Source organism: Pseudoalteromonas sp. SG45-1 (assembly GCF_014164135.1).
GTDB lineage: Bacteria > Pseudomonadota > Gammaproteobacteria > Enterobacterales > Alteromonadaceae > Pseudoalteromonas > Pseudoalteromonas distincta.
Window position 1 is genome coordinate 169,144 of sequence record NZ_JACJEP010000002.1, and the last position, 57,671, is coordinate 226,814.

Below are 57,671 nucleotides of genomic sequence, written 5' to 3' on the forward strand. Positions count from 1 at the left end.
TGTGGTTTGCGCCAAAAATAAAAACAGTTCAAGCCAAGTCACCACCTAACTTGAACTGCTTTTTCACACTGACAACATCTTCACACACAATATAAAGATTCTGTTTACTACGCTTTGGTAGCTTTTTATTACATATCATGTGGTTTGTGCCAAAAATAAAAACAGTTCAAGCCAAGTCACCACCTAACTTGAACCGCTTTTTCACACTGACAACATCTTCACACACAATATAAAGATTCTGTTTACTACACGTTGGTAGCTTTGTATTGCATATCATGTGGTTTGCGCCAAAAATAAAAACAGTTCAAGCCAAGTCACCACCTAACTTGAACTGCTTTTTCACACTGACAACATCTTCACACACAATATAAAGATTCTGTTTACTACGCTTTGGTAGCTTTGTATTGCATACCATGTGGTTTGCGCCAAAAATAAAAACAGTTCAAGCCAAGTCACCACCTAACTTGAACCGCTTTTTCACACTGACAACATCTTACACACACAATATAAGATTCTTTTTACTGCTACGTTTGAGTTACTAGAACTCTAAAGGTTGCATTTATTGCTCTTAAGAAACAATTTAACTAAGTTGTTTTGAGCTGATAAAGCAACTTTAATATTTAACTTTATTTTCGACAAACGATAAAAACAAAACCAATGAGTGAAAAAAATTAAACTATAGACTTTAGTCTAATGCATGGTGCTAAGTTTATGTATTTAATTAAAAAAATCATTCAAATTTGCAGGGAGGTTTAGACGAGTTCAGTAATACAACACAGAGTAGGTTGTATTACTGAACTCGCCTAATAGGGGATTATTCTTGAATTTTTCTAAACGTATTTACAACCCACTTCGCAAATAAATCAAGCGGGTGATTAGGCGTGCTTGATTCGTGCTGCACTAAATAGTATTTATCTTTAGTTGTTAAAGGCTGTTCGAATAATTTGTAAAGCCATTGCTCATCTAGCCAGCTTTGGCTAATAGGCAGTGGAATAAGTGCAATGCCCATGCCTTGCTGCGCTGCACGCGCTACACCAAACATGCTATCTATTTGAATAATCTGCGAAGGAGAAAAATCATCAATCCCTGCTTTTTCGGCCCACTGATGCCAAGCCCAAGGGCGAGCTTTGTGCAAGATTAGCGGAACTTGGTTAAGGGCTTGACGATGATCGTCCCTCCACTGATCGAGCAATTTTTTATTACATGCAGGAATATATTCAAGGTTAAACAACTCAGTCGCTAACCCTTCAGTAGGTTTACCAGAGGACAATACAATAGATAAATCGCTATGACGCGTTAATTCTTTGCGTGTTTTAAGCGTGTCCATTTGCAGGTTTATATTAGGATGCTCTGAGGTCCACTCACTTAATTTAGGCATGAGTAGTTCGCTGGCAAAAAATTCAGGCAGGGTAATCGTCAAATTTGTATTTTGCTGCATCTGACTAAACTCATTAATGGTGCTCTCTAACATTGTGATGATAGGAGACACAGCATCAAAAAAGTTTTTACCCGCTGTGGTTAAGCTAATTGAACGCGTTTTACGTTGAAAAAGCTCAATACCAAGTTGTTCTTCAAGTTGTTTTATTTGATGGCTTACCGCAGACGGCGTTAAGTACAGCTCATTAGCTGCATGCTTAAAACTTAGGCTTCTTGCGGCAAAGCAAAAAGAGCGAAGGCCACGAATAGGAGTTTGCATGTTTTCCAGAATTATTTAATTTATTGAGACGCCTTACTTAGGCAAAATTTGAACCAACTATTTAATGTTTAAATATCAATAGGTTAAAAATAAAATTGACGCTAGTTCACAAAAAGGGTGCAGGCTATCCACAAAATAGTGCAAAGAATCTAAGCGCTTACATTTAGTTTATATTTGTATTATAGATAAAATTTACTACAGATGTATGAATGACGGTAAAAATAATGACAAAAGATAAAAAAAATCCCTCGTAAGAGGGATTTTGGGTAACTCAGCGCCATTGGCACTGGGAATGAGGTCGGTACAGGGTAAAGCGTTATTTTAAGCTAAAGCCTAAAAAACCATTTCTGGAACTTCACCGTCAACAAGTAATTTACCTGCTGTTTTACTAATGATTTCATCAACAGATACGCCCGGAGCACGTTCTAATAGATGAAATGCGCCGTCTTTAACTTCTAATACGGCTAAATCTGTCACTATTTTTTTAACGCAATTAACGCCAGTAAGCGGTAAAGAGCAGGCTTCTAATAGTTTAGAGTCACCATGCTTACTTGCATGGGTCATAGTAACAATAATGTTTTTCGCGCCAGCGACTAAATCCATCGCGCCACCCATGCCTTTAATCAGCTTTTTAGGGATCATCCACGATGCGATGTTGCCGTTCTGGTCAACTTCAAATGCACCCAGAACGGTTAAGTCTACATGACCACCCCGTATCATGGCAAAACTATCTGCACTATTAAATATGGCTGCACCTGTGGCTGCTGTCACGGTTTCTTTACCCGCGTTAATCATATCGGCGTCTAGCTCTGCTTTAGTTGGGTACGGGCCCATGCCTAAAAGGCCATTTTCGGACTGTAACATAACTTCAATATCATCTGGTACATAGTTTGCGACGAGTGTCGGAATTCCTATGCCCAAATTTACGTAGTAACCATCTTGAAGTTCTTGTGCAACGCGCATTGCAACTTGTTCACGTGATAATGCCATAATTTTGCTCCTGCTTAATCTCGTGTTGTTACACGTTCAATGCGTTTTTCAAAGCTGCCTTTAATAACGCGATTTACAAAAATACCCGGGGTATGAATTTGGCTTGGTTCAAGCTCACCCGGCTCTACAATTTCTTCTACTTCGGCAACGGTAATTTTGCCCGCTGTTGCCGCCATTGGATTAAAGTTCATGGCGGTGTGTCTAAACACTAAATTACCAAAGCGGTCGGCTTTCCACGCTTTAACAATGGCAAATTCACCTGTTATAGATTCTTCTAAAATATACGGGCGACCATTAAACTCTCTTACGTCTTTGCCTTCAGCAACTGGAGTACCGTAACCGGTTGCGGTGTAAAACGCAGGTATACCCGCGCCACCAGCACGCATTTTTTCAGCTAGTGTACCTTGAGGCGTAAGCTCTACATCAATTTCGCCACTTAATAACTGCTGCTCGAATAGGGCATTTTCGCCAACGTACGAGGCAACTACTTTTTTAATTTGTTTGTCTTGTAATAAAATACCTAAACCAAAGTCATCAACACCACAGTTATTAGATACTACGGTTAAGTTTTTTGTTTGCATGTGCTTAATTTGTTTAATTAAGCCCTCAGGAATACCACATAAACCAAAACCACCGGCAATAATGGTATCGCCGTCTTTTAATCCTTCCATTGCAGCTTCGTAACTCGAAACTACCTTATCAAAACCGGCCATGAGTCTCTCCTCATTGTGTGCTATTTGTTGTTAACTATCTTTAATCATCATTTCATAAGATAGCTATTTAACCTGAACTCTGGTTAATAGATTTACTAACATATGAATCAGGGTGATATTTAAATTTATTTTCTCTAGCCAGAGATTTTCAGTGAAAACAAGGCGAATTTACGCGTCAATAGCTGGCCTATTGCAAGTAAATTCAACGTAGTTAGTGCTGAAAATAGCTGCTCGAGATAGATTTATTATCCAGAGCTCAGGTTATTTTGTGTGCAGTGCCACAGATACTTTGCTCACAGGTTGCTTACCAAGTGCTTTGGTTATTTCCCAGCCAGCGTCACTTAACCTTTGTAAATCAATTGAGTGTTCAATGCCAAGCCCTTGCAGTAAGTAAACTACATCTTCGGTGGCAACATTTCCTGACGCCCCCTTAGCATAAGGACAGCCACCAAGGCCCGCGACTGCCGCGTCAACCGTTGCAATACCTAGGCTTAAAGCTGCGTAAATATTTGTGAGCGCTTGGCCGTATGTATCATGAAAATGCACGGCCAACTTGGCTTTATCAACGTGCGTTAAAAGTAACTCGATTAATTGCGTTACTTTTTTAGCGGTGCCAACACCTATGGTATCGCCAAGGCTTACTTCGTAACAGCCTAAATCTAATAGCTTTTGCGATACCTTAAGTACTACTTGCGGGTCAATCTCCCCCTCGTATGGGCAACCGAGTACACAGCTTACATAACCACGTACACGAATATTATTCGCTTTAGCAAACGCTATTACTTCGCTAAAGCGTTCAATACTTTCGTCTATTGAGCAGTTGATATTTTTTTGACAAAACGACTCACTCGCAGCTGTAAATATAGCAAATTCTTTAATGCCAACAGCGTGCGCTGCTTGTGCACCTTTTAAGTTAGGTGTAAGGGCGCTTAAATTTACATTGGGTAAATCAAGGGCTGATATTACATCCGCTGAGTCTGCCATTTGCGGCACCCACTTAGGTGAGACAAACGCGCCCGCTTCAATATCTTTTAAACCTGCAGCACTTAGGGCGTTAATAAGCGCTACTTTATCGGCTGTGCTTACTGTCTTTTCGTTTTGTAGGCCGTCTCGCGCGCCAACTTCAACAATACGTACTTTATTTGGAAAGGCACTCATTATGCACCTTCCTCTGTTGTATCTTCGACAATAGCAAGTAAGGCTCCATGCGTTACTAATTCGCCTTCACCAAAACAGTAGCTTCTTAAAATGCCGTCGTGTGGTGCGTTAAGCGTGTATTCCATTTTCATGGCTTCGATAATAACAACCGCATCGCCTTTGGTAATTGTGCTACCAATGTCGATTAAGTGCTTAACTACTGTGCCATTAAGCGGCGCGGCAAGTGGCAAAGCTTCGCTTTCGTGCGAACTAATATAATGTTTATCAACTAGTTCAAGCTTAGTTTGCAGTGCTTTATTCATAACAGTGACAATATTGCCCGCAGTACTATTACCAACCGTAGTTACGTGCGCGCTATGTTTTTCACCATTAATAAATACAGTGCACAGATTATTATTTAATGTGCCTTGTAGTTTAAATACATGCTCGTTATGCGTAATATTATAGCCCGCTGTCGTTTTTATAGCGCTTAGCTGTAAATCGGCAAAAGGGACTTTAATTGCTTGTGGTGCATTGAGTGTAAAACCACTCAGTTGTTGCCACGGGCTTGCACTGTATTGCGCATTTTGGGTGTTAGTTAGCGATTCTAAATAGGCAAAAGCACCAATAAGTTGGCTTGCTTGCAACAGTTGCTCATCAACCGCAACTAACGAATCACCCTGCTCAGCAATAAAGTGTGTGCTTGGCGCACCTTGTTTAAACGTAGGGTGGCTTGCTAAATTATGTAAAAAGCCAATGTTAGTGCTAAAACCTGCTAAATGAAATTGCTCAAGGGCTTGTTGTAAGCGGCTCAGTGCTTGTTCGCGATTGTCGTCATGCACAATAAGTTTTGCAATCATCGGATCGTAAAACGGGCTAATTTCGTCGCCTTGTGCAATGCCTGTATCAATGCGTACAAATTCACTGTTAAGGGGTGTGTGTAGTGCTTCAATAGTGCCCGAGCACGGAATAAAGTCGTTGGCTGGATCTTCTGCGTATATACGCGCTTCAAAGCTATGACCCTGCAATTGAATATTACTTTGTGTCATTGGCAATGTTTGCCCACCCGCAATATTAATTTGCCAATTGACTAAATCTACACCGGTTACCATTTCGGTCACTGGGTGTTCTACTTGAAGGCGCGTATTCATTTCCATAAAGAAAAATTCATCGCCACAAAGTAAAAACTCAACCGTACCTGCGCCTCTATAATTTATAGCCAGTGCACAACGTACAGCGGCTTCGCCCATTTCTTTGCGTAGTGCGTCAGATAAACCCGGAGCAGGGGCTTCTTCAATTACTTTTTGATGACGACGTTGCAAAGAACAATCACGATCGCCTAAATAAACACAGTTACCGTAGTTATCTGCAAATACTTGCACTTCTACATGGCGAGGTTGGTTTACATAGCGCTCTAATAACACTAAGTCGTTACCAAAACCGGCAATCGCTTCACGTTGCGCACCTTGTAGTGCGCTCATAAAGTCTTGTGCTTTTTCAACCACACGCATGCCTTTACCACCGCCACCAAAGGCCGCTTTAATGAGTACAGGGTAGCCAATTTTTTCAGCTTCACTTTGTAAAAAAGCAGGGTCTTGCTTATCACCGTAATAACCAGGCACTAACGGTACATTAGCAGCTGCCATTATTTCTTTAGCGCGGGTTTTAGACCCCATTGCTTCAATGCTACTTGCTGGTGGCCCTATAAAAGCAATGTTATTAGCTTCGCAGGCTTTAGCAAATTCGCTGTTCTCAGATAAAAAACCATAGCCTGGGTGAATACAGTCAGCGCCGCAGTCTTTGGCAACTTGTAAAATTTTGTCTGCTACTAAATACGAATCTTTACTTGGCGCGGCACCAATATGGTAAGCCTCGTCAGCCATTTTTACGTGCTGGGCATGTTTGTCTGCATCAGAGTAAACCGCGACCGTGGTTAAGCCCATTTGTTTTGCGCTGCGCATTACACGGCACGCAATTTCTCCACGATTGGCAATCAGTATTTTTTGTAATCGTTGTGTGTTCATAATCAATCCTACAGTTGCCAAGCGGGTGGGCGTTTATCAAAAAAAGCACTTAGCCCTTCTTGACCTTCTTCAGATACGCGAATTTTTGCAATACGCTCTGCGGTAAGCTCAATGAGTTCATCGGTTATTGGTTTATTTGCTACATCGTTAATTAATGCTTTTGCGGCTTTTACTGCAACAGGTCCGTTATCAATCAGTGTTTGCAGCATATTATCGAGCGCACAGTCTAAATTACCGGTTACTTGATGAATTAAGCCAAGTTGCTTAGCAGTATGTGCATCAAACACTTCAGCCGTTAAAAAGTACCTGCGAGCAGCGCGCTCACCAATAGCTTTAATAACGTATGGACTAATAACCGCCGGAATAAGACCCAGTTTTACTTCACTTAAACAAAATTGTGCATCGTCTTTACTAAGGGCTATGTCGCAACAGGCTATTAAGCCCAGAGCACCACCAAAAGCGGCACCTTGCACAGCACAAATTGTAGGATGCGGGGAGCTTGCCAATACCTGCATTAATTTAGCTAATTGCATTGAATCAGCTAGGTTATCGGTGTAATTGTTATCAGCCATTGATTTCATCCAGGCTAAATCGGCGCCTGCTGAAAAGTGTTGACCCTCTGTTTTTAAAACCAAAGCACGAATATCAAGCGTATTTGCATGTTCAATACACTGGATCAGCTCATGTATTACTTCGCTGTTAAATGCGTTTCTTTTTTCTGGGCGACTTAACACAAGTACAGCCACATTAGATTTTGTAATTTGTAGTGTTACTGACATTTTGCGCTCCGGTTACATTCTAAATACGCCAAATTTCGAATCACGTTTTGGTGCGTTATTCGCAGCTGTTAACGCAAGACCTAATACATTACGCGTGTCAGCAGGGTCTATAATGCCGTCATCCCACAAGCGTGCGCTGGCGTAATACGGATGACCTTGCTGTTCGTACTGATCAATAATTGGCTTTTTAAAATCACTGATTTCTTGCTCGCTCATGGTTTGGCCTTTGCGTGCTAAACCATCTTGTTTAACTTGCGCCATTACACCGGCTGCTTGCTCGCCGCCCATTACCGAAATACGGGCATTAGGCCACATCCACATCATGGTTGGTTCAAATGCGCGGCCACACATACCGTAGTTACCTGCGCCGTATGAGCCGCCAATAAGTACTGTGAATTTAGGCACATCAGCACACGAAACCGCCATCACCATTTTAGCGCCGTGCTTAGCAATACCTTCGGCTTCGTATTTTTTACCCACCATAAAGCCGGTAATATTTTGTAAAAATACTAAAGGAATATTGCGCTGAGCACACAGTTGAATAAAGTGCGCGCCTTTTTGCGCCGACTCACTAAATAAAATACCGTTATTAGCCACTATGCCAACAGGATTGCCGTAAATACTGGCAAAACCGGTGACCAGCGTTTCACCAAAGTAACGTTTAAATTCATCAAATGATGAGTCGTCCACTGTGCGCGCTATTACTTCGCGTACATCAAATGGCTTTTTAAGGTCGGTGCCCACAATGCCGTAAAGCTCGTTTATATCGTAACGGGGTGGTTTTACATCATCTAGAAGAGGGGCCGTAGGGCGTGTATAATTAATACGCTCAATACATTGGCGCGCAATAGACAGCGCATGGGCGTCGTTTTCAGCGTAGTGATCGGCAACACCCGAAATTTTACAGTGCACATCGGCGCCGCCTAACTCTTCGGCTGTTACTTCTTCGCCGGTTGCTGCTTTTACAAGGGGCGGACCTGCTAAAAATATAGTGCCTTGATCTTTTACAATAATACTTTCATCTGCCATTGCAGGTACGTACGCACCACCTGCGGTACATAAGCCCATTACTACAGCAATTTGTGGAATGCCTTTACCCGACATACGGGCTTGATTGTAAAAAATACGACCAAAATGCAGCTTATCTGGAAATACATCATCTTGCTCTGGCAGATTTGCACCGCCCGAATCCACCAAATAAATACATGGTAAGTGGCAACGCTCGGCGATATCTTGTGCGCGTAAATGCTTTTTAACGGTAAGCGGAAAATATGTACCGCCTTTAACCGTGGCATCGTTTGCAATAATCATGCATTCAACGCCTTTAACACGGCCAATACCGGCTACCACGCCTGCACAAGGTATTGCTTGTTCGTACACACCAAAGGCAGCAAATTGCGAAATTTCTAAAAACGGTGAGCCTTCGTCAATTAATGTATTTATGCGGTCGCGTACAAATAATTTACCACGGCCTTCGTGGCGCTCTTTTAATGCAGCGCCTCCGCCTTGGCTAATTGTTACTACTTTACTGCGTAAATCATCCACCAGCGCTGACATATTTTTATGGTTTTGCACAAACGTTGGGTCGTGAGGATTAACGCTCGATTTTAAAATAGTCATGGTTTAATCCTTAACGGCTTTCTGTGAAAAGTTCGCGGCCAATAAGCATGCGGCGTATTTCTGATGTACCTGCACCAATTTCGTATAATTTAGCGTCACGAAGCAGGCGACCCGTTGCGTATTCGTTTATGTAGCCATTGCCACCTAAAATTTGAATTGCATCTAGCGCCATTTTAGTTGCAAGCTCTGCGGCGTATAAAATGGCACCGGCGGCATCTTTACGGGTGGTTTCGCCTCGGTCACACGCTTTAGCTACCGTGTATACGTATGAGCGCGCAGCATTCATTTGTGTATACATGTCGGCTATTTTGCCTTGAATTAACTGAAATTGACCAATAGGGGTATCAAACTGTTTACGCTCATGAATATACGGTACCACTATGTCCATACACGCTTGCATTATGCCAAGCGGGCCCGCTGCAAGTACTACGCGTTCGTAATCAAGGCCACTCATAAGTACTTTAACGCCTTCGTTTAAGTTACCTAAAATGTTTTCCTCGGGTACTTCGCAGTTTTCAAATACTAGCTCACAGGTATTTGAGCCGCGCATACCCAGTTTGTCGAGCTTTTGTGCTGTTGAAAAACCAGGAAAGTCACTTTCAACAATAAATGCGGTAATGCCTTTAGCGCCAGCGTTTAAATCTGTTTTAGCGTAAATAACGAGTGTGTGTGCGTCTGGGCCATTGGTGATCCACATTTTATTACCGTTTAAAATGTACTTATCTCCTTTTTTTTCGGCTTTGAGTTTCATCGATACTACGTCAGAGCCCGCATTAGGCTCGCTCATTGCAAGAGCACCAATGTGCTCACCACTAATAAGCTTAGGTAAGTATTTTTCTTTTTGAGCTTGTGACCCGTTACGGTTAATTTGATTAACGCACAGGTTTGAATGTGCTCCATAGCTTAACCCTATAGAGGCACTGGCACGGCTAATTTCTTCCATAGCAATAACATGTTCTAAGTAACCTAAACCGGCGCCGCCAAGTTCTTCAGATACGGTCATACCTAGTACGCCCATTTCGCCCATTTGAGACCAAAGTTGATTTGGAAAAGCGTTATCTAAGTCCGTTTTTTCAGCAAGCGGGGCAATCTCCTGACTCGCAAAACTGTTTACGTGGTCGCGGATCATATCGGCGGTTTCGCCAAGGCCAAAGTTCATTTCTTTATATAGTGAAATAGTGCTCATGATTCATTCCTGTGTGACGTGTGTGTTGTCAGTGTGTTGTTATTTTAAAAATAAACTTACTCGTCTATTTTATTAAGCGTGTCTCTACAGCGGCGCTCGGCCGTCACCAACTCCATAAGAACAACTTTAATGTCGTCCATTTGTTGAGATAGGTCTGCTTTTTTTTCTGAAATAAGGTCAAGCATAGTAACCAACTGCTTAGCGCTTGATTTATCTGCGTCGTACAGTTCAAACAAACGACCGGTTTCGGCCAATGTAAAGCCCAATCGTTTACCACGTAATATTAGTTTTAAACGCACTTTATCGCGTTTTGAATAAATACGGGTTTGACCATTACGTTCTGGCGTTATTAACCCTTGGTCTTCGTAAAAGCGAATAGAGCGGGTTGTAATGTCAAATTCTTTAGCGAGTTCGCTAATGCTAAATGTTTGTTCATTACTGGCCGGCATTTTGGCTGAGCTTGCAAAGTTTGTTTGATTATCTGGTTTCATAATTGTATTTACCTCATTCGAATAACTCCAATATAAGTGAAGTTTACGTAAAGGTAAAGCTTGGTGTGATTTGAAACTATTTATAAAGGGATGTTTAAGCGAGGTGTTGATTTATGTTGTTAATATTCAATGGGTTATTTTTATTTTATCAGTGTAGTCTAACCGATGGAAAATAATCCTTACACTTATAAAACTAAAAATTAAGCTGTTTTTAGTTGACGTTGGCGTAAACGTTAGTATTGTGTAAGGGTATTAAATAATAAATGAATACTAAATTAATAGAGCAAATATACTAACAACTATTTGCATATAAATACAATGGAGTTAGTTATGACTTTAGAATCAGTGGTAATTGTAGCAGCAAAACGCACCCCAATGGGTGGTTTTATGGGAGCGTTAAGTGATGCGCAGTCTACCGAGCTTGGCGCTACCGCCATTGCAAGTGTACTCACACAAACTGGTTTAGCTAATGATGCAATAGACGAAGTAATTATGGGCTGTGTATTACCAGCAGGCCTTGGACAAGCACCTGCACGCCAAGCAATGTTAAAAGCAGGCCTTGCACTTAGCACTGGCGCTACAACAATTAACAAAGTATGTGGCTCTGGTTTAAAAGCAGCCATGCTTGCAAACGATTTAATTAAAGCGGGCTCAATTCAATCTGCTATTGCTGGTGGCATGGAGAGCATGACAAATGCACCGTACTTTATACCAAAAGCGCGTGGCGGAATGCGTATGGGGCACGGTGAAATAAAAGATCACATGATGAGCGATGGCCTTGAAGACGCCTACGACAATAAAGCTATGGGTTGTTTTGCACAAGACACCGCCGACGAATACGGCATTGGTCGCGAGCAAATGGATGCGTTTGCATTAGGCTCATTAAGTAAAGCTAAAGCCGCGATACAAAATGGTAGCTTTGATAACGAAGTTGCACCCCATACAATGCAAACACGCAAAGGCGATGTAACAGTATCGATTGATGAGCAACCAGGCAACGCCCGCCCAGAAAAAATTCCTACCTTACGTGCTGCTTTTAAAAAAGACGGCACTATTACAGCCGCTAATTCATCGTCAATTTCAGATGGTGGCGCAGCGCTTATATTAATGAGCGAATCAAAAGCAAAAGAGCAGGGCTTAACACCGCTTTGTAAAATTGTAGCGCACAGCACGCATTCTCAAAAACCAAGTGAATTTACAGTAGCGCCAGTAGGGGCTATGAACAGCGTGCTTGAAAAAGCAGGTTGGGCTGTAAACGATGTTGATCTTTGGGAAATTAACGAAGCATTTGCCATGGTAACCATGCTGGCTATTAACGAGTTAAAACTTGATGAAAGCAAAGTAAACGTTAATGGCGGTGCATGTGCATTGGGTCATCCAATTGGTGCAAGCGGCGCGCGTATTTTAGTAACGCTTATTCATGCCCTTAAAAACCGAGGCCTTAAAAAAGGCATTGCGTCTTTATGTATTGGTGGCGGTGAAGCGGTTGCTATGGCCGTAGAAGCGTATTAACTAGGTATTTAATAGTTATAAGAAAGCTGTACGAATAACTATAAAAGCGCTGCACTAATAATACTAACAAAGCGGCGCTACCAATTTTAAAAGAGAACACACAACTCACACACTAGGATTTAATCATGCACCAAGTACCACTACTTATTAATGGCGAATTTATTCAATCAGCATCAAAAGAGCTTATCGATGTTATAAACCCAGCAACTCAAGAAGTACTTGCACAAGTGCCATGTACCACAGAATCAGAAATGGACGCGGCAATTGCCTCAGCTTCTGAGACGTTTAAAACATGGAAAGACGTACCTATTACTGAACGTGCTCGCATTATGATGAAGTACGCGGCGCTATTAAAAGAACATCATGATGAGCTTGCTACCATTATTTGCCATGAATTGGGTAAAACATTTGAAGATGCAAAAGGCGATGTTTGGCGCGGTATTGAAGTAGTAGAACAAGCAGCAAACGCACCATCATTAATGATGGGTGAAACAATGGAAAACGTAGCGCGTAAAATCGATACGTATTCTTACATGCAGCCACTTGGCGTATGTGCGGGCGTAACACCATTTAACTTTCCTGCAATGATCCCACTTTGGATGTTCCCGCTGGCTATTGTGTGTGGTAACACCTTTATTTTAAAACCGTCAGAGCAAGATCCACTTACACCAATGCGCTTAGCTGAGCTATTTATTGAAGCCGGCGCACCAAAAGGCGTATTACAGGTTGTTCATGGTACAAAACCACAAGTAGACCGCTTACTAGAAGATAAAGCAGTGCGTGCTATTTCGTTTGTAGGCTCGTGTAGTGTAGGTGCTTATATTTATTCTAAAGGCACACAAAATCTTAAACGCGTGCAAGCGTGTGTTGGCGCTAAAAACCACATGGTTATTATGCCTGATGCAAGTAAATCGCACGTTGTAAACAACCTAGTAGGCGCATCAGTAGGTGCTGCTGGCCAGCGTTGTATGGGTATTTCGGTTGCTGTGTTTGTAGGTCAAGCAAGTGAGTGGGTAGATGAAATTAAAGCAGGCTTTGAAAATGTACGCCCAGGCGTGTGGGATGATGCAAACGCGGCATACGGGCCGCAAACATCAAAAGCAGCAAAAGCACGTATTTTATCACTCATTGCCGGTGGTAAAGAGCAAGGCGCTACCTGTTTAATTGATGGTTCTGACTTTACGGTTGAAGGGTATGAGCAAGGTAACTGGGTTGGCCCAACGTTATTTACTGACGTAACCAAAGAAATGGATTTATACAAAGAAGAAATATTCGGTCCAGTACTGGCGTGTATGTTTGTAGACACGCTTGATGAGGCAATCGCACTTATTAACGACAGCCCTTACGGTAACGGCACCTCGTTATTTACGTCAAGCGGCGCAGTGGCTCGTAAATTCCAACACGAAATTGAAGTAGGCCAAGTAGGTATTAATGTGCCAATTCCGGTGCCACTTCCGTTCTTTTCGTTCACTGGTTGGAAAGGCTCGTTTTATGGCGATACACACACGTACGGTAAACAAGGTATTCGTTTTTACACAGAAACTAAAACGATTACATCACGTTGGTTTGAAGACGATATTGCTTCGGGTCCAAACATGAGTATTAACTTAAAATAATCGTAATTAAAAAAATGAGTAAATAAAAGAATAATTAATAAAAAAGATGGGCGCGAAGGCTACTTCACACACAACACACACATAAGCCTTCGCCGCTCGTCACAAACTATCCCTGTGACGGGAAACACTAACAACACAACTAACACAATTAAAGAGGTCTACAATGGACTTTAACTTATCTGAAGATCAACAAGCCTTTACTCAAACAGCACGCCAATTTGCCGAGTCAGAACTTGCGCCCCATGCAGCAAAATGGGATCGCGAACATATCTTTCCTAAAGACACGATTAAAGCAGCGGGCGAGCTTGGTTTTTGTGGTTTATACACGCCAGAGGAAGCAGGCGGCCTTGGTTTATCACGTTTAGATTCGAGCATTATTTTTGAACAGCTTGCTATGGGCTGTACAGCAACAACGGCCATGTTAACTATTCATAATATGGCTACCTGGATGGTAGCAAGTTTTGGTACCGATGCCGTTAAAGACAAATACGTAGAGCAATTAGTCATGGGCGAGTTACTTGCCTCTTACTGTTTAACAGAGCCAGGCTCGGGCTCAGATGCCGCATCACTTAAAACCAAAGCAGTGCTTGAGGGTGATGAGTACGTTATTAACGGCTCAAAAATGTTTATATCGGGCGCTGGCGAAACCGAAGTATTAGTGGTAATGGCACGTACAGGCGGCGAAGGCGCTGCGGGTATTTCGGCATTTGTAGTGCCTGCCGACGCAAAAGGCGTTGAATACGGTAAAGCAGAAGAAAAAATGGGTTGGAACGCACAACCAACACGGCTAATTAGCTTTGAAGATGTACGCATTCCTGCGCATAACTTATTAGGCGCAGAGGGAGAAGGCTTTAAATTTGCGATGCAAGGCCTCGATGGCGGCCGAATTAACATTGCCACATGTTCAATTGGTACAGCGCAAGCGGCGCTTAATACAGCCCGTGAATATTTAAAAGAACGTACACAATTTGGTAAGCCATTGGCTGCGTTTCAAGCATTGCAATTTAAAATTGCCGATATGAACACCGAACTTGTAGCTGCGCGCCAAATGGTTAGGCTTGCTGCATTTAAACTTGATAATAACGACGTTGAAAAAACCACTTACTGCGCCATGGCTAAACGCTTTGCTACCGATGTTGGCTTTACTGTGTGTAACGACGCACTGCAAATTCATGGTGGTTACGGTTACATAAAAGAATACCCGCTTGAGCGCCATGTACGTGATGTACGCGTTCATCAAATTTTAGAAGGCACTAACGAAATTATGCGTGTAATTATTGCGCGCCGAATTCTAGCTGAGTCTGCAAGCGACGTTTTATAAGGAGCAATGTATGTCAGAATCTAAATCTAATCCGAGTATTGAACTAACAACCGAAGGTCATGTTGCAATTTTAACTATGTCTAATCCGCCAGCAAACACCTGGACAAAAGACACATTAATTGATTTAAAAAATACCGTTAACGCGCTTAATAACAATAAAAATATTTATGCATTAGTACTGACTGGTGAAGGCGAGAAGTTTTTTAGCGCAGGTGCCGACCTAAACGTATTTGCTGGTGGCGATAAAGGCGTAGCCGCCGATATGTCGCGTGTATTTGGTGAAGCATTTGAAGCGCTTGCTAATTTTAGAGGCGTGTCGGTTGCGGCCATAAACGGCTATGCAATGGGCGGCGGGCTAGAAGTTGCCCTAGCGTGCGATATACGTATTGCGGAAGAGCAAGCACAAATGGCGCTCCCTGAAGCTAAAGTTGGCTTATTACCCTGTGCGGGTGGTACACAAAATTTAGCATGGCTTGTAGGCGAAGGCTGGGCAAAACGCATGATTTTATGCGGCGAGCGCTTAAAAGCTGATAAAGCTCTGCAAATTGGCTTAGTAGAAGAAGTAGTACCACAGGGTGAAAGCTTTGCGGCCGCATTAAAACTGGCCAACCAAGTAGCCGATCAAAGCCCTACCTCAGTTGCAGCGTGTAAAACATTGATTCAAAAAGGGCGCCATCAACCAATGGCAAGTGTATTGCCTCTTGAGCGCGAGTTATTTGTTGGTTTATTTGATACCGAAGATCAACAAGAGGGCGTAAATGCCTTTTTAGAAAAACGCCGCGCTAACTGGGTAAATGGCTAATGAGTGCTTTAACATTATTAAATAGCGCCGATGAGCCCGTGGTATTTGAAACCGCAACCGCAGAAAACGGCAGTTTAATTGGGCTTATTACACTCAATGCGCCAAAAGCCTTAAATGCACTTAATTTTGAGATGATCAAATTACTTGAGCCGCAATTGCGAGCTTGGCAAGACGATGATGCTATTGCAATGGTGTTGTTAAAAGGCGCAGGCGATAAAGCATTTTGTGCAGGCGGCGATGTTGTAAGCCTTCATCATGCAATGGCGCAAGGTAAACCAACAAGCTTAGTTGAAGAGTTTTTTACGCTTGAGTACAAGCTTGATTACCTTATTCATACCTTTGATAAACCTATCCTCGTTTGGGGTAACGGTATAGTGATGGGCGGCGGTTTAGGGTTAATGGCCGGTGCTAGCCATCGCGTCGTAACCGAAACATCTCGCATTGCCATGCCAGAGCAAACCATAGGTTTATACCCAGATGTAGGCGGCAGTTACTTTTTACATAAAATGCCACAAAACGTGGGGCTATTTTTAGGGTTAACGTCGGCATCGATTAACTGCGACGACGCGCGTTTTGTATCACTTGCCGATCACTTTATCGACAGCACTAAATATGATTCCATGCTTACGCAAATTTTAACTGCAAAGTGGGGCAAAACCGCAAGTTTAAATCATGAGCGTTTAACTAAGTTATTAACCGATTTAGACAACCAGTCGGCGCGTATGCCAAAAGGCAATATAAAAGCTAATTTAAAAACGATTCAAAAGCTGGGTGAATTTACAACCTTGCAGGAGCAAGTTGATTATATTTTAGGGCTAGCTACTGACGATAAATGGCTACAACGCGCCCAAAAGTCACTTAAACACGGATGCCCACTAAGTTGCGCACTCGTTAGTGAGCAATTAAAAACAAGTAAAGGCAAAAGCTTATTAGCGTGTTTTAAAATGGAGCTGGGTATGTCGGTTCGTGCTGGCGAAGTAGGCGAGTTTCAAGAAGGTGTAAGGGCGCTATTAATAGATAAAGACGGCGCACCTAATTGGCAGTACAAAACACTTAGTGATGTACCACAAACAATAATCGACAGCTTTTTTGCTAATCGCTTTGGCGAAAACCACCCACTCGATGGCTTAGACACGCCAATACACAAATAAAGGAAAGACGATGACTAAACTCAATATCGGTTTTATCGGCTTAGGCAATATGGGCGGCCCAATGGCGGCTAACTTAATTAAAGCTGGACATACTGTGAGCGTGTTCGATTTAAACCAGTCGGTCGTAAATGAACTTGCAAGCAAAGGCGCAAAAGCTGCGATTGATGCAAAGCAGTGTGCAACCAATGCTGACGTACTTATTAGTATGTTACCTGCGGGCAAACATGTTAAATCGCTGTATTTGGGTAATAACGACGACAGCGGTTTAATTAACGTGCTGAGCAAAAATACATTAGTAATTGATTGCTCAACAATAGATGCAGAATCAGCACGTATTGTAGGCAGCGCACTTGGCGAGCAGAGTATTAGCTTTGTAGATGCACCAGTATCGGGCGGAGTTGCAGGCGCAACCGCAGGCACACTTACTTTTATTGTTGGCGGCGAAAAAGCAGCGTTTGATAAAGCAAATACAGTGCTGAGTGATATGGGTAAAAACATATTTCATGCAGGCGATATTGGCGCAGGGCAAGTAGCAAAAATATGTAATAACATGCTACTCAGTATTTTAATGGCAGGCACCAGCGAAGCACTGCAAATGGGTATAAATAACGGCCTCGATCCTAAAGTACTTAGCGACATTATGACTGCAAGCTCTGGCCGTAACTGGACGCTTGAGCTTTACAATCCTTGCCCAGGTGTAATGGATACCGCACCGGCTAGTAACGATTACAAACCAGGCTTTATGGTTGATTTAATGGCTAAAGACCTAGGACTTGCCATGGAAGCCGCGCAGCAAAGTAGTTCATCAACCCCTATGGGTTCAATGGCTAAAAATTTATACACTATGCTACAGTACCAAGGTGCGGGTAGTGATGACTTTAGTGCCATTTTTAAACTGTTTTCTAAGTAGGAGCAACGCGTGGAAATTAAAAATAACACGGTAGTAATAACCGGTGGTGCACAAGGTTTAGGCTTTGCAATGGCGCAAAAGTTTGCCCTTATGGGCGCTAACATTGCACTTATAGATATGGCGCAAGAGTTATTAAACACAGCGTGCGAGAAACTAACACAGCTTGAAGGTGTATCTGGCGCTATTAAAGGCTACGCCGCAAACGTAACTGTTGAGAGCGAAGTAGAAAACGTATTTAATACCATTAATAGCGATTTTGGCCACATTGGTGTGCTTATAAACAACGCCGGTATTTTACGCGACGGCATGTTTATAAAAGCAAAAGACGGCAAAGTGGTTAAAAAAATGTCCCTTGAGCAATTTCAATCAGTGATTGATGTAAACCTCACCGGCGTATTTTTAGCAGGGCGCGAAGCTGCGAGCCACATGATTGAATCAGGTAAAGGCGGCGTAATAGTTAATATGTCGAGCGTAGCGCGCGCGGGTAACATAGGCCAAACAAACTACGCGGCATCAAAAGCAGGCGTAGTGGCACTTACCACCACATGGGCTAAAGAACTAGGTCGTTTTGGTATACGTGTAGGCGCTATTGCACCAGGTGTAATAAGTACCGCCATGACCGACGCCATGAAGCCAGAAGCCAAACAACGCATGCTTGCGGTAACGCCAGTAGGGCGCTTAGGCGAAAGCGACGAAATTGCGCATACTGCACAATACATAATCGAAAACGACTTTTTTACCGGTCGCGTGGTTGAAATAGACGGCGGTATTCGTTTGTAAACCGAACTGGATTAAGGTTGATTAAAAGCATAGCTCTTTGGGTTATGCTTTTTTGTTTTAAATAGGGGAGATTTATAATCTTGAAAAAGGGCTGATAACGGCGTTGGCAATTTGTTGTAAAACATGAGTAGGATACCCGTTGAATTAAAACGTAGAACATTTTAGCGTTCTAAATAACTCATTAACTGCGTTAAAAACTTCTCATATAGACAAACAATATAACTAAATTTTTGCCTTGTTACTGAGATATTTATAATCTTGAAAAAGGGCTAATAACACCGTTGGCACCTTGTTGTAGTACATGGGTATATATTTGTGTAGTACGCACATCACTGTGACCTAATTGTGTTTGTACTGTGCGTATATCAGCGCCGCTTTGTAGCAAATGCGTAGCGAATGAGTGGCGCAAAGTATGTGGGGTAACGTGTTTGTTAATATTTGCATCAAAAGCGGCTTTTTTAACAGCGCGTTGTAATTGCTTTTCATCAATATGATGGCGCCTTAATTGTTTACTCTCGGGATCAAGACTTAATTTATGTGATGAAAATAAATGTTGCCAGCCCAGCTGCTTATTATGATTTGGATATTTTTTACGTAACAAATGCGGCATGTACGCACCGCAATATAAAGGGTTTTTCAGATCTAATTGCAGGTAACTATCAACTAATTGTATTTGAGAACGTAATTGGGGTGTGAGCTCTACTGCAAGCGTTACAACACGATTTTTGCCTCCTTTGCCATCCCAAATTCGAATGCAGTTATAGTCAAAGTCAATATCGTGTACCCGTAAACGCAGTACCTCCATTAATCGCATACCACTGCCATAAAGTAATCCACAGGGTAAATAATGCTTTGCAGAGCACACTTTAAAAAAATTATTTATTTCTTGCTGCGTTAAAACTACCGGTAGTTTAGTTGCTCGTTTGCTCTTAATAAAACTTAATGATAATGAAAGTGGCTTTTTAATCACTTCTTTAAATAAAAAGCTCAACGCATTTAAGGCTTGTGTTTGAGTGTTAGGAGCAACATTTTGTTGATTGACTAAGTAATTTAAAAAAAGTTCGACCTCATTATCTCCCATCGTTGTTGGGTGCCTCATAGAGTTAAATCGAATAAACGAAGCTATCCAGTATAAATACGCTTTAATAGTACTTTTAGCATAACGCTTTAGATACATTTGTTCGGCTATCATAGTTAAAAAAGGTGATTTCATGATATGAATCTCTAGTAAAAGTTAACTGTATATATAGACAGTGCTTGTTGTTTTGTCCAATATTACTGATCTCCACCATTTCGGTGTATTTGTGCATTGATTAAAAATAATTTCCAGTTAACTAATTGTTTACAGTTGTTTATTTGATGGTTAAGATAAATGCATTGTAATATATGGACATTTGTCGGTTTATAAAACGACAAATGTCGTAGACAAAGTTGTTATGTATTAATCAGAAACTTGGTGAAAATTATTCAAATTGTCGAAATATCAAAAATAGTTAGAGATGTATATTTAAAGCACAAAGATGAATTGGATATCCCTCATTTTTTCAGCTTCCCAGAAAACTGCTGTGAAGGAGCTTCATTATTTCTTGGTTATTATTTGTTTTTGCGCTTCCCTGATAATAAATTTGAAATAATTCGAGGTCTCAATAAATCAGCTTATGACCATATTTACCATCTTTGGTTAGAAGTTGACGGTAATATTTTTGATCTAACTATCGATCAATTCCCTGAATATGAAAACCCTATATTTAATTCTCAACAACCTCACCCTATGAGTGATATATTTATCGAAGACAAAAGATTAGAGTTAATCATTTACTTGGATTATTACTTCAATAAAGTAGTTGAGAGTGAAAAATTTACAAAGTTATTTTGTAGGTTTAGCGAGTTGGTGAAAGTTAATACATAACAAGCCATTACAGTAACGGGACTGCTAACAGCTTGCTCGGTTCCGCTTCGCTACACATTTTAGCAAGCTATTATCAGCCCCTGAATGGGGCGTTATATTTCAAAGGAGTTTGGTATATGTTGAGGATTATTTTATTTGCTCTTATGCTTTCTCCGCTGACGGTATTCGGATGTTCTTGTTTCAGCGAAGCAAAAAGCTTTAAAGACGAAACGAACGAATATGACGCAATTTTCACTGGTGTAGCACTTAAAACAGTTAAAATATCAGGAGATTGGGACACTTCGTTTTACAAGACAGAATTGAAAGTCCAGCAAGTATGGAAAAATAAGGCTGTACTTAACTCTGTTTTTATTAAAACAAATATTGAAAAAAATTCTTGTGGTGGTCCCGCTCCAACAATTGGAAATACATTTCTTGTGTTCGCACACGTAACTAAAGATGGTCTTTACGCGACTGGTGGTTGTTCAACATTTATGGATCTAGAGCAAGTAGAACAAAATTTAAGCACTTTAAACTTTAAAGAAAAGGAAGAGTGGCAAACTGTAATCAAAGGTATGTGGTCTGATTTAGGGAGACCGCTTGTCGTTTATAGCAAATGAAATATAACAAGTTGCTTAAACGGACAAAAAACAGTTGGCTTTTGCTCGTGCCTCGCTTATTTTAGCCAACAATTTTTTGCGCGCTTAGCAAGGCGTTAGGCATCAAGGAGCTCATTTGAAAACTTTACTACTCTTAATCACTTTTTTTACCTCGCTAACTGTAAATGCAGAAAACTTAGTCAAAATACATGCACCTCATTATGAAACATTTGCTTGTGTAGAGCATTGGGAAGGACAGTTCAATGGTCGGGTTAGAGATGCTCGAGGTACAGACTGTATTATCCAAGAATTCACGGGAGAAGATGACCGATATTTTATTCAGCCATTTACAGGCAAAGGTCATAAGAATGAAGATTGGTTTGGATATAATAAGCAGGTTTTGGCACCTTGCGACTGCACTGTAGAAAAAGTGCACATTAACCCTATTACTAATCAACCAGGTATTCAAACTCCAGGGATCGCGAGCTCAATTACATTTGAAAAATCAGATGGTACGAAAATATCATATGCACATATTAAAGACGTTACAGTGCAGGTCGGAGATAAAGTTAAAGCTGGAGATATTGTAGCAAAAGTCGGGAATAATGGCTGGGCACGTAATCCACATATACATATCGCAGCATGGAAAGACTTGATTCCGATGCAGATCCAGTTTGATCAAAAAACAATAGAATTAAAAGACCGTGGGTTAATGAAAAAGTAAATGCCTAACAACACGCCCTGAGGTGGACGACTAGTAAAATTTAGCTATTAATTGCAAATTTTAAAAGTGGTGAGCCTCTGCGTTTTAATGCTGCTAAATACGTTGATTCATCGTAGAGTGTATTCGTTTTCCAACACCTAAATACAATCCTTATCCATTTAAATGCCAGTGATCTAATAATGCTGTTGTGCGGCTTACCCTTGGCTTTTTGTTGCTCATAATACGCTTTAGCCCAAAATGAATAACGAATAGAAAAGCCTGCCCATTCTACAAATGTTTGCCTTAAAAAAGTGGGGCAACTATAACGCCAATGAGTCCACATCTTTTGACCACTGCGCTCAATAATAGGCGCTATACCCGCGTACTTTTGAAGCTCTGCAGCATCATTGTAACGCGCACGATTACTTCCAAAAGCAACAAGTAAACGTGGGGCGAGTTGTGGACCTGCACCGGGTAAGCTATCAAATATCTTTTTATCCTGCTGGGCTTTATAAGCCGATTTTATTGCTTTATCGAGCTTTTCAATACCTTTTAATAACACTTTAAATTGCGTAATAAGCAATTCAACGAGAATTTGATTAGGCACAATGACGCCTTCATCCAGAGTTAATGGCATTGAATTTTTAATACTGTCTAATCGTGCATTATTGACCGTGGAATAGTGTGAGTTATGACTCTCAAAAAAGTCGAGTAAAGTCTGTTTTCTTGCTTTTTTAACCGCAGTGAGTGACGGCCACTTCTGAATGAAGTCGCAGAATATATACGTGTCCTTTTCTTTAAACCATTCAAGTACCTGTGGGTAATAATTCTTTAATGTCGCTGTTATTTTATTGGATAAATCGACACTGTCTTGCACTAAACTTCGGCGATATTCAACAAGCTGAGACAGCGTTCGCATAGCTGCTGACTCAGGCTCAATGACAGACAGCTTATCCATGTGTAACGTGAGAATTTCAACTTGTACAAAGGCATCTGATGGGTCATCTTTTGCGCCACTGGGCGTAAAAGCCTGGCGGTATTTAGCAACAGCACAAGGATTAACGGTAAATAAAGTAAGATGGTCGTATTTAGCTAATGCATAAATAAGCGGGCCTTTTTTAAGCTCACAAACAATCGCTATTTTCTGCTCTGGATAACGCTGCTTAATATCCATAGCCCATTCATGCAACGCTTCAGGTGTGTGTTTAATAACGGTGTAATGATATTTATTAGTGCCTGTTGGGTGTTCACAAATATCATGTTTTTTATCAGCCCAATCTATGCCAATGAGTACAGCAAAATTATCAACGTTATATGCTTTCATTTTATAGCGCCTACGGTTAAAGTTAAGGACGGAATGTGCTTAAATCTCGTTTCTCGCAGGTCTTATAGATAGTCTTGGTCGGCAATCCCTGAGAAAAAATAACAGTGACACCCATCCTTAATTTATTAAATCAACAGGCTTGCAAAAAATTTAACAGGGATAAAAATAGTTTTTTTTACCCAAAACTCTAAACACGTTTTATTAAAGAGAAGCTTTTCTTTAACCTAACCTTTCGTTCAAAAAAAGCACAAACGGCTTTTTAATTTTACGTAAAAAGTCAGTAATCGACTGTACCTGGACTAGAGCTTGGGGATGGTTAAGACATCAAATTATAAAGAATTATTTAAAATACTCGTACGTATCAATTTTGTTAAACCTAGGTTCAGTTATTATCAATATGATTATTATCTGAAATTAATCCAGTGCTCGCACTACTAATTAAATTATGGAGATCCCCATGAGTAAGCAGATAGATAAAGCAATGCCACAAGCAGAATTCATCGCGCAGGACTACCAAGGCTCAGGAAAGTTGAAGGACAAAACAATATTAATAAGCGGCGGTGATAGTGGCATTGGCCGTGCGGTGGCATTGCATGCGGCCCGTGAAGGCGCGAAGATAGCTTTTATATACCATACTGATGCTGACGCTGCAGAGCACACCCGCAAAGCAATAGAATCCGAAGGGGCAGAGGTTTTGGTTATACAGGGAAATGTTGGTAAAAGTTCAAACTGTGATGCGGCGGTGGCTAAAGTGATTGATCATTGGGGTGAGTTGCATGTTTTGGTTAATAACGCTGGTTTTCAAAAGCCATTTGATAGCTTAACTGATATTAGTGATGAGCAATGGGCAGCCCATTTTGATGTCAATATGCACGGTATGTTCTATCTGGCGCGAGCCGCGCTGCCACATCTAAATGAAGGTGCTAGCATCATCAATACCACGTCTGTCAATGCATTTGCTGGTAATAAGCATTTGGTGCCTTACACAGCGACCAAAGGAGCCATCAACGGATTTACGCGTGCACTTGCGTTGCAATTAGCACAGAAAGGTATCCGTGTTAATGAGGTCGCACCTGGCCCTGTAGTGACTGAAATTCAGCTAACTTTCAAAGGATATGACGACGATATTATAAAAGACATGGATAAGGTCACTCCAATGCAGCGAATGGGACAACCACGTGAAATGGCTGCCGCATTTGTTTATTTAGCATGTCAAGATAGCTCTTTCGTTACCGGCCAAACTATTCACGTCAATGGTGGCATGATTATCAATGGTTAAGACTTTTGTTATGAAACAAATAAACAAAGATACTTGGTATAAACGCAGTACTCATAGGAATTGGTTGAGCAATCAAGGCCAGCATTTGCTTGAGCATTATAAAAAAGCGAAAGTAAGCGGAGGTTTTGGCACGCTGAATGATAAAGGGCAATTGACTGGCCACTCGGCTGTCACTATCGTTACCGCTAGAATGGTTCATTGCTATAGTCTTGCCTCATTACTGGGTGTTCCTGGCGCGAGCCAATTAGTCGATCACGGCTTGCAAGCACTGCTAGATGGGGCATTGAGAGACCATGAGCAGGGTGGTTGGTTTGAGGATGAAGGCCACAAAGGCATTAAACAGGCATATGTTCATGCTTTTGTGGCGCTCGCCGCGGCGAGCGCAAGTATGGCCGAGCGACCTCGCTCACAGGAACTGCTTGATGCTATCGTTGCGATTATTAATCAGCATTTCTGGGTTGAGGCTGAAGGCGTAATGGCCCCAAGTTTCGATGAGAAATGGAATGAAAGCGAGTGCTATCGTGGTGCTAATGCCAATATGCATACAACTGAGGCCTTCCTAGCATTGTTTGATGCGACAGGTGAAGAAATATGGCTAAATCGGGCTATGGGGCTGGTAGAGCGCTTCGGCCATGACATTGCTAGCTCGTATGATTACCGTTTACCTGAGCATTTTGATACTAACTGGCAGATATTGACGGATTACAACGCAAATAAACCCACAGATGATTTACGTCCGTGGGGGCTAACCCCTGGTCATTTTGCAGAGTGGGGTGGATTGTTGTTGAAAGTTGAGGCTGGACTTGTTGCAAGCGGGCAAGCAGCACCAGATTGGTTGTTAGAAGATGCAATAAGACTATTAGATAGTGCCATGCACTATGGTTGGAATGCCGATGGTAAGCAGGGAATGGTTTATACAATTGGATGGGACAATCAAGTTTCGGTTGCCAATAGGCCTTGGTGGGTTCAGGCGGAGGCTGCTAATACAGCATACCTATTGATCAGACGCACAGATGACATGAGGTTTGAGGCAATATATCGCGAAGTCTGGGATTATATTGCCAGCATGATAATTGACTCGGAAAAGGGTGGTTGGCTTCCTGAGGTTGACAACGATGGACAGCGAACCGAAAAGGTTTATCCACTTCGCGAAGATCTTTACCATGCATTTCAAGCAACCTTAACGCCGCTGCTGCCAATCAGCGCATCCCTTGCTGGCGGGTTGAGAAACCACAACCTATAAGTTTTGGAAAGTCATTACACAATAAAGCAAGGTGTGGTTAGATTGTCTTTTAACCACGCTTTAGCTGTAATAGATTGTAATTATTTTTTTAATCTAAAAATCTAGAGTTTTTTAAACTGTTATAAATAACAGTGACACCCATCCTTAATTTTGCTCTTTTTAAAATTAAGGACTACGTTTTGTTTAGTCTAAAAAATTAGCAGGGTGTCTTATGGCTATCGCAAGAAAGCGTCAAGTAAGTTTGGTTGATACAAAATACTATCACTGTATTTCACGCTGTGTTCGTCGTGCATTTTTATGTGGGGAAGATCGTTTTACTGGTCAATCTTATGAGCATCGACGAGGGTGGGTTGAAGATAAGCTGCTTGAATTAGCTAAAGTATTTTGTATTGATGTATGTGCTTATGCCGTAATGAGTAATCACACCCATTTAGTACTGTATGTAGATGATAAGAAAGCAAACAGGCTGAATGATAAAGCGATTGTTATTCACTGGCACAAGCTGTGCAAAGGCACATTGTTAACGCAAAAGTACATACAGGGTGAAAGGCTAAGTAAAGTTGAGCTTATCTTTTTTAATCAAACAGTAAAGGAATATCGAGAGCGCCTATCAAGTATTAGCTGGTATATGCGGGTGTTAAATGAAGACATTGCCCGCAGAGCAAATAAAGAAGATAACTGCACAGGGAGGTTCTGGGAGGGTAGATTCAAATCGCAAGCATTACTAGATGAAGCAGCACTTGCAGCCTGTATGGCCTATGTTGATTTAAATCCCATTAGAGCTAAAATGGCTAACACACCAGAAGAGTCAGACCATACCAGTGTACAAAATCGCTTAACATGCGCCGCAGAAGGTAAACAACCTAAGCAGTTACTACGTTTTGCAGGCATGCCACGTCAGATTATGCCTAAAGGGCTGCCGTTTGAGCTTAAATCGTACCTTGAACTCGTTGAGCTAACAGGGCGAATAATACGAGAGGATAAGCGCTGGCATATTGATAATATGAACCTTCCTTTACTAGAAAGGCTTAATATATCCCCAGATAACTGGCTAAAACTCACTACGCAATTTACGCGCGTATTTCACGGCGCAGTAGGCAGGCCGACCTCACAAGCAAGTTACTGTGAAAACTTAAAGCGAAAGCGGCGAGCGAATATCAGTAACTGCGAAAAGCTATTAGCATAAATTAAAAACCATTCAGTAAAAGTTAAAACTGCCATTACGGAGTTATTTTCATGCGTGTAATTTGGGTTTAAGAATGTAATGACTTATTTAATAGATGAAATGAAAGTGACCCAGTAATAAAAGATAAATTTTGAATCTGAAGGGCTAATTTTGTGGCACAGTTTTGTTTGTTCAATTAAAGTGGCTGTTTGGTTTGGTCAATTAAAACAACACCAAACTCTTTTTATATTCTGCGTGAAAATACAGTAATAAATTGAACCAAAACAGGAACTCAGCTATGGTTTGTTTATCAATAAAAATAAATAAAAAAGCGAGTTAATCTAAAGACTCGTTATATGTACAAGGAGGGTTTAGTTGATGCGTTACCTATTTTTACTGTTGATAATACCTCTTCATTCTTTTGCCGAAATTAACCTTCCTCTGCAAAAAGAACTAATTGAAATGGAAATTGAAGATCAGCATATTCGAAACAAAATAGGAGAAGCTGGGTGGCAAAACCCGCCTAAAGCACTCCTAGAACAAATGATGAAAATAGATGAAAGTAATACAGGAAAACTTAAAGCTATCATTAAAAAGCATCATTGGTTAACAAGAGATTTAGTCGGAGTTAAAGGAGTTGGAGCAGCATTTTTAGTCATCCAGCATTCACCTGATGTTGCATTTAAAGTAAAAATGCTTCCTTATTTAAAGCAATCATATTTGAATGGCGAAGGTGTTAGCGGACAACAAGTTGCTCTTTTAACTGATAGAGTTCTTATTGCACAAGGAAAGAAACAAATCTATGGTACTCAAGCTGACGTGAGTGAAGGTAAAGTTGTGTTTAGCCCTATAGAAGATGAAACTAATGTAGATATACGGCGTGAAGAAATGAATATGCCCTCTTTAGATTTTTACTTAAAAATAATGGAAAAAATGTACGGGATTAAAGAACACCCTGAAATAGACTTGAATTAATGTACATACAACAAAATGTCCTGAGGTGGGCAGCAAGCGCTAAAGTTCTCTTTCCACCGCAAATTTTAACAGCGGTGATCCCTTACTTTTCAATGTCGTTAGGTAAGTTGATTCATCGTAGGGCGTATGTAGATTTAGACGCGACTTTACTTATCTAGTTCTTTTCTTAGAGGAAATAACAAAGGCACTCATCCTAAATTTTGCACATAAACACCAGTAATCCTTTTCGAAACGCCAATTAAAACCAACAGCAAACACTTCTTTATATTCTGCGTAAAAATACAGTAATCAATTGAACCAAAATAGGAACTCAGCTATGGTTTGTTTATCAATAAAAACAAATAGAAACGAGTTAATCTACAGGCTCGTTAGGTAATTAAATGAATACTGCCATCGATGAAGTCACAAATAATTACCAAGACTGGAGCTTAGACAAATTATCGTATGTTGATGGGTTACTAACACTGAACCTTAAAACTTATATAAAAGGCGATGATCCCGTAAGGTTTATGGTTGTGTTTACAAATACCGTTTTATTTGAAGCTTATGATGAAAGTAGCCATTTTCATGACTATCATCAAAACCGTGATTCGGGCGTAATCGGCGTGTATTCTGATTCAAGCTTATTGGAGTATGCTCAAACTAAAACGAATACTTTCAGTTTAAACAACAATAAGCTGTTTCATTATTCAGTAATGACTACAAATGAAATCATTCATGTTTTAACAAATATTGAGCCTCAGGTGATAAACGTTACCTAACAAAACGCGCTGAGGTGGGCGACTAGTAAAATTTGGCTATTAATTGTGGGAAGCTGAAAATAGTAAGTAATATTTTAAAAACTCTATAACAAGGAACGTATATGAATTTATTTGAGAACAAAACCGTAATTGAGTTTGAAATATCAGAAACAGGCCACCAAATTGTTGAAGCTAAAATTAACGGTAAATTGTTACGTTTTATTTTAGATACTGGCGCTGGAACATCTGTTTTAGACAGGGGATGCCTAAGTGAGTTAGGCATTGAAGAAACACTCAATGTTGAGAATGCAGCAGGCTTGGGCACTTCGGATCACGCTATGGGTGATATAGAAGTTCATTCAATAGAGTTTGGAAATGCCTGTTTGAAAGTCCTGACTTTGTGTCACTTAATCTTGACCATGTTCAGGTAGCGGGTGGTGAAAAGGGAGTACATGGTTTGTTAGGCTCTCCCTTTTTTACTCAATACCAAGCAGTTATCGATTTTTCAAAAAATAGGTTAGAGCTTTATAATAAAAAAATTAAATATCTAACCTAAATTTTGTTAGTAGATTTTAACTAACGCACCATGTTTATGGATTTTACTATGGCATGGTGCGGCAGCTGTTATTGTTTACAATCTGTATTTTATAGCTACTTTTCTAATTCTCTTTTAGTAATTCTTTTCTTATAATTTCTGCCCCTGCGCTCAAGGCATTTAATTTGCCGTTAGCTATATGGTGAGGTAGTGGAGCCATGCCGCAGTTTGTACATGGGTAGAGTTTGTCGGCATCTACAAATTGGAGTGCTTTACGTAGCGTATTAGCTACTTCTTCTGGCGTTTCGATAGTATGATTTGCTACATCAATAGCGCCTACCATTACTTTTTTACCGCGAATGAGTTCTAGTAAATCCATTGGTACATGTGAGTTATGGCACTCTAATGAGATAATATCGATATTAGATTGCTGAAGCTTAGGGAATGCTTCTTCGTACTGGCGCCATTCGCTTCCTAGTGTTTTTTTCCAATCTGTATTGGCTTTAATGCCGTAGCCATAGCAAATATGCACGGCGGTTTCGCATTTGAGCCCTTCAATTGCGCGCTCTAAACAGGCAATTCCCCAGTCGTTTACTTCATCAAAAAATACATTAAACGCGGGCTCGTCAAATTGAATAATATCAACGCCTGCGGCTTCTAACTCTTTTGCTTCTTGATTTAGAATTATGGCAAATTCCCACGCTAGTTTTTCGCGGCTTTTATAATGATCGTCGTAAAGCGTGTCAATCATTGTCATTGGGCCTGGCAATGCCCATTTTATTGGTTGCTTGGTTTGCTGGCGTAAAAATTTAGCGTCTTCAACAAACACAGACTTTTGACGGCTAACAGGGCCAACAACTGTAGGCACGCTTGCGTCGTATCGGTCACGAATTTTTACTGTTTTACGTTTTTCAAAGTCAACACCGTTTAGGTGCTCTATAAATGTAGTTACAAAATGCTGCCTTGTTTGCTCACCATCGCTAACAATATCAATACCTGCTTGTTGTTGGTCGAATAATGACAAGCGTAGGGCGTCGTGTTTTCCTTGGGTTAATTCATCACCTTGTAATTTCCAAGGTGACCAAAGTGTTTCTGGCTCTGCAAGCCATAAAGGCTTAGGTAAACTGCCTGCGGTAGATGTAGGTAGTAATTTTTTCATAATAAATAATGCCGTATATTTTAGTTAATTATTAAACGTATTGTTAAGCGCGTTATTACTGGTTGTTGCTATTAGTTGTTATGACAGATAGCGAGTAGAGAATTGCTCAAGAACCGTTTGGTACGGCTTGATAAAATGCTCTTGTGCAAACTTGCCTTGCTCACTGGCTAACTTGCCGCGCTCTTCTCGGTCATACACAATTTGCGTTAGTGAGTGGTCCAAGTTTTTTAAGTTTGGTTTATATGATTTACCCGCTGTTGCGTTGGCATTATAAATCTCTGGTCTGTAGATTTTTTGAAACGTTTCCATCGTACTAATGGTGCTTATAAGCTCAAGATTGCTGTAATCATTAAGTAAATCACCAAAGAAAAACAATGCTAAAGGCGCGGCACTATTTGGTGGCATAAAATAACGTACCTGTAAGCCCATTTTTTTGAAGTATTGCTCAGTTAAAGACGATTCATTTGGTTCGTACTCAACGCCAAGTACCGGGTGTTGGTTTTCAGTGCGGTTGTAGGTTTTGTTATCTGACACACTTAGGCATATAACCGGTGGTTTTTTAAAGTTTTGTTTATATGTATCCGAATTTACAAATGACTGAAATAGCTTGCCATGTAAAATCCCAAAGTCATCAGGAATACTAAATTGAGGCTTGCCTTTATTGTGCTCTTGTAGGAGTACGCTAAAATCGTAGTCGCGCACATACGATGAAAAGTTGTTTCCTACAATGCCTTCAATGCGCTTATTAGTTTTATGATCAACAATATTTGTTTTTAATATTTCGATTGATGGGAAGCTTTCGCCGCCGTCTTCAATACCTATCTCAACAGACACAATTTCAAGCTCAACAGCATAACGCTCACCTTTGGTGTTATCCCAATGGGCTAGGGCATTAAAACGGTTGTTAATCATGTTTAAGGCGTTACGCAAGTTTGCTTTGCGGTATTCACCTCTGGCTAAATTAGCAAAGTTGGTTGTGATACGCGTATTAGTTGATGGATGATAATTTTCGTCGAGTGAAACGCTCTTTATATTAAATGTAAAATCTTTTTTCATCGTGTTTATATCCAATTTTATAATTTAAACCTGATTGATGCTTTGCGCTTTATTAACCTTGCAACTTACTTAGCTGGCTTAGCTGGTTTAGGTATTCAGCAGCTTTAAGTTGTTAGCAATAGTGTTTAGCGCTAAGGGATGAGTAATTTATACGTGGATTGGTATATGAAGAAAAACGGTTTAATTTCACATAAAACATGAGTCATATTCATTACACATTATTGTTAGATGCGATTACGTAGTAATTGACGAAAAAAAGGCATAAATCGATAAAAACAAAGGACAGATGTTTAGCCGTTTAGACTTCCTTTGTGTTGATGTGTACTTTATTCATGTTAAACATGAGGAATATTCAAAGAGTTTTTTTGTAGCTATATCAGTGTATTAGTTGGTTTTTAGCATATTGCATCGCTGTTTATAATAAATGTCGTCACGGGTAAGTTCCAGCTAGCTATATAAGTAGATACCTTAGCTAATCTAATCTCAAAAGATAAACCGACTTTTCTGAGTACGTATATAAATGCCTGTAAATTAATAAAAGGCTATAAATCATATTAATAGCCATGGCAGTACGTTAAGTAAGTTATACTCGTTTTTTATCACCTCACCTATTGAGTATTCGTGGATATCAAAGGCACTTGTATTGCATCAACTATTGATGAGCATGGCCCTGTTTATGTATATCAAACAAAAAAGAATCTAATTCTCAGCTTTGACGGAAAAATTTATCAAAGCTGTATTAAGTTAAATAATATTAACGGGTTAAGCTTAGCTTATACGCAAGCTATGATGGCTGCGCTTTTTTTTATACCAAATTTAAAAACCGCGATGATAATGGGACTTGGGGCGGGCTCTATAGCAAAAAGTCTTTATCATGCGTTTCCTGCACTAACTATACATACCGTTGAATACCGTAAAGCCGTTGCTGAAATGGCTATAAAATATTTTGAACTGCCTGTGTCAGAACGTTTGTTTATTCACATTGATGATGCGGCAAACTACATGAAAAAAACGCAGATAAAAACGGATGTTATTTTTTCTGATTTATATAGCTCAGAAGGGATGGAATCAGATCAGGTGCAATCATCCTACTTACGTGATTGTAAAAATGCGCTCACTTTTGATGGTGTTTTAGTACTTAATATTTGCCATACCAAAGTTGGGCAAAGAGAAACGTTCGATCAACTACTTGATAAAGAATTTGCAGGACAGATTTTTAGTTTTATTATTGAAGGCGTCAATAAAATTGTTTTTGCTTTTAACAATAAAATGCCAGTACTTAGTGAGGATGAATTACTTGCTAAAGCTTACGCGTTACAAAAATTAATAAACGTACCAATGACGCGCTATGCCGAGCTTTTATTTAATTAAAAATGGTTAGTTTGATTTACTGTTAAATGGCGCGTTTAAATCCATCCATCTATCTGTTGTTCATTTAAACTTGGTTAAACTAATCATTCTCTGAATAAAAATAATAAAGTACGTACCCGTACGGAAACACTCATACATGGATTACTGTAAAAATATAATCGCTAAATTTATAAGCGCGATGCAAAAGCGGCCTGGATTATTGGCTGTATTGGCGTTTTTGTCGGGCGTTGCTAGCTTTGCACTTGTAGATAGAAAAGAGTCTTTTTCGCAAGTCATTGCGATATTTTTACTTATTAGTTGGTTGTGGCTAATTATTGATAATTGGCTACGAGACAAAGTAGAAGAAAAATTTGGTGTGGCTGTATCTCCTAATGTAATGCGTTTTGCGCTACAAATGGTGCAACAAGAAAGTCTATTTTTTGCTTTGCCGTTTTTTTTAGCGGTTACGCAGTGGGATCATCCTCAAGCAATTTTTACTTCCCTTATTGCTTTGTGTGCAGTTATATCGGTTATCGATCCCTTTTATTATAAAAAACTTGCTAGAAACCGCACGCTATTTAGCGTGTTTCATAACTTTGCTTTATTTGTTGTTTTGCTTGTTACGTTACCTATTTTGTTAAACCTTACAACGAGCCAAAGTTTAGGTGCCGCACTTGTAACTGCTGTAGTGGTTACTCTTCCGAGTTTAAACAATTTAATGCCTAATGCTCGCTGGTGGCGTTTTCCTATTCTTGTATTGATTTTATGCGCTTTAAGCACAGCAGTGTGGCGATTAAGAAGCTATGTGCCTCCTGCAGCACTGCGATTAACCGATATTACGTTAGCTCATGAAGTTGATTTACAACATAAAAAGCCAGTAGGGAGTATTAAACACTTAGATTCTTATACGCTGCACCATCAAGGTTTATATAGTTGGACTGCTGTTAAAGCACCAAGAGGCTTAAATGAAAAAATATTTCACGTGTGGCTTCATAATAAAAAAGAAGTTGATCGGATCACGTTAAGTATAAACGGCGGGAGAGAGCTAGGTTACAGAGCATGGACTCACAAGGTAAATTTCCCTAGTGACTCTGTTGGTAAGTGGCAAGTAAAAGTAGTCACCGAATCAGGCCAGTTAATAGGTTTAACGAAATTTACTGTTACACCTTAATGATGGTAATAGGTTTGTAATCTAATAAATATTTGATAGGCTATTTTTACAGTGTTTATTGGATGAACGTTATGAGTTTTGCATTTGATCTGTTTATTTGGTTAATGGTAGAGACTATTTTAGGTATTTTTATTTACTCAACAGGTAGTACTATTTTAAAAATAGTCACCTTTGGTAAGTTTAAAAGCGATATTACCGATTACGTATCGTTTAAGGCGAATAAAGCTAAAAATGTTTATTTAATTTGTGTGCTCGGGTTTAGCTTTTACGTGCTATTAATTGGCTTTGTTGCCTACATGAGTCATTAAATTATAATTACATGAATAATAATACATTATTTACAGCAGGCATTTTAAGCTTTATAGCATCACTTTTACATGTAGCCTGTGTTTTTGGAGGGCCTGATTGGTATCGCCTTTTGGGTGCTGGTGAGCAAATGGCTCAAATGGCTCAAATGGCAGAGCAGGGCAGTATGTATCCTACTTATGTAACTTTAGCTATTTCAGTTATTATTGATATTTGGGGCTTTTATGCGCTCTCTGGTGCAGGCGCCATTTTAAAACTGCCATTTTTAAAAACTGCACTCGTATTAATAACCGCAGTGTATTTAATACGAGGTATTGCGGGTTTAATCATTCCTTTTTTAACTTCAAGCCAAATCGTTCATCAGAATTCTATTCAATTTTGGATTATAAGCTCGATAATCTGCTGCATTTATGGGTCATTTTACTTATTTGGTACCCTTAAATTGTGGCGAATAAAAAATGTATGAATGCTAGATTTCCTGATCTTTTAAATTCAAATTATTAAATACTGATAGCTTATTTTTATATTGCGAAATACTATGTGCGACTATTTTTTACGCGCATATATTTTGGCTTTAGGTATCTATAAATGAATAAAACGTTATTGAGTACTTTGCTTGCAGCTCTTATTTGTGCATCTCTTTTAGCTAAAGTGCAGGCCCAAGACGTTCATGCACTTGAGCCTGAATTAGGTGTTGGCGGAAATATTAAGCTAGATGAGGCAAGTACAACTTATGTTGATGACGGTTTTGATTTTCATGTGCATCCACTTTGGGAAAGCCGATATGTAAGTGAGGGCCGTGACAACTTAGCGGGTAAAGGTATTGCCTCAATCGCAACTGAATTCAATTATAATGAAATAGCTATTATTCCGTGGGTTGCAACGGGTGTTGATAGCGATTATACCGAGTTTAACTTAAATGCTATTTACGCAACTCAGTTATTTAATACCGTTGATATGTTTATTGGTTACAACCATTTAAGATCGCGTCAAAACACCTCTAATGCTCACGACAATGAGGTTAGCTTAGATTTTTCGTATTTTTACGATAATAAATTTCAGCTCACTAGCAGCGCATATTATTCGTTTGATTCTCAAGGCACATTTATAGAGCTTACGATAAATAAAGGCTACGAGATAAATGAAGCTGTTAATATCGATTTTCAAACGGGGCTAGGGTTTAATGCAGGTTATGTAAGTGATGGCCATAATGGTATTAACAACCTTAAGCTTACAGCTGACGTGTCGTATAAAGTTATTAAGCAGCTTGAAGTATACGCATATACTAGCTACACCATGGCAATTAATAAAAATGCTGAGCGCTTTGTGGGTGATCAAACCTTAAAAAACGTGTTATGGAGTGGTATTGGTCTGAGCTATCTATATCGTTAAAAGTTAGCAGCACAATAAAATGGTTGTGCTGCTTATTAAGAGTTTATCAATAAAAATTAGCCCTAAATTTACAAAGCTTTATTAACGTTGGTTTTTAAATCACTCTTTTCTTTTTCGTGAGTGTGGCTTTTTATAGGGGCGGAAATTCCATTATCAATTTTTTGAATCGGTTGGCTTCGTACACACATTAAATCATCAGCCATATACTGGCAGCTGCCAATATATAAATCGTTATGGCCGCCTTCGTATTTACATGATTGAGATTTTACTTTATCTGCGCAGGCTTTAACTGCAACACTATTTAACGGCCCTGAATGAGCATTTAAAAATGTGGGTGCTGCAAGTAAAGCCATACCAAACACGCTTAAACAACTACTTTTTATAAACATAACAACTCCTTTTTAATGCTTTTCAGGATCATTTCCTGGCGGTGGACCATTATGATCACCCGGTGGCCCACCTGCAGGCCTAACTGATTCTCCATGTAGGCACCCTATAAACATATTTTCACTAGGACTGGCTGCGTGGTAGTGATAACCCCTTACTTCATCTGTATTACCTCGGCATTCATCAAGTGACTCTTCTTTACCGCTTGTATCACGCATTGCATAAATACCATAACCGTCTATTGCATAACCTATAAGAGGTGCATGTCCACCTTCTGTAGCAGCTGAGTCAGTACAACCAGTGGTAGAGTGATAGTGATAACCTTGGTGTAAATTTATATGGCCACCACAATCATCAAATGCCGCAATGGTATAGCTCTCTAAAATTGCATTAATTGGAGCAGGCCCTGATAGCTCAGTACCGTCTAGTGCTATACCTACTGTTCTTAATCGGCCAGTATCAGATGCTGGAATAGGTGTAACAGGAATTAAATACGTTAATGAAAAACTATCTTCTAAATACGAAAGTTCACACTCAATACAATTTTGTTTATATTGCTCTTCAACATCAGGGCGAGCTGCACCAGCGCAAGACTCTTTTGTAGCTGTATATCTAATTTCATTTGTTTTAGTGTCGTAAAGTACCCACTTTTCATCGCCGTAGTATTCATCAAGCTTTAGGACAAATTGGCCTGTTAAATCAACTAAATCACCAGTACCTTCTTTACTAAACCAACTGCCAGTTACATCAGCGCCATCGGTCGATGTGCGCGGGCAAAATGGACCCGGCTCTCTACCTGCAGGTGCGCCTGATGTAATTAACTCATAACACTTAGTTTTAGTTCCTTGCGCCGTTTCGCAATCAACAATGTTAGGCTCAGATAAAAAGGCCCCTTTTTTAAACATAGATAAATTTATTGTTTGATTCGTTTTTTGTACTTCACTAAGGGAGCTACTAACTTGCTTAGTATTTTTATTAGTTGGTGAGTCGTCGCAGCCACTTAGAGTTAAAACTGTTGCGGTAATAATGATTGCAAACGCGCTGTAATTATTTGAGCCCATTACTTGTATCCTTTTCAGTATAGGTTTTGGTGTACTTATACTGTGGCATATTACTGGCTAAATGTGCAAAAAGTATGGAGAACGACAAAATAAGCACATGATAAAAAACCTTTAACAGTGTGTGGTTGCTAAAGCGCAGTTTTAAATTTAATTATTAGTGTTCAAAATTAATAAAAACGGATATGTGTAATACACATAAGCTAAAAGTGTTAGTGTTTAGATGTTATTCAAATACATATGAGGATTACATATGAAGTTTTTAGTGTTTTTAGGGACAGTGCGTAACAGCACGCCACCAAAACCTGCTCGCTTAGGTGAGAGAGTGTCTAAAGCCTGCATGGAGTGCTTAAACGAGCAATTCTCCGAACATGAGTTTGAGCTTATAGATGCACTTGATTACCCAAGTGATCAAGTTTTTAAACCACATTTTGCCTATGCTCAAGATAAGGCGCCTTCAATGCTAAATACTTTAGCTGATAAAATTAAAGCGGCTGATGGATATGTAATGGTTAGCCCTGAATATAATCACAGTATGAGCCCAGCTCTCGCTGACTTACTTAATCACTTTGGTAGCTCACTATTTTCATATAAGCCCAGTGCTATTGTTACTTACTCTGCTGGGCAGTGGGGTGGACTCAGAGCGGCAATTAGTATGCGCTCGTTTTTATCAGAGCTTGGCTGTTTGCCTGTATCTGCAATGATCCATGTTCCAAAAGCGCAAGAAGTATTTAATGATAATGGATCTGTGCAAGTTGGTGAAGAGCAGTCATCGTGGTTTAATTATTTTCACCGTACTTTTGGGCAATTGGTTTGGTGGGCGCAAGCGGCTAAAAATCAGAGTGGCGTTGAAGATCCTGAGCAGATGCTAAAAAGCTTTAAATCAAATCCATCGCAGCGAAATGCCCCATAACGAATACTTTTAAAATATAACTAATTTAGCCCTTAATTGGGCTAAATTTGTTTCTTTTATAGAAACTTAAAATATATAAATGTTACTATTAACATCTACTTATAAAAAAGGATGTTATATCTTGAAATACCTTACTCTTTTAAGTGTATTAACACTTAGTGCTTGCAGCTCTGTACAAAACTTACCGGCGCTTGGCGAAGGCACTATTGCTAATATGAATTTAATAGCTCTTTCGGAGCAGAGCGCGCCACAAGGTGTTAGCGGTACATTTCAGTTTTATATTAAAACTGCAGGCTCTCAGTACGGTGACGTATTTTTAAATACCGAAGCTGACTATCGTGATCGACGTGCTATTACAATTTCAATTGATTCAAACGTAGCTGCTAAACTCACCGAAAAATACGGACAATCAGCCAACACATTTTTTATAGGTAAAACAATTGAAGTAACAGGTGAAGCGAAGCGGGTAACTATCGATTTTTTAAGTAAAGGCAGAAAAACCAATAAATATTACTATCAAACACATGTTGCTGTTAACTCAATAAATCAACTTCGCATTGTTGAGTAACATCAGCCAGCTTGTTGAGGCATCGGATTAATTACTAAGATACTTATTGGCTAAGGGTATGTTTTACAGTGGTACTGTTCTTATATACAGTACCACTGTAAATCTCAATGAATACTAAAATAATAAACTTACACTTAATCGAGCTGTTCGTGGCTCTATTGGATGAAAGTGGTTATCTTCAACGCCTTGTGCTGATTCGCCAGGTAAACGCGATGCATAATAGTAATCTATATCGTGGTCGGTGCTATTAAATAAGTTAAGAAATTCAAAGTTTACTTTCCAGTGAGTCTGCTCATAGCTAATTGCGCTATTTACTACTGTTAATGGCTCCGAACGCTCGTCACCATCGCTAGTTAATGTACGTTTGCCAATATGGCGAACTCTAACTGATGACTGCCATTGCTCACTTAAGTGCCAATTTAAACCTGTACTTGCAACAACAGGAACAGCACCTTCTATATAATGATTATTGTCATTAATATCTAAACGTGAATGCGTGAACGAGGTTTCTGCGTCGATACTAAAGCTGTCGTTAATCCAATAATAAGCGCTTATTTCTAATCCGTAACGTTTAGATGCATCACTTGGTTCTGTGTTACCCGCATCGCCAACAAATAAAAGCTCTGAGTCGAGTGTTAGCCACCAAAGTGCAGCTGATAGATTAAACTTTTGCTCATCAGCAAATCGGACGCCTATTTCAGCGCCTTCACTTTTAACTAATAAGTCAACTTGCTCTGCTTGCTCACCGGTAACAGGGTCAATATTAATAGTAGATCCGCGCGCATCATTTGAATGAAAAGATTGTCCCCAATTAGCATATGCAGCTACTAAATTTGTAAAACGGTAATTTAAACTCCCTTTAAAACTTACTAAATCATCCTTTGCTTTTCCTGAATTTACGGCGGTAATACTAGTCACGTTTGTATCAAAATAGTCGTACCTAACGCCAACGGTTGCTTCAAGTTTTGGAGTAAGTAAAAGTTTAGACTCCCAAAAGCTTGAGTAGCTCGTTTGCTTTAGTTCATCTTGCCTAACCGTACTAAGTCGCTCTCTTGCTTGTGTGTTATAAAGCCCTACGTTATCTATGTCGTCGTGGCGAAGCTCAATACCTACGGTATGTTGTATGTTTATATCTGATGTTTTGGTTTCAAACTGGTAGCTTATATCTGTTCCATAAATATTTCGGCTATCTTGCTGATTAAACTGATCGCCATTAATTGGATCATTTAAAAAATAACTAAAATTAGAATACAGGTTTAAATCGTAATTAATTACATAAGCGCTGGCTTTTATATGCTCGCCCTGCCAGTTACTCGATAAGCTATAACGGCTAGAGCTACCGCCAAGTGTGGTGTCAAGAGAGCCTAATTGAGTAATTAAATTTTGTGATATAGCGCGCTGTGGAATTTGATCTGCTGAATTCCATGTATTGTCGTATGCCATGGCACTTATTGATAAGTCACCATTAAAAGCTTTACCAACATAGCGCAGTAGGGCATTCTTTTTATTTACATCTTCGTTTATATCATCCCATGGGCCGTCATAGCCTTGCCATTCTGCCGCTGCAATGAGCTTACCTGTTGCAATGTTAGTAGATCCCAGTACAACAGCGCGTCTATAATTATCTTCTCCTATACTGAGTTCAACTTGGTGATGTTTTAGGTTATCAGCAAGTTGAAATTGAGCACTACCAGCGGTTGAAAAGTCACCTTGGCTTGCGCTATATGAGCCTTTTTGATAGTTAATAGTTGAAATAGACTCAGGGATTATAAAGTTTAGGTCGGTGTAACCTTGTCCGTGGCCATGGCTGCGCATATTAATTGGCATGCCATCTATGCTGGTGGCAAAGTCGGTGCCGTGATCTAAATTAAACCCCCTAATAAAGTACTGATTAGCTTTACCAGAGCCGCTATGTTGAGTGACCGCCATACCTGGGATTAACTCTAACATTTCGGCGCTTCTTAACATTGGGCGCTGCTGAATTTCACCTTGACCAATAATACCGCTAGATGCGCTGATTGACTCACCAATTAGCCCATCTCTGTGACCATAAACGGTTAATTTTTCTATGTTTGCATAGCTATAACCACTATACAAAGTGCCTAGCGCTAAAATTGCTAATGTTCTCATGACTAAAATCCCTATCTAATGTATTTGTTATTAATGCAGCTATGTTAAATACGGCTTAGATAATTTATTGGATGCAACATTTGTTGGTTATTTGTAATTATTTAGGGGTGAGTAAAGATGGGTAACTTAAAAACTACGCCGCACGCTATTGTAATCTTATTACATAAAACTAATAATCGAGTGCTTTAAATGACTGTATAACACTAACAAGACAGAGAGCCCGTATTGAAAGCCAAAGAAATCCGCAATTTTTATATCAACGAAGAGCAATCTGTTTATTTGCTTTCGCACCGCGATGCTAAAAAACACCGCCAGTGGCTTAATATTTGTATTAAGCAGCTAACACTGCTGGGCTACAAAAACGTTGAAATGATTGGCTCGGGTGCTTTTGGTTTTGTGTTTGCAGGTGATGACGATAACGGCTTACCTTGGGTATTTAAGTTTTCGCGTATTACACTTGCCCAAAGTGTACGCGACCGTCTAGAAGACGAAGCGTATATGCTTTCGCAAATTAATAACCCCTTAGTGCCTACCTTTTATGCATTTGAGCGAATTAAAAAACAAGGGATTTTAATGATGGCTCGCGCCATTGGAGAGGACCTTGAAAAAGTATCGCTTAAAACAGGGCGCTTTAGTGCCGCGCAAATAATGGCGCTAGCTGTTAGGTTACGTAATGTATTAATTGATTTACGTAGTCACAAAAACGGCGTTAGCCCACAACCTATAGTGCATGGCGATATAAAACCTTCAAACCTTGTTTGGGATGCAAACACTAATGCGCTTTCGTTAGTGGATTGGGGCAGCTCTGTGTATGCACAGCTCGATAGTGACGGTAACCCTGTTGCCAGTAACTTTATGGATTTAATGTCGGGCGATTTAAGCACAACGAATGCCCGTATGGGCGATGTGTACTTTATTGGTGAAGCGCAAATGTCGGGAGAGCAATCATCCCCACGATTTGACGAGCAAGGTGTAGCCGCTACGTTGTATGCGTTAGCGTCGGCGCAGTCGTGCCGCTTTGGTGCGCAAGCCATCCCTGCAAGCAGCTTAGGGCTCCCAAAAGAGCTGGCTAAGGTGATTGATGGCATGCTGTCAAAAAGTAAGGCCATACGTGATGGTGCTGGTGATTACTTTATGCGTAACATTACAACTATGGCCAAAATGTATTTACCTGAGCTTGATAAAAAACAAAGAAAAGCAGATATTCCTTTTTGGTATGGCAACGACGAGCAGCCCGACACGGTGGTATATAGTTCACGAAAACAGTTTTTACGCCAAGCCGATCATAACCAGCAATTACTAGATATAAACGACGCGCAACTTGACCGCTATTATAAAGAGTTTTTGTTTGATACAGGCGATACCGAAAAAGCATTTTTAGCATCTATAAGCCGATTAGCAAAGTACCCTGTAGTAGGTGGGCTTAGTTTTCATTGGAAGGATGAGTCAATGTTTGTTGAATCATCTTTAATTATGCATGACGAATCATTGGGTGATGCGTTTAGTGATGCGATTAATAATACGGTTATGCTTGCGCAAGCGATTAATCAAAAAGGGCTATTTAAGTGCTGTTTGTTTGATGCCCGTAAAACTATTCAACTAGAGCGAGATGGCACGGGGGCATTTAAGTTTGATAGCCTACCAGAGCTTGAATACGAAGTTGTAAGCATGAAAGCAAACGACATAACCCGCCCGCATTCATACTTTGAAGACGGTAAAGACCCTGATGAGCAACTACAGCTACCTAAAAAAGTTATTAAATGCGTATTTGAGCTTAACCAAATTCATCATACGGGGTGTATTATTTTTGAAGCACTGCCGGACAGAATGAAGATTCACCATTACTACCGCTTACTCGATTCGAGCAAAGAGGTTGAGTTTAAACGTTTGCTAAATAAACTAATGCAATACGCGGTAAATATTACGGACGTGGGTGTTGCGGGCTTTATGAAGTTGCCATATAAAAACACCCGTGAGTTTAGTTTATGTGAGCAGCAACAAGAGCATTACTTTCCTAAAAATCCGAAAATAAGAGGTGTTAAGTAACACCTCTTATACAAACTTAATTATAGCTCTTTTTCTATAGCATTTTGAATAGAATATGCGCGATCATCTACTTGATTGGCCGCATTCAAAATTGGAGAGTGGTTTAATGTCAGTACACCTTTATTATAAGTAGCAAAGTTGTTTGCGTTATGTACATCACCGTAATTTTGTATAATTATTTTTTTCAAATCTTCTTGAATAGCTTCTTGAGACAAGTCATCCGAGCATAACTCTTTGAAAGCTTTGATAGTTGGCTCAAAGTATACCAAAGGCCAAGTTTGATCAAATAAATGAGCGTAATCATCTATAGCAATCGTATCCCAGTTAACATCGATTTCGAATTCAAATTTAGCTGCTTTAAAAATTTGTTTTTTCAAAGAATCTAGACGATTTTCTTGAAATTCTCTTGCAGCTCTTTTCTCTTTAAGTCCCATTGTCATTCCTTTATATTTGACAGGTTAAAATATATAATTGGTTACAATACTTTATTGAAACCTTTCTCTATTAAGTTATTAATGTTTTTCGGTAGTTGTTGATTAAAATCCATAGTAATGTAAATTTCTGCTCCAGAAAGTCTCATAGAAAATTTAACATCTTTTTTATCATGAAAATGAAACTCTTTTACTTTTTTTAGTGAAGACATAAAAAAATCATCACTAGCTAAATCTTTTATATTTTCAGTTAAAAAATCTAACAAAGTTGAAATGTTTTCTGTTTCAGTTTTATTTATCTTATCGAATCCATCATATTTAAATTCAAATTCTAAAGAGTAGTTTTTGTTTAACATTTCTTTTATTAAATCTGTTTTCTCATCTATGTTAATTAGCTCTTTATTATTTTTATTTTTTTGAGGTAAGTTTCCTGCAATGAAATTAGAGTGGGTACTAGAATCGTGCAGAATTAAATGAGTGATGTATTTCATGTTGAAAAAAGTAATATCATCTGAGCTATCAATCAAGGTTAGGAGGCTTGAATTAGAATCTAATGAATCAAAAATACCAGAGTATTTATTACCAAATTGGTCGAATACTGAGACTTTAAAATCAATATTAAAGTCATTTTTACTATTTTGCATACGCTCAAGTAATTTTAATGGGGTATTAGTATTTGTAGAAGTATTAAACATGACAGTCCTTATCATTTATGGTGCATCCTATGAAACAAATATAACATTTTTTTTCAGGGACAAACAATACCTTTAAAATAAAAATTTAATTTTTTAAAACACCTTACTAAAGGGCGACGTTGGTGATAGCTCAAATTGATGAGTTAGCTTTTGCGTTTTATTAGTCGCTGTAATTTGATAGTGCTGCTTGTGCTCATTGTTACTAAATAGCTTAACGTTAAAGTTAACTTTGGTTAGTTTACTAGGCAAAGAGTAGCGCCCAGTAATGGTTACTTGGTCTATATTGTCGCTTTTATGTTTATGAGACGCTTCTGGGTTTAGCAAAAGTCCGTCAATAGTAAATTTATATTGATGATCCGCTAAATAAACGTTCTTTTTAATTCGCTTAGTTATTAGCTTTTTATGAGCGTTAAACTCAATTATTGACACTTTGCCATCCTTGTTTTCATCAACCCCTTTAAAAGCCGACATAGGGATTGAAAGTACAATAAACACGTTATTATCAACAAAATTCAGCGTACCGTGCTCTGCAACCATTAAATGAGCGTTTGCTAATGTTGATGTGCTCAATAAGCCCAATGTGGTCACACTTAACAGATAATTTTTCATATAAGGCATAACTTACTCCTAATTAAACTTCGCCTTTAACGCAGCGTTGAAAAAACGGGTAAGTGTCTGTTGCGTAGTAGTGGTATATCCCATCAGGAAACTCAGGTGTTACGCCAACGCGGCCATTACATTCATCTAAATCACCAGAGCCTGCTACGTATTCCCAATCTTGTGCAAATGTACCTAATGGGTATATATCGGTAGAAGGGCGGTTTGCGCTTACAGATGTTATGTGTTGGTAGCTACCGGTCATTACGGTTAGCGCTGAAGTTGCATCATTTGAGTCTGCATAGCCGTAACGTGCATATATAGGAAAGCCATCTGCTGCCCAGCCTATTAGAGTCATAGTGGAGCTATTGCCACCTCGCAGTGTGACAAAGCCTTCAGGCATACCGTGATAATGATATGTGCCATCGGGTTGTACGTGTGCATTGTTGTCGTCTGTTCCAAAACTAAACGTGTCTTGGCTTAAAGCTTCTATATTCCAATTACCGCTGTTGTCGCCTAAATCACAATCGGTGCCTGAATCATCGCAACTTCCGCCTGTGCCGGCGTCTATTTTAATGCCGTTAAGTACAACACCTATCATTCCACGAGGGCCACCAAGCATGGTTGCTTGTGTTGTTTCTACAGGCTCAAGTGTGTAGCTTTCATTTACTGATTGTTCAGAAATAGTATTTGGGTTATCGGCATTAGGGAATGTACCTACTTCGTGATCAGGTATGCCATTAGCGACTATGTCGCGTGTAGTTCCTGTGCATGACCAATCTGCCACGCTGGTGGCCTGTACTGATACTGACTCGTTATATTCACTGTAGCTATATTCGCACAGCACGCCTTGGGTTGAGCTACTCGTACCTGTACCGTTATCTAAGGTGGTTGGTGATGAATCTGTAGTTGTTGAGGTATCAACTATGCCTTCGCCATCTCCGCAAGCAACTAACGATGAAACAACTAGAGACAAGGTGCTTAGTTTTATAGCATTTACCCTATTTGAGTTTTTAATATTAAGTGCGTGTAGTTTCATTGCTGCTTACCTGATCAATTAAGTTACTCAAACAATAATCAGCAATTGTGCAAATAATGTGTAAACAATGATGACAAATTAGCAATGATGTAAATAGACGAAGTATTAAAGCTAAGTTTAGATTTAACTTTATTGGATTGTGTTTTATTTTAAAATTTCAAAAGTTAAACTAATGCAAAAATAGCTAATATAAAAGGTTACCTTAATGGCTAAAACAAAACCTGTAGTGACGTTACAAAGTCACGGTATTTACTCTAAGTGGGATAGCGAAAGTAAAGCACTGCCACAAATAGAGCAATTTACAACAAATGTAATAGCTGAGGTAGATGTTGAGTTTGGCTTAATCGTAAATATTAAAAAGGGTAAAGGCGAAAAGCTTCACTATTGTATATACCATCCAGATATTCCAGACAGTGACGGTGATGTAATGGACCCCTTTGAAGGCGACGTATACGTTAAAAACAGTGATTGGAACTTTTATTTAGGCGACACGCTTTGGTTACCAATAGAGAATAAGTTGGGTGATTGGCGTATGACGATTGAGCTAAATGGAAAAATTATTGCTGATAAAACTTTTAAGGTGGCATTAGAGGTAGAGCGTACTGAAACAGATTTTTGGAAAAACCGAGGGTATTGATTTCTATTTGTTAGCTATATGGTGTGGATGTAATAAAAATTAATAAAAGAGAGTTGTAGAGCCATTTAAAATAGCTCTACAAAATTAAATTAGCGTGTTTAGTTACCCCAAGGGTTACTAGAATTAGAGCGTTGTTTGCGATCACGAGCACGTTGCTTTGATGCTTTTTTTTCCATAATACGTTTTGCATCACTAAAACTTAACTCACATGGCTCACCAGGTTTATGATCAGCTGGGATCACGCGATCACGTGGCGGTAATTCGTATTGCACATCATCAGGTCTAGGTAAGTTTTTTAGGCGATAAAGGTAAAAGTTATCTACTTTTTCTTGTGCCCATTGTGTTTTACGTAAAAATTTAACCGCTGACTTTATATCAGGATTGTTTTTAAAGCAGTTAAGTTGTAAATAAGCGTGTAGGAGCTCCCACCCGTATTGTTCAACCAGCTCTTCAACCACTTGTTCTAATTTAACGCCTTGCAGTGGATTATTACTGAAAAGTTCTTGGTTGCTCATAGGTGTTGCCTCGTTATTAAAATACAAATTGCATTATAAATTTAATAACGAGGCTTTAACAGAGTAAATAGCTTAACTTTGACAATTAACTACAACACGACCGCGAATTTTGCCTTGCATAAGTAGCTCTGCGTTATCAATTACGTGTTCTAGTGATATTTCTGTCGAAATTTTATCTAGGTAATCAGCGCTAACTAATTTTGTTAAACGATCCCACGCTTCAATTCTGTCGGCTTTAGGGCGCATTACGCTATCAATGCCTATTAGTGACACACCACGTAATATAAATGGGGCAACTGAGGCAGGTAAATCCATGCCTTGGGCAAGTCCGCAGGCGGTTACTACACCCCCATACTTTAGTGATGCACAAATATTGGCAAGTGTATGGCTACCTACTGAATCTATTGCCGCTGCAAAGCGCTCTTTTAGCAAAGGCTTACCAGGATTTGAAAGCTCGTTTCTGTCAATTACCTGTTTAGCACCTAACTCTTTTAAATATTCACTTTGATCTAATCGACCCGTAGCTGCTGTTACGTTGTAGCCAAGCTGGTTTAATAAATAAATAGCAAAGCTGCCTACGCCACCATTGGCACCTGTTACAAGTATTTCGCCAGATTCAGGGTTTATTCCTTGTTTTTCAAGAGCTATAACACTTAGCATAGCGGTATAACCGGCTGTACCTATTTGCATCGCTTGTTTTGGAGAAATACCTGCAGGCAAGGGGATTAGCCAATCGCTATTAAGTGCTGCTTTTTGAGCAAGCCCGCCCCAATGTTTTTCGCCTACACCAAAGCCATTTAATATTACGTTATCGCCATTTTTAAATTCATCGCTGGTGGAATTTGTAACCGTACCCACTAAATCGATACCTGGCACCATAGGAAAACTGCGTACAACGGGGCCTTTACCAGTAATTGCTAAACCATCTTTATAGTTAAGTGTGCTGTATAGCACGTCGATAAAGACGTTTTCGTTTGGTAAATCACTATTTTCGATAGTCGATAATGAGGCGCTGTGGTTATTATCTTCTTTATTAATAACAATGGCTTTAATTGGGTTACTCATGGGATATCCTTTTAGACCGATCGTCTTTTAAGTGGTAAATAAAAACGCATTAGGTTAATAATGCGCGTAAAAACATTTCTGTATACAAAGTAAGTGGAGTATTTGATTTTGTGAGCTTGGCGCGCATAACCGCACCTTCCCAGCCAATCCAAAAGTACTCACTCATCAATTTTGTATTTACATGGCTTGCAATAGTGCCTTGTTGCTTAGCTTGGTTTAAGCAAACCTCTACATGGTTTTGCCAAGCGGTGTAGCTTTGCATTAATCTGGTTTTAAACTCATCACTTAAATGATTAAGCTCTTGATTTAAGTTACCTACTAAACAGCCACGTTTGTAATCGTATTTTTTCATTCCTTTAATTGCGCTTTGGGTAAAATTAACGATTCGCTCAAGTGGGGGAACATCTTCTTGCTGTAGGTAATGGGTAAGCTTTGCAATAAAGTAACTGTCGTATGCATCAACTAGGGCAATGCCGTAGGCCTCTTTACTTTTAAAGTAATGATAAAAGGAGCCTTTAGGTACAGCCGCTTTTTTTAAAATAGTATCGAGCCCCGTGGCGCTAAAGCCAAATTCAGTTAAGGTTTCTAGGCCCGTGCGAATAAGTAACGCTTTGGTATCGGCGTTCTCTCTGGCTATTTTAGGTGGGCGACCACGGCGTATTGGTGTTGATGTATTTTTGTTCATGTACATATATTAGACCGATCGACTTTAAATAATCAAGCATAAATTTAAATTGTTTAAAAATACTTCAAGTTAGGGGCGGGCTACTAATTTAAGATTAATGAAATAAAAGTGTCACGATTACATTTTTGTTTGGAACTTAGTCAATATTAGTCGGTCACAAATAAAGCACATAAGTGCTTTTTAGCGATTATTGAGTCGCATTTTATTTAGCATAAAACCGGTCAAATTAAATGTTGTATGACCACTTACTTTTTTAAATGTTAATTCATTTTTGCATCAGCAGCTTAGTTAAAGTCAAACAATTTAATTGCTTTTACGATTTGAATTTTACATTTTTATTAACTATTCATTAAATGTAGATTTCACTAATGCTACACAATATACAAATAAAAAGGTGAGGATATTACCGATGAAGAGACAGAAAAGAGATCGTTTAGAAAGAGCTCATTCTCAAGGTTTTAAAGCAGGTTTAGCAGGTCGCTCAAAAGAGCTATGCCCTTATCAACAAGTAGATCCCAAATCAGAGTGGTTAGGAGGTTGGCGTGAAGCGATTGAAAACCGCAACATGTACAAAACCTAAAATCAATAATCGAATTTAAGCAAAAAGGCCTCCATGTTGGAGGCCTTTTTGTACGCATTTAAAAATTAAAACGCGCTAGTGTCTTGGAACAAGCCCACTTTTAAATCTTTTGCTTCGTAAATTACTCGACCATCTACTTCTACAGTGCCATCTGCAACGCCCATGAACAATTTACGTTTAATTACGCGTTTCATTACAAGGCGGTAAGTTACTTTTTTATTAGTTGGTAAAATTTGGCCAGTAAATTTAACTTCACCCACACCTAGCGCACGGCCAAGACCAGGGCCACCAGACCAACCTAAGTAAAAACCAACTAGTTGCCACATAGCATCTAAGCCTAAACAACCTGGCATTACTGGGTCGCCTTTAAAATGACAATCGAAAAACCAAAGGCTAGGGTCAATATCAAGCTCAGCAACAATTTCGCCTTTCCCATGAATACCGCCATCAGCAGTAATAGAGGTAATGCGATCCATCATTAACATGTTGTCACTTGGTAAACGGCAGTTACCTTCACCAAACATTTCACCTTGACCACACAGGATCAACTCTTCTTTTGTATAGCTATTTTTAGGTTCCATAACACTTATCTTCGCTTAGAAATTGCCAAGTACTTTAGCGTACACTTGTACGCTAAACAACTCGGAGCAGTTAAAAAATCAAAATATTGCATATTAAATCATCAATCAATCAACGCGATTGGTTTTTGCACTATAAAACCGCGCAATTACAATCAGAAATCATTATAATTAACGCTGTCTTATAACCAGTCTAAAGGAAGTTTATGATCCTTTTTGTTAACTCACTAACTGTGATTGATTTTTCTTACTTATGTAACAAACGCGGCGCCGTTGGCGAGAGCTGGATTGTTGATTTAACTTTGCACGGTAAACTTAACGAAGAGTCTATGGTTTTAGACTTTGGTTTAGTTAAAAAGCAAATTAAAGGCATTATAGATGAGTGTATTGATCACCGTTTAGCAATTCCTACAGGGCTTAATGGTACTGTATCTGAATTTGACGAGCATAAAACACTCGACTGTACATTTGGTGAAAATAATCACTTAGCTATGAGCGCTCCTCATCAAGCTTATTGCATGATTAACGCAGATGAAGTAACTGTTGAATCGGTTACCGAATTTTTAATTGCGACTATTTTACCGAAGCTACCAGATAACATTGAAAAAATTGAGCTGTCTCTTAAGCCTGAACACAGCCAAAGTTTTTACTATCATTACAGCCATGGCCTTAAAAAGCATGACGGTAATTGCCAGCGTATTATTCATGGGCATCGTTCTCAAATTGGTATTAGCCTAGATGGTATTTCTATGCCGCGCTTGCAAAAAGAATGGTCTCAAAAGTGGGAAGATATTTACTTAGCCACCAGTGAAGATCAAATTAACGCTGCTGATTTAAAACACATAACAGCCAAAGCGGGTGATGTATGTTTTGCTTATACATCGGCACAAGGCTATTTTGAAATGGCTATAAGCGAGTCTCGTTGCGACATTTTGCCAGTAGATACCACTGTAGAATGTATTGCTGAACATGTAGCTGGCCAAATTAAAGCCCAATACCCAGAAAAAGCAGTGAAAGTAACGGCTTATGAAGGTGTTGGAAAAGGATCGATTAGTTATGTTTAAAACACTTTTAGCAACAGCGCTTGTTGCCTCTGCTAGCTTTAGTGCTATGGCGCTTGAGTTAAAAGGACATTTAACACAAGGCGGTTTAGTTACTGGAAAGCTAGAAAACGCTAAATCAGTAAGCTTAGATGGCAAAAGCTTAAAACTTTCACCAAAGGGTGATTTTGTATTTGGTTTTGGTCGTGACGCTGAAACTACTCATACTTTAAAATGGGTAGATAACAATGGTAAATCGCATTCACAGCCAATAGCTATCACAAAGCGCGAATATAAAATTGATAAAATTACCGGTGTAGCTAAAAAATATGTCTCTCCGCCAAAAGAAGTTAGTGCGCGTATAAGCCGTGAAGCAGTTGCTGTGCGAAAAGCCAGAGAAGTAGACTCTGATTTATTGTACTTTTTAGACCCTGTGTTAAAGCCTGCAGAAGGGCGCATATCGGGTGTTTACGGTAGTCAGCGCTATTTTAATGGCGAGCCTCGTCGTCCGCACTTTGGCTTAGATATCGCGAATAAAACGGGCTCTCCTGTTTACGCGCCTATTAGTGGTACCGTGGTATTTGCTGAACCTGATTTATACTACTCTGGCGGAACATTAATTATTGATCATGGCCATGGTATTACCTCAACTTACATTCACTTAAGTAAGCTTGATGTAAAAGTGGGTGATAAAATTGAGCAAGGTAACAAAGTGGCTGAAATTGGTGCAACTGGACGTGTAACGGGTCCTCACCTAGATTGGCGTTTTAACTGGAAAGGCGAACGCCTTGATCCTGCATTACTAATGCAAGATACATTAGCAAACAAAAAGTAGAGATTATGACTGACGTAAATCGCGATGCAATAATTGCTCAGCGTATTGAAGACTCAACCACATCGGTAACTAAAACCGTGTTTCCAGGGCGTACTAATCATCACAATACTTTATTTGGTGGTGATGCACTGGCGTGGATGGATGAAGTGGCATTTATAGCAGCGACTCGTTTTTGTCGTAAGCCTTTGGTAACTATATCTTCTGATAGAGTCGACTTTAAAGAAGCCATACCAGCAGGTACTTTTGCAGAGTTAATAGCTAAAGTAGTGCATGTAGGTAACACCAGCTTAAAAGTTGACGTAGATATATTATTAGAAACTATGCACAAAGACGATAAGCATTCAGCCATTAGTGGCAGCTTTACCTTTGTTGCAGTTGATGATAACCACAGACCGACTCCGGTAGTATGCGATAAAATGATTTATGGTTTTGATTAACTTAAAGCTTTGAATATGCGCTAAAGTAAATTTATATAAGCACCTTAATTGGTGCTTATATAACCCCATTAAAAGAACACATCATACTAAATATTCATAAAGTATAACCTCAACAACAGAGTGAGTATTAACTAAAAAAGTAATCAAACTGAAGGGAATTGATAGGGGTGAGAATTGATAGGGGTGAGAGTTGTTGGATTTGGATACTAAAAAGGTATGCTTTTAACATACCTTTTTGGTTATATTTAGCTTTTAATTACATTTATTAATACTTACATAAATACTTTTTAAAGTACCATTGCTGCAATCCAGCCAAATATCAGCAGCGGTATGTTAAAGTGAATAAACGTTGGAATAACAGAGTCTCTAATGTGGTCGTGCTGGCCATCGGCATTTAAACCCGATGTTGGGCCAAGCGTTGAGTCTGAAGCAGGAGAGCCTGCATCACCTAAAGCGCCCGCAGTACCAACAAGCGCAGCGGTAGCCATAACAGAAAAGCCAAGGTCTAAACATAAAGGAACAAACAAAGTTGCAATAATAGGCACTGTTGAAAACGAACTGCCAATTCCCATTGTAATTAATAACCCGACTAACAAAATAACACCGGCGGCCAAAGGTTTATTACCATCAAAAAGGGCGGCTGCGCTGTGTACTAAGCTTGCTACATCGCCAGTGGCTTGCATAACCGATGCAAAACCTTGTGCCGATATCATAATAAAGCCAATCATGGCCATCATCGCAACGCCTTTACTAAATACGTCGCCGTTTTCTTCCCACTTAACTACACCAAAAACACTAAATATCATTACACCTACTAAGCCACCTAAAATCATTGAGCCACTTAGGTTTTGTGCAACAAGTGAGGCAAGTACTGCAAAAAGCCCCACAATCATTACTTTTTTAGGGTTTTCTACCTCAGCAGATTTACTCACAGTTGTTAATGGGAGCTCGGTGTATTCGCGGCGTTTTTTGTAAGTAATAAATACCGCAATAAGCAATCCAATAAACATACCTAATGCAGGAATTATCATCGCCACAGGGACTTGGGTATTTACAATGTCTAGGCCGTTATCAACTAGGTTTTTGTGCAAAATCGAATATAAGTAAATACCCCCAAAACCATAAGGAAGCACCATGTAAGACGTTGCTAATCCAAATGTTAAAATACACGCTATAGCACGCCTGTCTAATCTTAACTGATTAAAAACAACAAGTAACGGCGGGATCAAAATAGGAATAAACGCTATGTGTACAGGGACTAAGTTTTGCGAAGAAATTGCACAACCTAAAATAATTAATAAAATGAAGTAACTTAAAAATGTTTCATTACCGCTGCCTTTTGCATTTACTTTAGCAAGTAGCTTATCAGCGAGAATGCGTGTTAAACCCGACTTAGAAATAGCAACGGCAAACGCGCCGAGCATAGCATAACTTAGTGCAATTTCAGCTCCAGCTGAAAGGCCAGAATTAAACGCATCAACACTTTCTTTTATGCCCAAGCCTGCAGTAAGACCTGCAACTAACGCGCTTATGATCATGGCAACAATGACGTTAACGCGAGCCAGAGATAGCCCGAGCATTAAAATAACGCCTATAACAACAGCATTCATAGTATTCTCTATTTGGAAATTTTAATTAATTTTATCAGATCTTTAGCCTGAGTTTTACGCTCTTTCGTAAAAGGTTTTTTACCATAGCGTACTTGGTTAAATAACTGCCTAAAAGTGCTTATAGATTGTGCAGAACGAGGAAGTTGATCAGCAAAAAAGTCTAACTGCTGACTCGGTGTTAAATTATCGGGTGTATTTATTTTTTGTTTTTTAGCCCATGCTTTTACTTCATAAAACTCTTTAACCATAGGCGCTAATTTAGACGGGCGTTTTGGCAAGTTTAAATAAATAAAATAACCTATAAAACAAAAACCAGCTGTTAGTAAAACCATTAATGGTACAAGCCAAATATTTTTACTACCAAAAATTGATTTTAAAAAATCATTTTGTTTTTCTTCGTCAAAACCAAGTACCCAGCTAGACCATTGATAATCGAGGTTTTCAAGTTCCAACCTTAACCAATTAATAGCGGGGAAATTACTTAAACTCACTAAACCAAAATCAAGGTTACTTTTAAATTCGTCATTCAGCTCTTCGTTTTGCGAAAGTGAGCCATTTAAACGCTCTGGTGCAACAACGGCGGTTGCATCAAAAATAACCCAACCCTCGTTTTGTAAATATACTTCTACCCATGCGTGTGCGTCGTACTGGCGAACAGTGAGCGTATTATTATCTTGATTTAATTCACCACCTAAATAACCACTTACTAATCGAGCGGGTATACCTGCGGTTCTAAAAATGTACGCAGCAGCGCTTGCATAATGACCACAAAAACCTCGTTTATTATCAAATAAAAATTGGTCAATTGTATTATCGCCGCTCATAGGTGTAGGAGTTAGCGTGTAAGTAAATCCCGTACCTGCAAAGTATTGTAATAAGCGGTTATAAAAATCGCGATCAGAGTGTGTATTTTGCTTTAAGTTTTTAGCAAGTAATGATGTTTTTATATTCTTTTTATAAGCGAGGTATTTGTAGCGTTTTTTTTCAAATTCGCCAAGCGGTAAAGCTGTGAAGTTAAAGCTATTTACATCGTATTGTAAGTTTTTAGCTTGGCGACTTTTTTTACGCAATAAACCTAGTGAATTACCTTCAACATTTGGTGAGTTACTACTGGAATACGCTAAACCATAGAGCCATTTTTGTGTCGCAGGCTCTGTAATAACTGAGTAGCTTGCAATAAGTTGCTCATCATTTTCGCTCTGCGTATTTGTTTTTACATTATTATATTTTAAAAAGTCAGACGTAAGCCACGCATTACCATTAAACTCATCATGGACTATTGCTCGCCAATAATAAGGCGCTACAGGTTTTTCTTCGTTAAATTTAGCTCTAAACACAAGTTCATCTGAGTTTGAAAGCTTTGCAATATCGAATGGATCGACTTGTTCAGAAAGCCCTGTTTTAGCAAGCTTAGGCCCAGGAAGCTGCCAAAAGGCGGGCATTTTTGGCAAAAAAAGCAGTAAAAATATAGCTAAAGGAAGCGCTAAAAGTAGCAGTTTACCGCTTTGTTTAGAGGCTATTTTTAAATTATGTTTGGACTCGAGTAAGCCAAGTACTGCAAAGTTTAATATGTATAAACCACTTACAGTTAAAGTTGTTAAAATGCTTTGGTTAAATAAATACACAGATGAGAGTGAAAAAAACGTAAGCGTTGTAATTACATGATAGTGTTTTTTGGTTTTAGCCTGTAGCAGTTTAAATAAACTAGCAAGTAGCAGCATGGCCACAAATAGAATAACCGTATCCGACATGCCTACTGTGTAGAGCATTAAACCCAGTGACACACCTGCGAGTATATTTGCCAGCCAAGCATTTGGCTTTGGTTTATTACTCAGCGTTATGTAAAAGTTCCATGCACAAATAAGTGAAAGTACACCTACAAAAACAAGCGGTAAATGTGATAAAAAAAATACAATCAAACATGCATATATAAAAGACAGCGAATAATTTATTACTTTTTCGTTTTTAAGTATGTCCATTACACATCACCATTAAATGAGCATAAGAATTCTAAGCATTGCTGCTTATGTTGCTGTCCGGTATTTGTATTTATTGTTTTATTCGGTAGCTTTAACATAAAATGGGTGTTTTTCTCGGTTGCTTCACACACTAAAAAGCATAACTGGCTTAACCTTTGTTCTGTATCTCCATTCATTAACGTAAAATCGAAGAGCGCATTCGCTGTTTTAAAGTCTACAAACTCTTTAACTAACAACTGCTGTGTTTTTGCGTAATGCTTCCACGACACTCTTTGCAAGCCCATCTCAGGTAAATGTGGGATAAGAGACTCAAACTCTTCGCTACCAGATTGTGTAGAAATACCTTTATCGGCTTGCTCATCAAGCATAGAAACATGCGCATCACAGTGAACCTGTTCAAGTGACGGGTACACAAATACTTCTTCTTGTAATTGAATGTAGCTCCAAACAGTTATCAAACCAAAGGGATAGTTACTCGCTATTTTAATACGTTGCACTGAGTACTTACCGCGTGAGCTGTAGGGTAAGTTGAGTGTGAGTACCTGAGGTTTACTATCAACTTGGCCGGTATGTTTGTGAGTTTGCTCACTCCCTTGATATGTTAAATTAATAGATTGAGTTACTGAAGGGCTTTGTAATTCAAATATAATACTCGGTTTTTGAGGAGCGTAGCTGTTAAATGCATCTTTAAATTTAACTGTTAAGCCTTTAGCGTTACTGTAGCCCATTAATACAGCAATAATCATCACCACAAACATAAGATAAGACATTATTAAAATTAAATTATTTTGATAATTAATGCCCATCACAAAGTTTAAAATAGCTACAACTATAAAGTACCAACCAAGGGATGATGGCAATACATAAATTGTTCTGTGTTCAAGTGTAATTGAGATTTTTAAATGTTTATTTTTTAATAACTTATTAAATACACTTTGCTTAAATGACTTAAATAAAGAAGGGCGCTTAGCTGTTTTTTTTGGCATAAAAGTTTATACCGGAACTAATACGTTTTTTAAAATATCGTTTACTTGCGCTTCACCTGACTCGTTATGCAAACCTAATCGATGCTGACACACACTTGTAAATACGGCTTGAACATCTTCTGGCATTACAAAATCACGACCATCTATAAAGGCCCACGACCTAGCTGCTTTAGCCAAAGCCATACTAGCACGAGGTGATAACGATGATGCAAAAGCGTTGCTTGTGCGTGTGTAATTAACAAGCTCTATAATGTAGTCAATAACCGGGCTACTTAAAGTAATTTGGCTTATCTGGGTTTGAATTGCCGCTAACTCTTGTTGGTTAATACGCTGCGGTAATTGGCTATAATCTCGTTTTTGCATATTCAAAATTAAGCGTTTTTCGGCATCTTTAGGAGGAAACCCCAAGCTTATGCGCATTAAAAATCGGTCTAATTGTGACTCGGGTAACGGATAAGTACCCGATTGATACAGCGGGTTTTGTGTTGCGATAACAAAAAATGGATTTGGCAGCGTATATTTTTTTCCATCAACTGTCACTTGTTGCTCTTCCATTGCTTCAAGCAACGCACTTTGTGTTTTAGGCCCTGCGCGGTTTATTTCATCAGCTAAAACAACTTGGCTAAAAATAGGGCCTTTATGAAACGTAAAACTGTGCTCAGTAGAATTAAACACGTTAGTACCCAAAATATCAGCAGGGAGAAGATCACTGGTAAATTGTATACGCTGATACGATAAACCTAACACAGCTGACAATGCATGAGAAAGAGTGGTTTTTCCCATGCCAGGCAAATCTTCAATGAGTAAATGCCCTTCGCTAAATAAGCATGTAAGTGCCAGTTTTATTTGTTGTTGTTTACCAAATATAACACTCGAAAGATCTTCTATAATCGCAGTAACAGTACTATGCATGCTAACCTTATTATTATTCTATTATTTCAAGACGCTTCATTACAGTGTCTACTTTTTTTGTATTAAAAGGTTTTGCAATAAAACCTTTAGCGCCCATTTCCCACGTGTTTTGTACGTTTTCGAGACTATTGTGGCCCGAACACATAACAACATGAGTGTGCGGGTAAGCACTATTAATGTATTCCAATATCTCTGCACCGTTAGAGTCTGGTAAATCTACATCTACAAATATAACGCCTGGCGGTTTATTGTCCATAATAGGTTTGGCAGAGCTAAAATCAGCACTTTCTAATATATCTTCAAACCCTAAGTCAGTTAAAATTTGGTTTAGATAA

57 protein-coding genes and 1 pseudogene (1 of these 58 running past the window's edge) are annotated in these 57,671 nt (G+C 39.3%); 29 read left to right on the forward strand and 29 right to left on the reverse strand.

Annotated elements, in window-relative coordinates:
• Positions 1 to 814: 814 nt before the first annotated feature.
• From H5117_RS03080 to H5117_RS03120, 9 genes are all read right to left on the reverse strand, one after another.
• Positions 815 to 1,696 (reverse strand): LysR family transcriptional regulator, encoded by an 882-nt coding sequence (locus tag H5117_RS03080; RefSeq protein WP_002961883.1) that lies wholly within the window; start codon positions 1,694 to 1,696, stop codon positions 815 to 817.
• 333 nt (positions 1,697 to 2,029) lie between these two features.
• Complete coding sequence (locus H5117_RS03085; RefSeq protein WP_039489749.1) at positions 2,030 to 2,686, reverse strand: CoA transferase subunit B; 657 nt, start codon at positions 2,684 to 2,686, stop codon at positions 2,030 to 2,032.
• A 14-nt stretch (positions 2,687 to 2,700) separates the two neighbouring features.
• Positions 2,701 to 3,399: a CoA transferase subunit A gene (locus H5117_RS03090; RefSeq protein ID WP_182695014.1), complete on the reverse strand. Its 699-nt coding sequence runs from the start codon at positions 3,397 to 3,399 to the stop codon at positions 2,701 to 2,703.
• A gap of 261 nt (positions 3,400 to 3,660) precedes the next feature.
• Complete coding sequence (locus H5117_RS03095) at positions 3,661 to 4,557, reverse strand: hydroxymethylglutaryl-CoA lyase (protein ID WP_182695015.1); 897 nt, start codon at positions 4,555 to 4,557, stop codon at positions 3,661 to 3,663.
• The gene (locus H5117_RS03100; protein WP_182695016.1) at positions 4,557 to 6,560 is read right to left on the reverse strand and encodes an acetyl/propionyl/methylcrotonyl-CoA carboxylase subunit alpha; all 2,004 of its coding nucleotides are present in this window, start codon (positions 6,558 to 6,560) and stop codon (positions 4,557 to 4,559) included. Before H5117_RS03100 ends, H5117_RS03095 begins: the two co-directional genes overlap by 1 nt.
• Positions 6,561 to 6,568: 8 nt before the next feature.
• Positions 6,569 to 7,339, reverse strand: coding sequence for an enoyl-CoA hydratase/isomerase family protein (locus tag H5117_RS03105; RefSeq protein ID WP_182695017.1), 771 nt, complete (start codon positions 7,337 to 7,339; stop codon positions 6,569 to 6,571).
• Between the two features lie 12 nt (positions 7,340 to 7,351).
• Entirely contained in the window at positions 7,352 to 8,959 is a 1,608-nt protein-coding gene (locus H5117_RS03110; RefSeq protein WP_182736109.1) for a carboxyl transferase domain-containing protein, read from the reverse strand.
• A gap of 10 nt (positions 8,960 to 8,969) precedes the next feature.
• On the reverse strand, positions 8,970 to 10,145 hold the full coding sequence (locus H5117_RS03115; protein ID WP_182736110.1) for an isovaleryl-CoA dehydrogenase: 1,176 nt from the start codon (positions 10,143 to 10,145) through the stop codon (positions 8,970 to 8,972).
• Between the two features lie 56 nt (positions 10,146 to 10,201).
• Positions 10,202 to 10,636 (reverse strand): MerR family DNA-binding transcriptional regulator, encoded by a 435-nt coding sequence (locus tag H5117_RS03120; protein ID WP_008135264.1) that lies wholly within the window; start codon positions 10,634 to 10,636, stop codon positions 10,202 to 10,204.
• 330 nt (positions 10,637 to 10,966) lie between these two features.
• Between H5117_RS03120 and H5117_RS03125 the strand changes: the two genes are divergently transcribed.
• From H5117_RS03125 to H5117_RS03155, 7 genes are all read left to right on the forward strand, one after another.
• Entirely contained in the window at positions 10,967 to 12,148 is a 1,182-nt protein-coding gene (locus H5117_RS03125) for an acetyl-CoA C-acyltransferase (RefSeq protein WP_024595699.1), read from the forward strand.
• Positions 12,149 to 12,273: 125 nt separating this feature from the next.
• Entirely contained in the window at positions 12,274 to 13,764 is a 1,491-nt protein-coding gene (locus H5117_RS03130; protein ID WP_182736111.1) for a CoA-acylating methylmalonate-semialdehyde dehydrogenase, read from the forward strand.
• 163 nt (positions 13,765 to 13,927) lie between these two features.
• Positions 13,928 to 15,085 carry an acyl-CoA dehydrogenase family protein gene (locus H5117_RS03135; RefSeq protein ID WP_182736112.1) on the forward strand — a complete coding sequence of 386 codons (1,158 nt, stop codon included), beginning with the start codon at positions 13,928 to 13,930 and terminating at the stop codon, positions 15,083 to 15,085.
• Between the two features lie 10 nt (positions 15,086 to 15,095).
• Positions 15,096 to 15,887, forward strand: coding sequence for an enoyl-CoA hydratase (locus tag H5117_RS03140; RefSeq protein ID WP_182736113.1), 792 nt, complete (start codon positions 15,096 to 15,098; stop codon positions 15,885 to 15,887).
• Positions 15,887 to 17,038, forward strand: coding sequence for an enoyl-CoA hydratase/isomerase family protein (locus H5117_RS03145; RefSeq protein WP_182736114.1), 1,152 nt, complete (start codon positions 15,887 to 15,889; stop codon positions 17,036 to 17,038). The genes H5117_RS03140 and H5117_RS03145 overlap by 1 nt, the downstream gene beginning before the upstream one ends.
• A 10-nt stretch (positions 17,039 to 17,048) precedes the next feature.
• Complete coding sequence (gene mmsB / locus H5117_RS03150; RefSeq protein ID WP_182736115.1) at positions 17,049 to 17,948, forward strand: 3-hydroxyisobutyrate dehydrogenase; 900 nt, start codon at positions 17,049 to 17,051, stop codon at positions 17,946 to 17,948.
• A 9-nt stretch (positions 17,949 to 17,957) separates the two neighbouring features.
• Entirely contained in the window at positions 17,958 to 18,728 is a 771-nt protein-coding gene (locus tag H5117_RS03155) for an SDR family oxidoreductase (RefSeq protein WP_182736116.1), read from the forward strand.
• Positions 18,729 to 18,978: 250 nt separating this feature from the next.
• Here H5117_RS03155 and H5117_RS03160 read toward each other — a convergent pair whose 3' ends face one another.
• Entirely contained in the window at positions 18,979 to 19,941 is a 963-nt protein-coding gene (locus H5117_RS03160; protein WP_182736117.1) for an integron integrase, read from the reverse strand.
• Between the two features lie 243 nt (positions 19,942 to 20,184).
• Between H5117_RS03160 and H5117_RS03165 the strand changes: the two genes are divergently transcribed.
• From H5117_RS03165 to H5117_RS03175, 3 genes are all read left to right on the forward strand, one after another.
• Positions 20,185 to 20,637, forward strand: coding sequence for a hypothetical protein (locus H5117_RS03165; RefSeq protein ID WP_182736118.1), 453 nt, complete (start codon positions 20,185 to 20,187; stop codon positions 20,635 to 20,637).
• A gap of 116 nt (positions 20,638 to 20,753) precedes the next feature.
• Positions 20,754 to 21,236: a hypothetical protein gene (locus tag H5117_RS03170; protein ID WP_182736119.1), complete on the forward strand. Its 483-nt coding sequence runs from the start codon at positions 20,754 to 20,756 to the stop codon at positions 21,234 to 21,236.
• A 115-nt stretch (positions 21,237 to 21,351) separates the two neighbouring features.
• Positions 21,352 to 21,939, forward strand: a complete 588-nt coding sequence (locus tag H5117_RS03175; protein WP_182712308.1) for a M23 family metallopeptidase — start codon at positions 21,352 to 21,354, stop codon at positions 21,937 to 21,939.
• Positions 21,940 to 21,979: 40 nt separating this feature from the next.
• Here H5117_RS03175 and H5117_RS03180 read toward each other — a convergent pair whose 3' ends face one another.
• On the reverse strand, positions 21,980 to 23,242 hold the full coding sequence (locus H5117_RS03180; protein ID WP_182736121.1) for an IS110 family transposase: 1,263 nt from the start codon (positions 23,240 to 23,242) through the stop codon (positions 21,980 to 21,982).
• Positions 23,243 to 23,699: 457 nt separating this feature from the next.
• Here H5117_RS03180 and H5117_RS03185 point away from each other — a divergent pair, with 457 nt between their 5' ends.
• The 6 genes and pseudogenes from H5117_RS03185 to H5117_RS03210 all read left to right on the forward strand — a co-directional run bounded on the left by H5117_RS03185 (position 23,700) and on the right by H5117_RS03210 (position 29,200).
• Positions 23,700 to 24,521 carry an SDR family oxidoreductase gene (locus tag H5117_RS03185; RefSeq protein ID WP_220488809.1) on the forward strand — a complete coding sequence of 274 codons (822 nt, stop codon included), beginning with the start codon at positions 23,700 to 23,702 and terminating at the stop codon, positions 24,519 to 24,521.
• Positions 24,522 to 24,531: 10 nt separating this feature from the next.
• Positions 24,532 to 25,764 carry an AGE family epimerase/isomerase gene (locus H5117_RS03190; RefSeq protein WP_182736122.1) on the forward strand — a complete coding sequence of 411 codons (1,233 nt, stop codon included), beginning with the start codon at positions 24,532 to 24,534 and terminating at the stop codon, positions 25,762 to 25,764.
• Positions 25,765 to 25,975: 211 nt separating this feature from the next.
• Positions 25,976 to 26,950: a transposase gene (locus H5117_RS03195; RefSeq protein WP_182736124.1), complete on the forward strand. Its 975-nt coding sequence runs from the start codon at positions 25,976 to 25,978 to the stop codon at positions 26,948 to 26,950.
• Positions 26,951 to 27,307: 357 nt separating this feature from the next.
• Positions 27,308 to 27,904 (forward strand): DUF6624 domain-containing protein, encoded by a 597-nt coding sequence (locus H5117_RS03200; RefSeq protein WP_182693769.1) that lies wholly within the window; start codon positions 27,308 to 27,310, stop codon positions 27,902 to 27,904.
• 380 nt (positions 27,905 to 28,284) lie between these two features.
• Positions 28,285 to 28,665 (forward strand): hypothetical protein, encoded by a 381-nt coding sequence (locus H5117_RS03205; RefSeq protein WP_024599073.1) that lies wholly within the window; start codon positions 28,285 to 28,287, stop codon positions 28,663 to 28,665.
• A gap of 101 nt (positions 28,666 to 28,766) precedes the next feature.
• Positions 28,767 to 29,200 (forward strand): annotated as a pseudogene (locus tag H5117_RS03210) (aspartyl protease family protein).
• Positions 29,201 to 29,303: 103 nt separating this feature from the next.
• Here the strand turns inward: H5117_RS03210 and H5117_RS03215 are convergent.
• Together H5117_RS03215 and H5117_RS03220 are read right to left on the reverse strand one after the other, a co-directional pair.
• Entirely contained in the window at positions 29,304 to 30,338 is a 1,035-nt protein-coding gene (locus tag H5117_RS03215) for a methionine synthase (RefSeq protein WP_182724493.1), read from the reverse strand.
• A gap of 78 nt (positions 30,339 to 30,416) precedes the next feature.
• Entirely contained in the window at positions 30,417 to 31,394 is a 978-nt protein-coding gene (locus tag H5117_RS03220; protein ID WP_182736126.1) for a DUF1852 domain-containing protein, read from the reverse strand.
• Between the two features lie 621 nt (positions 31,395 to 32,015).
• Here H5117_RS03220 and H5117_RS03225 point away from each other — a divergent pair.
• The 5 genes from H5117_RS03225 (at position 32,016) to H5117_RS03245 (ending at position 35,613) form a co-directional block, all read left to right on the forward strand.
• Positions 32,016 to 32,765 (forward strand): spermidine synthase, encoded by a 750-nt coding sequence (locus tag H5117_RS03225; protein ID WP_182736127.1) that lies wholly within the window; start codon positions 32,016 to 32,018, stop codon positions 32,763 to 32,765.
• Between the two features lie 136 nt (positions 32,766 to 32,901).
• Positions 32,902 to 33,915, forward strand: a complete 1,014-nt coding sequence (locus H5117_RS03230) for a DUF5924 family protein (protein WP_182736128.1) — start codon at positions 32,902 to 32,904, stop codon at positions 33,913 to 33,915.
• A gap of 71 nt (positions 33,916 to 33,986) precedes the next feature.
• A complete protein-coding gene (locus tag H5117_RS03235) occupies positions 33,987 to 34,223 on the forward strand; it encodes a hypothetical protein (protein ID WP_182736129.1) in 237 nt (78 codons plus the stop codon).
• 11 nt (positions 34,224 to 34,234) lie between these two features.
• Positions 34,235 to 34,687, forward strand: coding sequence for a hypothetical protein (locus tag H5117_RS03240; RefSeq protein WP_182736130.1), 453 nt, complete (start codon positions 34,235 to 34,237; stop codon positions 34,685 to 34,687).
• Positions 34,688 to 34,809: 122 nt separating this feature from the next.
• The gene (locus tag H5117_RS03245; protein ID WP_182736131.1) at positions 34,810 to 35,613 is read left to right on the forward strand and encodes a hypothetical protein; all 804 of its coding nucleotides are present in this window, start codon (positions 34,810 to 34,812) and stop codon (positions 35,611 to 35,613) included.
• A gap of 68 nt (positions 35,614 to 35,681) precedes the next feature.
• Here the strand turns inward: H5117_RS03245 and H5117_RS03250 are convergent, their stop codons facing one another.
• Together H5117_RS03250 and H5117_RS03255 are read right to left on the reverse strand one after the other, a co-directional pair.
• Positions 35,682 to 36,002 (reverse strand): hypothetical protein, encoded by a 321-nt coding sequence (locus H5117_RS03250; protein ID WP_182736132.1) that lies wholly within the window; start codon positions 36,000 to 36,002, stop codon positions 35,682 to 35,684.
• Between the two features lie 12 nt (positions 36,003 to 36,014).
• Entirely contained in the window at positions 36,015 to 37,061 is a 1,047-nt protein-coding gene (locus H5117_RS03255) for a YHYH protein (RefSeq protein ID WP_182724487.1), read from the reverse strand.
• A 250-nt stretch (positions 37,062 to 37,311) separates the two neighbouring features.
• On the opposite strand from H5117_RS03255, the gene H5117_RS03260 reads away from it, so the two are divergent.
• Positions 37,312 to 37,971, forward strand: a complete 660-nt coding sequence (locus H5117_RS03260; RefSeq protein ID WP_182736133.1) for an NADPH-dependent FMN reductase — start codon at positions 37,312 to 37,314, stop codon at positions 37,969 to 37,971.
• Between the two features lie 121 nt (positions 37,972 to 38,092).
• Entirely contained in the window at positions 38,093 to 38,539 is a 447-nt protein-coding gene (locus tag H5117_RS03265) for a hypothetical protein (protein ID WP_182736134.1), read from the forward strand.
• Positions 38,540 to 38,653: 114 nt separating this feature from the next.
• On the opposite strand, the gene H5117_RS03270 is transcribed toward H5117_RS03265, so the two are convergent.
• Positions 38,654 to 40,669, reverse strand: coding sequence for a TonB-dependent receptor (locus H5117_RS03270; RefSeq protein WP_182736136.1), 2,016 nt, complete (start codon positions 40,667 to 40,669; stop codon positions 38,654 to 38,656).
• 225 nt (positions 40,670 to 40,894) lie between these two features.
• Between H5117_RS03270 and H5117_RS03275 the strand changes: the two genes are divergently transcribed.
• Positions 40,895 to 42,715: a protein kinase domain-containing protein gene (locus H5117_RS03275; RefSeq protein WP_182736141.1), complete on the forward strand. Its 1,821-nt coding sequence runs from the start codon at positions 40,895 to 40,897 to the stop codon at positions 42,713 to 42,715.
• A 20-nt stretch (positions 42,716 to 42,735) separates the two neighbouring features.
• On the opposite strand, the gene H5117_RS03280 is transcribed toward H5117_RS03275, so the two are convergent.
• The 4 genes from H5117_RS03280 to H5117_RS03295 all read right to left on the reverse strand — a co-directional run bounded on the left by H5117_RS03280 (position 42,736) and on the right by H5117_RS03295 (position 45,477).
• The gene (locus H5117_RS03280) at positions 42,736 to 43,149 is read right to left on the reverse strand and encodes a hypothetical protein (protein WP_182693027.1); all 414 of its coding nucleotides are present in this window, start codon (positions 43,147 to 43,149) and stop codon (positions 42,736 to 42,738) included.
• 41 nt (positions 43,150 to 43,190) lie between these two features.
• Entirely contained in the window at positions 43,191 to 43,841 is a 651-nt protein-coding gene (locus H5117_RS03285; protein WP_182693026.1) for a hypothetical protein, read from the reverse strand.
• A gap of 93 nt (positions 43,842 to 43,934) precedes the next feature.
• Entirely contained in the window at positions 43,935 to 44,459 is a 525-nt protein-coding gene (locus tag H5117_RS03290) for a hypothetical protein (protein WP_182693025.1), read from the reverse strand.
• Between the two features lie 13 nt (positions 44,460 to 44,472).
• Positions 44,473 to 45,477 carry a YHYH protein gene (locus H5117_RS03295; protein WP_182693024.1) on the reverse strand — a complete coding sequence of 335 codons (1,005 nt, stop codon included), beginning with the start codon at positions 45,475 to 45,477 and terminating at the stop codon, positions 44,473 to 44,475.
• Between the two features lie 205 nt (positions 45,478 to 45,682).
• Here H5117_RS03295 and H5117_RS03300 point away from each other — a divergent pair, with 205 nt between their 5' ends.
• On the forward strand, positions 45,683 to 46,114 hold the full coding sequence (locus H5117_RS03300) for a DUF3859 domain-containing protein (protein WP_138489047.1): 432 nt from the start codon (positions 45,683 to 45,685) through the stop codon (positions 46,112 to 46,114).
• 98 nt (positions 46,115 to 46,212) lie between these two features.
• On the opposite strand, the gene H5117_RS03305 is transcribed toward H5117_RS03300, so the two are convergent.
• The 3 genes from H5117_RS03305 to H5117_RS03315 all read right to left on the reverse strand — a co-directional run bounded on the left by H5117_RS03305 (position 46,213) and on the right by H5117_RS03315 (position 48,379).
• Positions 46,213 to 46,629 (reverse strand): VF530 family DNA-binding protein, encoded by a 417-nt coding sequence (locus tag H5117_RS03305; RefSeq protein WP_002960902.1) that lies wholly within the window; start codon positions 46,627 to 46,629, stop codon positions 46,213 to 46,215.
• Positions 46,630 to 46,701: 72 nt separating this feature from the next.
• Entirely contained in the window at positions 46,702 to 47,694 is a 993-nt protein-coding gene (locus H5117_RS03310) for an MDR family oxidoreductase (protein WP_182736143.1), read from the reverse strand.
• Between the two features lie 49 nt (positions 47,695 to 47,743).
• Positions 47,744 to 48,379 carry a TetR/AcrR family transcriptional regulator gene (locus H5117_RS03315; protein WP_007582758.1) on the reverse strand — a complete coding sequence of 212 codons (636 nt, stop codon included), beginning with the start codon at positions 48,377 to 48,379 and terminating at the stop codon, positions 47,744 to 47,746.
• Positions 48,380 to 48,788: 409 nt separating this feature from the next.
• Here H5117_RS03315 and rmf point away from each other — a divergent pair, with 409 nt between their 5' ends.
• Complete coding sequence (gene rmf, locus H5117_RS03320) at positions 48,789 to 48,959, forward strand: ribosome modulation factor (RefSeq protein WP_002960897.1); 171 nt, start codon at positions 48,789 to 48,791, stop codon at positions 48,957 to 48,959.
• A 65-nt stretch (positions 48,960 to 49,024) separates the two neighbouring features.
• On the opposite strand, the gene fabA is transcribed toward rmf, so the two are convergent.
• Entirely contained in the window at positions 49,025 to 49,540 is a 516-nt protein-coding gene (gene fabA, locus H5117_RS03325; RefSeq protein WP_002960896.1) for a bifunctional 3-hydroxydecanoyl-ACP dehydratase/trans-2-decenoyl-ACP isomerase, read from the reverse strand.
• Between the two features lie 203 nt (positions 49,541 to 49,743).
• Between fabA and H5117_RS03330 the strand changes: the two genes are divergently transcribed.
• The 3 genes from H5117_RS03330 to H5117_RS03340 are packed head-to-tail and all read left to right on the forward strand — an operon-like array spanning position 49,744 to position 51,849.
• Positions 49,744 to 50,601, forward strand: coding sequence for a 6-carboxytetrahydropterin synthase (locus H5117_RS03330; RefSeq protein ID WP_024595367.1), 858 nt, complete (start codon positions 49,744 to 49,746; stop codon positions 50,599 to 50,601).
• The gene (locus tag H5117_RS03335) at positions 50,594 to 51,412 is read left to right on the forward strand and encodes a M23 family metallopeptidase (protein WP_182693902.1); all 819 of its coding nucleotides are present in this window, start codon (positions 50,594 to 50,596) and stop codon (positions 51,410 to 51,412) included. The genes H5117_RS03330 and H5117_RS03335 overlap by 8 nt, the downstream gene beginning before the upstream one ends.
• Before the next feature lie 5 nt (positions 51,413 to 51,417).
• On the forward strand, positions 51,418 to 51,849 hold the full coding sequence (locus H5117_RS03340; protein WP_002960891.1) for an acyl-CoA thioesterase: 432 nt from the start codon (positions 51,418 to 51,420) through the stop codon (positions 51,847 to 51,849).
• 287 nt (positions 51,850 to 52,136) lie between these two features.
• Here the strand turns inward: H5117_RS03340 and H5117_RS03345 are convergent, their stop codons facing one another.
• The 5 genes in view from H5117_RS03345 to H5117_RS03365 are tightly spaced (at most 13 nt apart) and all read right to left on the reverse strand, a layout consistent with a single transcriptional unit that may run on beyond the window.
• Entirely contained in the window at positions 52,137 to 53,459 is a 1,323-nt protein-coding gene (locus tag H5117_RS03345) for a Na+/H+ antiporter family protein (protein WP_182694104.1), read from the reverse strand.
• Between the two features lie 8 nt (positions 53,460 to 53,467).
• Positions 53,468 to 55,438: a DUF3488 and transglutaminase-like domain-containing protein gene (locus H5117_RS03350; RefSeq protein WP_182736144.1), complete on the reverse strand. Its 1,971-nt coding sequence runs from the start codon at positions 55,436 to 55,438 to the stop codon at positions 53,468 to 53,470.
• Complete coding sequence (locus H5117_RS03355; protein WP_182736146.1) at positions 55,438 to 56,424, reverse strand: DUF58 domain-containing protein; 987 nt, start codon at positions 56,422 to 56,424, stop codon at positions 55,438 to 55,440. Before H5117_RS03355 ends, H5117_RS03350 begins: the two co-directional genes overlap by 1 nt.
• Positions 56,425 to 56,430: 6 nt before the next feature.
• Positions 56,431 to 57,336, reverse strand: a complete 906-nt coding sequence (locus tag H5117_RS03360; protein ID WP_182736147.1) for a MoxR family ATPase — start codon at positions 57,334 to 57,336, stop codon at positions 56,431 to 56,433.
• Positions 57,337 to 57,349: 13 nt separating this feature from the next.
• Positions 57,350 to 57,671 carry the 3' portion of a response regulator gene (locus tag H5117_RS03365; protein ID WP_002960883.1) on the reverse strand. Its footprint extends 62 nt past the window's final position, so 322 of the gene's 384 nt are visible here — the last part of the coding sequence; its start codon lies beyond the right edge, outside the window — the gene reads right to left on this strand; its stop codon occupies positions 57,350 to 57,352.

What these genes read in the sequence shown, in the direction of transcription:
- H5117_RS03080 (WP_002961883.1), bottom strand. Translation starts at nt 1,696, where the DNA reads ATGCAAACTCCTATTCGTGGCCTTCGCTCTTTTTGCTTTGCCGCAAGA.
- H5117_RS03085 (WP_039489749.1), bottom strand. Translation starts at nt 2,686, where the DNA reads ATGGCATTATCACGTGAACAAGTTGCAATGCGCGTTGCACAAGAACTT.
- H5117_RS03090 (WP_182695014.1), bottom strand. Translation starts at nt 3,399, where the DNA reads ATGGCCGGTTTTGATAAGGTAGTTTCGAGTTACGAAGCTGCAATGGAA.
- H5117_RS03095 (WP_182695015.1), bottom strand. Translation starts at nt 4,557, where the DNA reads ATGAGTGCCTTTCCAAATAAAGTACGTATTGTTGAAGTTGGCGCGCGA.
- H5117_RS03100 (WP_182695016.1), bottom strand. Translation starts at nt 6,560, where the DNA reads ATGAACACACAACGATTACAAAAAATACTGATTGCCAATCGTGGAGAA.
- H5117_RS03105 (WP_182695017.1), bottom strand. Translation starts at nt 7,339, where the DNA reads ATGTCAGTAACACTACAAATTACAAAATCTAATGTGGCTGTACTTGTG.
- H5117_RS03110 (WP_182736109.1), bottom strand. Translation starts at nt 8,959, where the DNA reads ATGACTATTTTAAAATCGAGCGTTAATCCTCACGACCCAACGTTTGTG.
- H5117_RS03115 (WP_182736110.1), bottom strand. Translation starts at nt 10,145, where the DNA reads ATGAGCACTATTTCACTATATAAAGAAATGAACTTTGGCCTTGGCGAA.
- H5117_RS03120 (WP_008135264.1), bottom strand. Translation starts at nt 10,636, where the DNA reads ATGAAACCAGATAATCAAACAAACTTTGCAAGCTCAGCCAAAATGCCG.
- H5117_RS03125 (WP_024595699.1), top strand. Translation starts at nt 10,967, where the DNA reads ATGACTTTAGAATCAGTGGTAATTGTAGCAGCAAAACGCACCCCAATG.
- H5117_RS03130 (WP_182736111.1), top strand. Translation starts at nt 12,274, where the DNA reads ATGCACCAAGTACCACTACTTATTAATGGCGAATTTATTCAATCAGCA.
- H5117_RS03135 (WP_182736112.1), top strand. Translation starts at nt 13,928, where the DNA reads ATGGACTTTAACTTATCTGAAGATCAACAAGCCTTTACTCAAACAGCA.
- H5117_RS03140 (WP_182736113.1), top strand. Translation starts at nt 15,096, where the DNA reads ATGTCAGAATCTAAATCTAATCCGAGTATTGAACTAACAACCGAAGGT.
- H5117_RS03145 (WP_182736114.1), top strand. Translation starts at nt 15,887, where the DNA reads ATGAGTGCTTTAACATTATTAAATAGCGCCGATGAGCCCGTGGTATTT.
- mmsB (WP_182736115.1), top strand. Translation starts at nt 17,049, where the DNA reads ATGACTAAACTCAATATCGGTTTTATCGGCTTAGGCAATATGGGCGGC.
- H5117_RS03160 (WP_182736117.1), bottom strand. Translation starts at nt 19,941, where the DNA reads ATGAAATCACCTTTTTTAACTATGATAGCCGAACAAATGTATCTAAAG.
- H5117_RS03170 (WP_182736119.1), top strand. Translation starts at nt 20,754, where the DNA reads ATGTTGAGGATTATTTTATTTGCTCTTATGCTTTCTCCGCTGACGGTA.
- H5117_RS03180 (WP_182736121.1), bottom strand. Translation starts at nt 23,242, where the DNA reads ATGAAAGCATATAACGTTGATAATTTTGCTGTACTCATTGGCATAGAT.
- H5117_RS03185 (WP_220488809.1), top strand. Translation starts at nt 23,700, where the DNA reads ATGAGTAAGCAGATAGATAAAGCAATGCCACAAGCAGAATTCATCGCG.
- H5117_RS03190 (WP_182736122.1), top strand. Translation starts at nt 24,532, where the DNA reads ATGAAACAAATAAACAAAGATACTTGGTATAAACGCAGTACTCATAGG.
- H5117_RS03195 (WP_182736124.1), top strand. Translation starts at nt 25,976, where the DNA reads ATGGCTATCGCAAGAAAGCGTCAAGTAAGTTTGGTTGATACAAAATAC.
- H5117_RS03200 (WP_182693769.1), top strand. Translation starts at nt 27,308, where the DNA reads ATGCGTTACCTATTTTTACTGTTGATAATACCTCTTCATTCTTTTGCC.
- H5117_RS03205 (WP_024599073.1), top strand. Translation starts at nt 28,285, where the DNA reads ATGAATACTGCCATCGATGAAGTCACAAATAATTACCAAGACTGGAGC.
- H5117_RS03215 (WP_182724493.1), bottom strand. Translation starts at nt 30,338, where the DNA reads ATGAAAAAATTACTACCTACATCTACCGCAGGCAGTTTACCTAAGCCT.
- H5117_RS03220 (WP_182736126.1), bottom strand. Translation starts at nt 31,394, where the DNA reads ATGAAAAAAGATTTTACATTTAATATAAAGAGCGTTTCACTCGACGAA.
- H5117_RS03230 (WP_182736128.1), top strand. Translation starts at nt 32,902, where the DNA reads ATGGATTACTGTAAAAATATAATCGCTAAATTTATAAGCGCGATGCAA.
- H5117_RS03235 (WP_182736129.1), top strand. Translation starts at nt 33,987, where the DNA reads ATGAGTTTTGCATTTGATCTGTTTATTTGGTTAATGGTAGAGACTATT.
- H5117_RS03240 (WP_182736130.1), top strand. Translation starts at nt 34,235, where the DNA reads ATGAATAATAATACATTATTTACAGCAGGCATTTTAAGCTTTATAGCA.
- H5117_RS03245 (WP_182736131.1), top strand. Translation starts at nt 34,810, where the DNA reads ATGAATAAAACGTTATTGAGTACTTTGCTTGCAGCTCTTATTTGTGCA.
- H5117_RS03250 (WP_182736132.1), bottom strand. Translation starts at nt 36,002, where the DNA reads ATGTTTATAAAAAGTAGTTGTTTAAGCGTGTTTGGTATGGCTTTACTT.
- H5117_RS03255 (WP_182724487.1), bottom strand. Translation starts at nt 37,061, where the DNA reads ATGGGCTCAAATAATTACAGCGCGTTTGCAATCATTATTACCGCAACA.
- H5117_RS03260 (WP_182736133.1), top strand. Translation starts at nt 37,312, where the DNA reads ATGAAGTTTTTAGTGTTTTTAGGGACAGTGCGTAACAGCACGCCACCA.
- H5117_RS03270 (WP_182736136.1), bottom strand. Translation starts at nt 40,669, where the DNA reads ATGAGAACATTAGCAATTTTAGCGCTAGGCACTTTGTATAGTGGTTAT.
- H5117_RS03280 (WP_182693027.1), bottom strand. Translation starts at nt 43,149, where the DNA reads ATGGGACTTAAAGAGAAAAGAGCTGCAAGAGAATTTCAAGAAAATCGT.
- H5117_RS03285 (WP_182693026.1), bottom strand. Translation starts at nt 43,841, where the DNA reads ATGTTTAATACTTCTACAAATACTAATACCCCATTAAAATTACTTGAG.
- H5117_RS03290 (WP_182693025.1), bottom strand. Translation starts at nt 44,459, where the DNA reads ATGCCTTATATGAAAAATTATCTGTTAAGTGTGACCACATTGGGCTTA.
- H5117_RS03295 (WP_182693024.1), bottom strand. Translation starts at nt 45,477, where the DNA reads ATGAAACTACACGCACTTAATATTAAAAACTCAAATAGGGTAAATGCT.
- H5117_RS03300 (WP_138489047.1), top strand. Translation starts at nt 45,683, where the DNA reads ATGGCTAAAACAAAACCTGTAGTGACGTTACAAAGTCACGGTATTTAC.
- H5117_RS03305 (WP_002960902.1), bottom strand. Translation starts at nt 46,629, where the DNA reads ATGAGCAACCAAGAACTTTTCAGTAATAATCCACTGCAAGGCGTTAAA.
- H5117_RS03310 (WP_182736143.1), bottom strand. Translation starts at nt 47,694, where the DNA reads ATGAGTAACCCAATTAAAGCCATTGTTATTAATAAAGAAGATAATAAC.
- H5117_RS03315 (WP_007582758.1), bottom strand. Translation starts at nt 48,379, where the DNA reads ATGAACAAAAATACATCAACACCAATACGCCGTGGTCGCCCACCTAAA.
- rmf (WP_002960897.1), top strand. Translation starts at nt 48,789, where the DNA reads ATGAAGAGACAGAAAAGAGATCGTTTAGAAAGAGCTCATTCTCAAGGT.
- fabA (WP_002960896.1), bottom strand. Translation starts at nt 49,540, where the DNA reads ATGGAACCTAAAAATAGCTATACAAAAGAAGAGTTGATCCTGTGTGGT.
- H5117_RS03330 (WP_024595367.1), top strand. Translation starts at nt 49,744, where the DNA reads ATGATCCTTTTTGTTAACTCACTAACTGTGATTGATTTTTCTTACTTA.
- H5117_RS03335 (WP_182693902.1), top strand. Translation starts at nt 50,594, where the DNA reads ATGTTTAAAACACTTTTAGCAACAGCGCTTGTTGCCTCTGCTAGCTTT.
- H5117_RS03340 (WP_002960891.1), top strand. Translation starts at nt 51,418, where the DNA reads ATGACTGACGTAAATCGCGATGCAATAATTGCTCAGCGTATTGAAGAC.
- H5117_RS03345 (WP_182694104.1), bottom strand. Translation starts at nt 53,459, where the DNA reads ATGAATGCTGTTGTTATAGGCGTTATTTTAATGCTCGGGCTATCTCTG.
- H5117_RS03350 (WP_182736144.1), bottom strand. Translation starts at nt 55,438, where the DNA reads ATGGACATACTTAAAAACGAAAAAGTAATAAATTATTCGCTGTCTTTT.
- H5117_RS03355 (WP_182736146.1), bottom strand. Translation starts at nt 56,424, where the DNA reads ATGCCAAAAAAAACAGCTAAGCGCCCTTCTTTATTTAAGTCATTTAAG.
- H5117_RS03360 (WP_182736147.1), bottom strand. Translation starts at nt 57,336, where the DNA reads ATGCATAGTACTGTTACTGCGATTATAGAAGATCTTTCGAGTGTTATA.